General features: G+C 68.3%; 46 protein-coding genes and 1 pseudogene (2 of these 47 running past the window's edge). 22 read left to right on the top strand and 25 right to left on the bottom strand.

Going from position 1 to position 57671, the window contains the following annotated elements; translation table 11 throughout:
- A protein-coding gene (locus ACR4XJ_RS04430) for a Lon protease family protein (protein WP_434754061.1) crosses the window boundary here: on the bottom strand, positions 1-1945 show its 5' portion. 488 nt of this gene lie to the left of the window's left edge; only the first 1945 of its 2433 coding nucleotides appear in the window; it begins with the start codon at positions 1943-1945; its stop codon lies off the left edge, out of view.
- 219 nt (positions 1946-2164) lie between these two features.
- On the opposite strand from ACR4XJ_RS04430, the gene ACR4XJ_RS04425 reads away from it, so the two are divergent.
- From ACR4XJ_RS04425 to ACR4XJ_RS04410, 4 genes are all read left to right on the top strand, one after another.
- The gene (locus tag ACR4XJ_RS04425) at positions 2165-2920 is read left to right on the top strand and encodes a TIGR04282 family arsenosugar biosynthesis glycosyltransferase (protein WP_434754060.1); all 756 of its coding nucleotides are present in this window, start codon (positions 2165-2167) and stop codon (positions 2918-2920) included.
- A complete protein-coding gene (locus ACR4XJ_RS04420; RefSeq protein ID WP_434754059.1) occupies positions 2917-4056 on the top strand; it encodes a lipid A deacylase LpxR family protein in 1140 nt (379 codons plus the stop codon). Before ACR4XJ_RS04425 ends, ACR4XJ_RS04420 begins: the two co-directional genes overlap by 4 nt.
- A gap of 190 nt (positions 4057-4246) precedes the next feature.
- Positions 4247-5290 carry a helix-turn-helix domain-containing protein gene (locus ACR4XJ_RS04415; protein WP_434754058.1) on the top strand — a complete coding sequence of 348 codons (1044 nt, stop codon included), beginning with the start codon at positions 4247-4249 and terminating at the stop codon, positions 5288-5290.
- Between the two features lie 64 nt (positions 5291-5354).
- Positions 5355-7133, top strand: a complete 1779-nt coding sequence (locus tag ACR4XJ_RS04410; protein WP_434754057.1) for a methyl-accepting chemotaxis protein — start codon at positions 5355-5357, stop codon at positions 7131-7133.
- Between the two features lie 270 nt (positions 7134-7403).
- On the opposite strand, the gene hemC is transcribed toward ACR4XJ_RS04410, so the two are convergent.
- From hemC to ACR4XJ_RS04395, 3 genes are all read right to left on the bottom strand, one after another.
- A complete protein-coding gene (hemC, locus tag ACR4XJ_RS04405; RefSeq protein ID WP_434754056.1) occupies positions 7404-8366 on the bottom strand; it encodes a hydroxymethylbilane synthase in 963 nt (320 codons plus the stop codon).
- 43 nt (positions 8367-8409) lie between these two features.
- The gene (locus ACR4XJ_RS04400; protein WP_333505339.1) at positions 8410-8646 is read right to left on the bottom strand and encodes an FmdB family zinc ribbon protein; all 237 of its coding nucleotides are present in this window, start codon (positions 8644-8646) and stop codon (positions 8410-8412) included.
- 137 nt (positions 8647-8783) lie between these two features.
- On the bottom strand, positions 8784-9410 hold the full coding sequence (locus ACR4XJ_RS04395) for a D-sedoheptulose 7-phosphate isomerase (RefSeq protein ID WP_434754055.1): 627 nt from the start codon (positions 9408-9410) through the stop codon (positions 8784-8786).
- Positions 9411-9579: 169 nt separating this feature from the next.
- On the opposite strand from ACR4XJ_RS04395, the gene ACR4XJ_RS04390 reads away from it, so the two are divergent.
- The 4 genes from ACR4XJ_RS04390 to gatB all read left to right on the top strand — a co-directional run bounded on the left by ACR4XJ_RS04390 (position 9580) and on the right by gatB (position 14585).
- Positions 9580-10431, top strand: a complete 852-nt coding sequence (locus tag ACR4XJ_RS04390; RefSeq protein WP_434754054.1) for an NAD(+)/NADH kinase — start codon at positions 9580-9582, stop codon at positions 10429-10431.
- 179 nt (positions 10432-10610) lie between these two features.
- Positions 10611-12356, top strand: a complete 1746-nt coding sequence (locus ACR4XJ_RS04385; RefSeq protein ID WP_434754053.1) for an ARMT1-like domain-containing protein — start codon at positions 10611-10613, stop codon at positions 12354-12356.
- 20 nt (positions 12357-12376) lie between these two features.
- On the top strand, positions 12377-13054 hold the full coding sequence (locus tag ACR4XJ_RS04380; RefSeq protein WP_434754052.1) for a DUF4254 domain-containing protein: 678 nt from the start codon (positions 12377-12379) through the stop codon (positions 13052-13054).
- Between the two features lie 100 nt (positions 13055-13154).
- Positions 13155-14585, top strand: coding sequence for an Asp-tRNA(Asn)/Glu-tRNA(Gln) amidotransferase subunit GatB (gene gatB / locus ACR4XJ_RS04375; RefSeq protein ID WP_434754051.1), 1431 nt, complete (start codon positions 13155-13157; stop codon positions 14583-14585).
- Between the two features lie 139 nt (positions 14586-14724).
- Here gatB and ybeY read toward each other — a convergent pair whose 3' ends face one another.
- The 3 genes from ybeY to ACR4XJ_RS04360 are packed head-to-tail and all read right to left on the bottom strand — an operon-like array spanning position 14725 to position 18826.
- Entirely contained in the window at positions 14725-15267 is a 543-nt protein-coding gene (gene ybeY, locus ACR4XJ_RS04370) for an rRNA maturation RNase YbeY (protein WP_434754050.1), read from the bottom strand.
- Positions 15268-15273: 6 nt separating this feature from the next.
- A complete protein-coding gene (locus ACR4XJ_RS04365) occupies positions 15274-17862 on the bottom strand; it encodes an HD family phosphohydrolase (RefSeq protein WP_434754049.1) in 2589 nt (862 codons plus the stop codon).
- Positions 17831-18826, bottom strand: coding sequence for a PhoH family protein (locus ACR4XJ_RS04360; RefSeq protein ID WP_434754048.1), 996 nt, complete (start codon positions 18824-18826; stop codon positions 17831-17833). The genes ACR4XJ_RS04365 and ACR4XJ_RS04360 overlap by 32 nt, the downstream gene beginning before the upstream one ends.
- A 464-nt stretch (positions 18827-19290) precedes the next feature.
- On the opposite strand from ACR4XJ_RS04360, the gene ACR4XJ_RS04355 reads away from it, so the two are divergent.
- From ACR4XJ_RS04355 to ACR4XJ_RS04345, 3 genes are all read left to right on the top strand, one after another.
- Entirely contained in the window at positions 19291-19923 is a 633-nt protein-coding gene (locus ACR4XJ_RS04355; RefSeq protein ID WP_434754047.1) for a hypothetical protein, read from the top strand.
- A 131-nt stretch (positions 19924-20054) separates the two neighbouring features.
- Positions 20055-21209 (top strand): glycosyltransferase family 4 protein, encoded by a 1155-nt coding sequence (locus ACR4XJ_RS04350; RefSeq protein ID WP_434754315.1) that lies wholly within the window; start codon positions 20055-20057, stop codon positions 21207-21209.
- Positions 21210-21334: 125 nt separating this feature from the next.
- A complete protein-coding gene (locus ACR4XJ_RS04345; protein WP_434754046.1) occupies positions 21335-22360 on the top strand; it encodes a threonine aldolase family protein in 1026 nt (341 codons plus the stop codon).
- Positions 22361-22641: 281 nt separating this feature from the next.
- On the opposite strand, the gene ACR4XJ_RS04340 is transcribed toward ACR4XJ_RS04345, so the two are convergent.
- Positions 22642-23775 carry a polysaccharide deacetylase family protein gene (locus ACR4XJ_RS04340; protein WP_434754045.1) on the bottom strand — a complete coding sequence of 378 codons (1134 nt, stop codon included), beginning with the start codon at positions 23773-23775 and terminating at the stop codon, positions 22642-22644.
- Between the two features lie 247 nt (positions 23776-24022).
- On the opposite strand from ACR4XJ_RS04340, the gene ACR4XJ_RS04335 reads away from it, so the two are divergent.
- From ACR4XJ_RS04335 to ACR4XJ_RS04310, 6 genes are all read left to right on the top strand, one after another.
- Positions 24023-24967 (top strand): DnaJ C-terminal domain-containing protein, encoded by a 945-nt coding sequence (locus ACR4XJ_RS04335; protein ID WP_434754044.1) that lies wholly within the window; start codon positions 24023-24025, stop codon positions 24965-24967.
- A gap of 118 nt (positions 24968-25085) precedes the next feature.
- The gene (locus ACR4XJ_RS04330; protein ID WP_434754043.1) at positions 25086-25424 is read left to right on the top strand and encodes a chaperone modulator CbpM; all 339 of its coding nucleotides are present in this window, start codon (positions 25086-25088) and stop codon (positions 25422-25424) included.
- A gap of 162 nt (positions 25425-25586) precedes the next feature.
- Entirely contained in the window at positions 25587-28175 is a 2589-nt protein-coding gene (clpB, locus tag ACR4XJ_RS04325) for an ATP-dependent chaperone ClpB (RefSeq protein ID WP_434754042.1), read from the top strand.
- Positions 28176-28554: 379 nt separating this feature from the next.
- A complete protein-coding gene (locus ACR4XJ_RS04320; protein WP_333507427.1) occupies positions 28555-29091 on the top strand; it encodes a peptidylprolyl isomerase in 537 nt (178 codons plus the stop codon).
- A gap of 187 nt (positions 29092-29278) precedes the next feature.
- Complete coding sequence (locus ACR4XJ_RS04315; protein WP_434754041.1) at positions 29279-30796, top strand: aspartate ammonia-lyase; 1518 nt, start codon at positions 29279-29281, stop codon at positions 30794-30796.
- Positions 30781-31515, top strand: coding sequence for a cyclase family protein (locus ACR4XJ_RS04310; protein ID WP_434754040.1), 735 nt, complete (start codon positions 30781-30783; stop codon positions 31513-31515). Before ACR4XJ_RS04315 ends, ACR4XJ_RS04310 begins: the two co-directional genes overlap by 16 nt.
- A gap of 333 nt (positions 31516-31848) precedes the next feature.
- Here the strand turns inward: ACR4XJ_RS04310 and ACR4XJ_RS04305 are convergent, their stop codons facing one another.
- From ACR4XJ_RS04305 to ACR4XJ_RS04225, 17 genes and pseudogenes are all read right to left on the bottom strand, one after another.
- Complete coding sequence (locus ACR4XJ_RS04305; RefSeq protein ID WP_434754039.1) at positions 31849-34158, bottom strand: methyl-accepting chemotaxis protein; 2310 nt, start codon at positions 34156-34158, stop codon at positions 31849-31851.
- A gap of 330 nt (positions 34159-34488) precedes the next feature.
- Positions 34489-35367, bottom strand: coding sequence for a 4-hydroxy-tetrahydrodipicolinate synthase (gene dapA / locus ACR4XJ_RS04300; protein ID WP_434754038.1), 879 nt, complete (start codon positions 35365-35367; stop codon positions 34489-34491).
- A 140-nt stretch (positions 35368-35507) separates the two neighbouring features.
- Positions 35508-36356 carry a diaminopimelate epimerase gene (gene dapF, locus ACR4XJ_RS04295; protein ID WP_434754037.1) on the bottom strand — a complete coding sequence of 283 codons (849 nt, stop codon included), beginning with the start codon at positions 36354-36356 and terminating at the stop codon, positions 35508-35510.
- A gap of 52 nt (positions 36357-36408) precedes the next feature.
- Positions 36409-37155, bottom strand: a pseudogene (locus ACR4XJ_RS04290) (UshA-like (seleno)protein family 2); the annotation flags it as partial.
- Between the two features lie 12 nt (positions 37156-37167).
- On the bottom strand, positions 37168-37452 hold the full coding sequence (locus tag ACR4XJ_RS04285; RefSeq protein ID WP_434754036.1) for a hypothetical protein: 285 nt from the start codon (positions 37450-37452) through the stop codon (positions 37168-37170).
- A gap of 132 nt (positions 37453-37584) precedes the next feature.
- Positions 37585-37860 (bottom strand): HU family DNA-binding protein, encoded by a 276-nt coding sequence (locus ACR4XJ_RS04280; RefSeq protein ID WP_333507408.1) that lies wholly within the window; start codon positions 37858-37860, stop codon positions 37585-37587.
- Between the two features lie 210 nt (positions 37861-38070).
- Positions 38071-38889 (bottom strand): MinD/ParA family protein, encoded by an 819-nt coding sequence (locus ACR4XJ_RS04275; protein WP_434754035.1) that lies wholly within the window; start codon positions 38887-38889, stop codon positions 38071-38073.
- A 57-nt stretch (positions 38890-38946) separates the two neighbouring features.
- Complete coding sequence (locus tag ACR4XJ_RS04270) at positions 38947-39933, bottom strand: GGDEF domain-containing protein (RefSeq protein ID WP_434754034.1); 987 nt, start codon at positions 39931-39933, stop codon at positions 38947-38949.
- Positions 39914-41045 (bottom strand): peptide chain release factor 2 gene (gene prfB, locus ACR4XJ_RS04265; RefSeq protein WP_434754033.1). Its coding sequence is split into 2 segments (ribosomal slippage): positions 39914-40969 and positions 40971-41045, totalling 1131 coding nucleotides; the frame shifts between segments, so codons are not numbered across the junction. The genes ACR4XJ_RS04270 and prfB overlap by 20 nt, the downstream gene beginning before the upstream one ends.
- A gap of 45 nt (positions 41046-41090) precedes the next feature.
- The gene (lnt, locus tag ACR4XJ_RS04260) at positions 41091-42659 is read right to left on the bottom strand and encodes an apolipoprotein N-acyltransferase (RefSeq protein ID WP_434754032.1); all 1569 of its coding nucleotides are present in this window, start codon (positions 42657-42659) and stop codon (positions 41091-41093) included.
- Between the two features lie 116 nt (positions 42660-42775).
- Positions 42776-43597 (bottom strand): hemolysin family protein, encoded by an 822-nt coding sequence (locus ACR4XJ_RS04255; RefSeq protein ID WP_434754031.1) that lies wholly within the window; start codon positions 43595-43597, stop codon positions 42776-42778.
- A 199-nt stretch (positions 43598-43796) separates the two neighbouring features.
- Positions 43797-45155, bottom strand: a complete 1359-nt coding sequence (locus tag ACR4XJ_RS04250; protein WP_434754030.1) for a hypothetical protein — start codon at positions 45153-45155, stop codon at positions 43797-43799.
- Positions 45156-45286: 131 nt separating this feature from the next.
- A complete protein-coding gene (gene mnmG / locus ACR4XJ_RS04245) occupies positions 45287-47176 on the bottom strand; it encodes a tRNA uridine-5-carboxymethylaminomethyl(34) synthesis enzyme MnmG (RefSeq protein ID WP_434754314.1) in 1890 nt (629 codons plus the stop codon).
- A gap of 76 nt (positions 47177-47252) precedes the next feature.
- Complete coding sequence (locus tag ACR4XJ_RS04240; RefSeq protein ID WP_434754029.1) at positions 47253-48482, bottom strand: M20 family metallo-hydrolase; 1230 nt, start codon at positions 48480-48482, stop codon at positions 47253-47255.
- Positions 48483-48648: 166 nt separating this feature from the next.
- Positions 48649-48924 (bottom strand): PxxKW family cysteine-rich protein, encoded by a 276-nt coding sequence (locus ACR4XJ_RS04235; protein ID WP_434754028.1) that lies wholly within the window; start codon positions 48922-48924, stop codon positions 48649-48651.
- A 102-nt stretch (positions 48925-49026) separates the two neighbouring features.
- Positions 49027-49737, bottom strand: coding sequence for a hypothetical protein (locus ACR4XJ_RS04230; RefSeq protein WP_434754027.1), 711 nt, complete (start codon positions 49735-49737; stop codon positions 49027-49029).
- A gap of 50 nt (positions 49738-49787) precedes the next feature.
- Positions 49788-51110, bottom strand: a complete 1323-nt coding sequence (locus ACR4XJ_RS04225; protein WP_434754026.1) for an amidohydrolase family protein — start codon at positions 51108-51110, stop codon at positions 49788-49790.
- Between the two features lie 149 nt (positions 51111-51259).
- Between ACR4XJ_RS04225 and ACR4XJ_RS04220 the strand changes: the two genes are divergently transcribed.
- From ACR4XJ_RS04220 to ACR4XJ_RS04200, 5 genes are all read left to right on the top strand, one after another.
- Positions 51260-52006 (top strand): alpha/beta hydrolase, encoded by a 747-nt coding sequence (locus ACR4XJ_RS04220; RefSeq protein ID WP_434754025.1) that lies wholly within the window; start codon positions 51260-51262, stop codon positions 52004-52006.
- Positions 52007-52370: 364 nt separating this feature from the next.
- Positions 52371-53894 (top strand): glutamate synthase-related protein, encoded by a 1524-nt coding sequence (locus ACR4XJ_RS04215; RefSeq protein WP_434754024.1) that lies wholly within the window; start codon positions 52371-52373, stop codon positions 53892-53894.
- 210 nt (positions 53895-54104) lie between these two features.
- The gene (locus tag ACR4XJ_RS04210; RefSeq protein ID WP_434754023.1) at positions 54105-55214 is read left to right on the top strand and encodes a class II glutamine amidotransferase; all 1110 of its coding nucleotides are present in this window, start codon (positions 54105-54107) and stop codon (positions 55212-55214) included.
- The gene (locus ACR4XJ_RS04205; protein ID WP_434754022.1) at positions 55211-56074 is read left to right on the top strand and encodes a hypothetical protein; all 864 of its coding nucleotides are present in this window, start codon (positions 55211-55213) and stop codon (positions 56072-56074) included. The genes ACR4XJ_RS04210 and ACR4XJ_RS04205 overlap by 4 nt, the downstream gene beginning before the upstream one ends.
- Before the next feature lie 279 nt (positions 56075-56353).
- Positions 56354-57671: the 5' portion of a cation:proton antiporter gene (locus ACR4XJ_RS04200; RefSeq protein ID WP_434754021.1), read on the top strand. The gene runs 521 nt beyond the window's last position; the window shows 1318 of its 1839 coding nt (coding positions 1-1318); it begins with the start codon at positions 56354-56356; the stop codon falls past the right edge of the window.

Genomic DNA, 57671 nt, shown 5'->3' with positions numbered 1-57671 from the left:
CGGTCATCACCAGCGGCTTGGTCCGCGCGAACTGGCTGACCAGGTAGCTTTTCAGGATCATCATGGCCTTGGTGTGGATGGGCCCGCCAAGCTCGGCCTCGCGCTCAAGGTCGATGATGCCCCCGTGCCCCACGCCCACGGTGCAGGATATCTGGTGCGGCAGGCCGAACTCGAAGTCGCCGTACCAGGTCACCGACAGGCCGTTCACGCGGCCCACCTCGCTGCCGCTGGTGCGCACCTTGATCAGTTCGCGGTCGTACTCGTCCATGAAGTTCTGTTCGACCAGGTTGGCGCGGTAGGTGCGGGCCACCATGGCGTCGTGCAGGGTGGTGCGGTCCACCAGCGGGCTGCCCTTCATGGAGGCCAGGGCCGATGCCTCGATCATCAGTTCGCGCAGCACCGGGAATTTCAGGGACAGCTTGCGCTGGTCCTCGATGATGCGCGAGCCGTAGTCCACCAGGCCCGCCATGGCGTCGCGGTCGAAGGGCAGCAGCTTCGCCTCGTCGATGATCCGGGCGATGCGCGAAAGGTACACCTTGACCCCGTCGGCGTTGCGCTCGGTGGCCTCGGTGAGGTGCGCCTTGATCTTGAACAGCTTGGGAAAGCGGTCGTCGTTGACCAGGAGCGTCTCGTACATCTCCTCGGTGCCCACCAGCACCACCTTCAGGTTCAGGCGCAGCGGTTCCGGCTCGATGCCCTTGGTCTTGGTGGATTCCTGCCCGTCCCCCGCGTCCTCTATGCGGGCCTGGCCGGAGCGCAGGGCGCGCAGCAGCCCTTCCCAGGCGCTGGGGTAGGACAGGATGTCCTCCATGTGCAGCACCAGGAAGCCGCCGTTGGCCTTTTGCAGCGAGCCCGCCTTGACCAGGGTGAAGTCCGTGACCAGCGCGCCCATTTCCGATTCGCGCTCGATGCACCCCAGCAGGTTCGACAGCGTGGGGTGGTCGTCCACCACGATGGGCGCGCCGTGGGTTTCGCTGTTGTCCACGAATACGTTGATGTCGTAGCGGAACGAGGTGTCCTCCGGCGGCGGGCCAAGGTCCGGCTGCTGCTGCGGATGGGTGGGCAGGTCGCGCTGCACGAAGCCTTCGATGTTGTCCAGGATGTCCTCGCGCATGTCGGCGAAGAAGCGCTTCAGTTCGTCGCACGGGCAGGACTTGGCGAACTTGTCCGCCAGCGGCGTCAGGAACTGGTCCAGCACCTCGCGCACCACTTCCTTTTCCAGGGTGCGTTCGTCCTCCACGAAGTCCTGTTCGGCGCGGGTCAGCTTGCGCATCAGGCCGGTCATGGCCTGCAACAGCCGGTCGCCCTTCAACTTCAGGCTCTTGCGCAGGGTGGCGTCGAGCTTTTCGTACTCGTCCTCGCTGAGGCGCTTGCCCTCCACGATGGGGTACAGGGTCAGGCTGCCGGAGTCGTCCATGTCCAGGTTGAAGCCTTCGCCCCCGGCCACTGTGTCCATTTCCTTGAACAGCTTGGCGCGCTGGGTCTGGAACTTGTCCAGCAACACGGTGCGCTTGCGCACGAAGGCGTCGTGCTCGAAGCGGCTGGGCGCCTCCTTGCGGGCCTTGGACAGGGCCTGGGTGAGGGCGGTGCGCAGCTTGCGCCCCTGCCCGGCGGGCAGCGCGATGAGGCGCGGCTTGTCCGGGTCCTCGAAATTGTAGACGTGGACGAGGTCCGGCGGGGTGTCCATCTTGCGGGCGCGCGGCGCAAGGTACTCGCGCAGCATGTAGGTGCGGCCAAGGTTGGCCTCTCCCGAAAGGTAGACGTTGTAGCCGCCGTCACGGATGTGCAGGGCCAGTTCCAGCGCCTGCAACACGCGGGGCTGGGGGGTGCGGCGCATGCCGTTGCGCGGCGGGCGCGGAATGGCGTCGCTGGTCTCCCACGCGATGCGGGCGGGGTCGAGCGTGGCGCGAAGGCGGGCGGCGGGCAGCGGGGAAACCTTGGTCATGATGCTCCTGCACGGCGAAGGGCTTGATGGAACGCCAGCCCCGGCGCGAGGGGCCGGGTTTCCCAGCCTAGCCTGTTGCCCCGCGCTTGTCACGTCCCGCAGGGTTTGTCAGCCGGGGCAGGAACGGCTATCATCCGCGCCATGACCGCAGCCCAGTTCCCGCGGCAGCGCCGCGGGGCGGCGGTGCGCGGCGCGGAACCCCGCCCGCAAAGGAGCATCATGAGCGACACCTGCGTACTCTTCTTCGTCAAGTATCCCGAGCCGGGCGCGGTGAAGACGCGCCTTGCGTCCGTCATGGGCGCGGAGCCCGCCGCCGCCATGTACCGCCATTTCGTGCAGGACATGCTGGCCGAACTGGCCCACGTGAAGGCCGACCTGCGCATCTGTTGCGACACGGGCACGGTCCCCGGCGGGGCGGGCGGTGCGGACGATCCGCTGGCCGCCTGCAAGGCGTGGCTGGGGCCCCGGCACGCCTGCCAGCCCCAGCGGGGCGACGACCTGGGCGCGCGCATGCGCACGGCCCTTGCCGATGCGTACGGCGCGGGATACGAGCGCGTGGTGGTGCTGGGCAGCGACATCCCCGACTTTCCGCACGAACTGGTGCAGAAGGCCCTGGACGATCTGGACCTGCACGACGCGGTCATCGGCCCCGCCTTCGACGGCGGGTACTACCTGATAGGCTTCCGGCGCGACAGGTTCCTGCCCGGCGTGTTCGAGGGCATGGAGTGGGGCGGCGCGACGGTGTACGCCGCCACCATGGAACGGCTGGAGGCCGCCCGGCTGGACGTGGTGCGCCTGCCGGAATGGAACGACGTGGACACCATGTGGGACCTCAACGTGCTGTACCGCACCAACCGCAACAGCTCGTTCCGCAAGTCGTCGTCCTACGCGGCCATGCGCGAGCACGACGCGCTGATCCGCCAGTACGACATGGAACTGCCCGTGTGGGCACGGGAAACGGAATCCGGCAAATGAACCCTGCTTCGCTTCTGATGCGCGCGGCATTGTGCGGCGGCCTGCTGGCCCTGCTGCTGTGCGTTCCCCGTCATGCTCCGGCCGCCGACGCCGCGTCTGCGGCTTCTCCGTTCCCCGCGCCCACACCCGGCGCCGACGGCGGCACCGCGGACGCCGGAGAGCCGGAAAAGCCCAGGAAGGCCAAGGCGTTCAGCACGCTGGTCATCTACTTCGAGAACGACCTGTTCGGCGGCACCGACCAGTACTACACCAATGCGGTGCAGGCCCGGTTCGTCTCGCCCGACCTCAAGACCCTGTCCGACGACGAAATGCTGCCCGACCTGCTGGACGGCCTCATCGAGCGCCTGCCCTTCGCGGGCGACCCGGACGCCCAGTACAACGTCAGCGTGGCCTTCGGGCAGGCCATCTACACCCCCTCCGACACCCAGGTCCGGGAATACATTCCCGGCGACCGGCCCTATGCGGGGTTCCTGTACGGGGCCATCGGCCTGCACGCCAAGAAGGGCGACCGCATGGACACCCTGCAATTCACCGGAGGCATCGTGGGGCCTTCGGCGCGGGGAGAGACGGCCCAGAACGAAGTGCACGAGTTGCGCCACATCCCCACGGCAAAGGGGTGGGACAACCAGTTGCACGACGAGCCGGGGCTGATGCTGAGCTGGCAGCGCAACTGGCGGCTGAACCCCGCATCCACCGGGCGCGGCTTCGGCTGGGACGTGTTGCCCCGCGCGGGGGCCACGGTGGGCAACGTGCTGACCCAGGCCAACGTGGGGGCCGAGATGCGCTTCGGCTGGAACCTGCCCGGCGACTTCGAGACCTCGCTGATCCGGCCCGGCGGCGGCATCGAGGCCCCCACCGATGACGCGGACCCCCGCGTGCGCGAAAGCTGGGGCTGGTACCTGTTCGCCGGGGCCGACGGCCGGGCGGTGGGTCACGACATCTTTCTGGACGGCAACACCTTTCGCGACAGCCACGACGTGGACAAGAAGCACTTCGTGGCCGACCTTTCCGGCGGTCTTGCGGTAATCATCGAAGGGGTGCGCATAACCTACACCCACGTCTACCGCACCGAGGAATTCGTGGGGCAGGACCGGGGCCAGCACTTCGGCTCGCTGACCGTGGGGGTGTCGTTCTAGTCACACGGCCGGCGCGCGCCCATCCGGGCGGGCAAAGCCAGCGCACGCACGGGGCGTTCCGCAGGGAACGCCCTTCTTTTTTTGCCGGGGGGCCGTTTCGCCTCCCTTCGTCCTTCCCTTTCTGTCGCCAATCCTCCTTTTTGTCCGCTCCACATGGCCGAGCCCGCACCGGCAGCCGGTTTGCCATGCCATGATTTATAACAGTGATTGCCCGTACCGGGCTGGCTACAATATTATAGACAAAAAAGTAGGCGAGATGGGCAGGTTACTCGGAAGACTCGTCAGAGAGGCACGCCGTGAACGGATGGTTGGCGGCAAGATCCTGTCCATCCGCCAACTGGCGGACCGTTTGGGGGTGCACCATTCCTACCTCAGCCGCATCGAGCGGGGGGACGACGTCTGCCTGAAGCCGGAGCGGTTGATGCATCTGGCCGATCTGCTGGGGGTGGACAGATATTTCATGCTGGCGGTGGCGGGCATCGTGCCCGAGAAATTGCGCGAAGCCATCTACGAGCATCGCGATGGGTTCGGCATGTTCATCCGTTGCGTCCTGCGTGACGAGGATCTTCCGGCCGAGCCGGATGGCGTGGCGGCCCCGTCCAGACAGCCGTACTGGCGCATTCCGTACGCCGATGACGCGGAACTGCTGCACGGCCTGGTGGCCGCCATGACGCGGGAAGGGTGGATCGTCTCGCGGATGGCCCAGGACCGCATGGCTACACAGTTGTCCACATGCGATCTGCCGTTCTGCGACATGGATCTGCGGCGCGGCGTCGTCGCCACGGCCGGGGTGCGCAGCCTGCGGGTGTTCCCGGCGCGGCGTGGCGCGGGAGGCGGCGTGGCCCTGGTCCACCGCTCCCGATGCACGGTGACCGGCAAGCTGGGCGTCATGGTGTCCATGCTGCACAGGATGCGCCATGCCATGGGGGCGCGGGTCCGGGTGGTGGACGGCTTCGGCATGGTCGTCTTCGACAGCAACGAGGATGCCCCGTTGCCCGAAGACGCCCCGGATGAGGCACCGGATGATGCCCCGGCGGCCGCGCCCGAAGGCGGCCCCGAAGGCAGGCCCGCGCCGCGCATCATCTTCGAGAGGATGGCGCGGCGTCTCAACGGCACGCACGAAAGCCGCCAACGTCACGAAAGGACGCTGCGCAAGCTGGCCATGTCCGCCCATGCGTTCTTTCCGTGGGATGAGATGGAAGCGTTTTCCTACATCATACTGCTGCGGCATTGATACGCCGCCGGGCCCGGTCCTGCGGCGTCACGGGTTCCACCACAATCAGCAAGTCGGGGGATTCATGAACAACGTCAGCGTCGGTCTAAGATTGATAGCGGGATTCATTTTTGTGTCGCTGCTCACGCTGGTCACCGCCGGTTCCGGGTATCTGGCCATCGAGAACGCCAGCGAAAGCCTGCGGCGGTCCAACGAGGAAATGCTGCCCGCCGTGGCCCACACGGGCAGCATCGAACTGGCCATGCGCGGCATAGTGGTGGCCCAGCGCACCCTGATGATGGAGCGCCTGTCCAGGGCCGACCGCGAGCGCCAGCGCGAGGACATCCGCCTCGCGCGCGAGGTCATCGCCAAATCCAGGGGGGAGATGGAGCGGCTGCACCTTTCGGCGGCCGTGCAGGAAAAGTGGACGGCCTTCACCGTCACGCTGGACTCCGTGCGCGTCACCAACGACGAAATCATGGCCGCCATCCAGGAATGGGAGCGGGACATCGCCGACGAGGGCCGCATGGACAGGGCGGCGGAAATGGTCACCGGCAAGGGCGTGCAGGCCAATGTCCGGCTGGCCGAGGCCGCCGCGGCGGTGCAGGAGGCCGTGCGGTCGGAGGCCCGCGCCGCCCGTGTGGAAAACGCGGCAGAAGCGCGCAGGGCGCACAACACCGCCGTCATGGTGGCCATCGGCGCGCCGTTGCTCTCGCTGCTGCTCGGCGTGGTCATCCTGCGGTCCATCACCCGCCCGCTGGGGGGTGCGGTGTCGTTCGCGCAGTTGGTGGCCGGGGGCAACCTGAACGCGGACCTTGCGGTGCGCGGGCGTGACGAGATCGGCCAACTGGCCGACGCCCTGCGGGTGATGGTGGACACCTTGAAGGCCAAGATCGCCGAGGCCGAGGACAAGAGCGAGCAGGCTGCCCGCAAGGAGCAGGAAGCGCTGGCCGCCATGCGCGAGGCGGAAGAGGCCCGCAGGCAGGCGGAAAACGCCAAGCGCGAGGGCATGTTGCAGGCCGCCACGCGGGTGGAGGGCGCGGTGGAGGTGGTGTCGTCCGCGTCAGAGGAGCTTTCGGCCCAGATAGAGCAGGCCGACCGGGGGGCGGAGGAACAGGCCAAGCGCGTTTCCGAGACGGCCACGGCCATGGAGGAAATGAACGCCAGCGTGCTGGAGGTGGCCCGCAACGCCGGGAACACCGCCGAGGTCTCCGACACGGCGCGCACCAAGGCCGCCCACGGCGCGGCCCTGGTGGAGCGGGTGGTGGGCAACATCGACTCGGTGCGGCGGCAGTCGCTGGACCTCAAGACGGACATGGAGGATTTGGGACGCCAGGCGGAGTCCATCGGGCAGATCATGAACGTGATCAGCGACATCGCGGACCAGACCAACCTGCTGGCCCTGAACGCGGCCATCGAGGCGGCAAGGGCCGGTGACGCCGGGCGCGGCTTCGCCGTGGTGGCCGACGAGGTGCGCAAGCTGGCCGAAAAGACCATGCAGGCCACCGTGCAGGTGGGCGAGGCCATCCGGGGCGTGCAGCAGGGCACCCGCAAGAACATGGAGAACGTGGACCGCTCGGTGCAGGGCATCGAGGAGGCGACGCAACTGGTGCGCGAATCGGGCGAGGCGCTGGACGAGATCGTGCGGCTGGTGGAGACGGCCAGCGATCAGGTGCGCTCCATCGCCACGGCCTCGGAGCAGCAGTCCTCGGCCAGCGAGGAGATCAACCACGCCGTGGAGCAGGTCAGCACCATCTCCGCCGAGACGGCGCAGGCCATGCGCGAATCGGCGCGGGCCGTGTCCGCGCTGGCGGAGCAGGCCCAGGTGCTGAAGCGCCTGGTGGACGAGATGAAGGCGGCGTAGCCGCACGGGGCGTCAATGGAAGGCGTCATCTGACGGCATCAAAAACAACGCGGGCCGCCCTTCCTTGCCGGAGGGGCGGCCCGTCGTGCTTGCAAGCATTGTCCGCTTGGTGAAGCAGGCCATCAAGGTTCAGAGCGTATTCCCAAAGCAGGATTTTCGTTCGTTGGCAAGGAAAACGAGCCTGCCATGAGGGAGTATACTCTTATCGTATTCGACCGATATGGCAGGCGAAGTTTGACGAAGCCAACGGACGAAAAGACGCTTTGGGGCCTAGCCCACGGCCTCGCCGCTGCCGTACACCTCGGCCAGGATTTCCCCCGCGCCGTCGGCCACCAGTTGCGCCGCCAGGTCCAGGCCGGTCTTGCGGGCGGCTGCGCCGTCGGGGGCGCTGGAGCCGTTCACCGTGCGGCGGATCACCCGCGCGCCGGTCAGGTCGGCCACCAGCCCTTCCAGGGCGAAGGTGGCGTCACCGGTCATCACCGCGTGCCCGGCGATGGGCACTTGGCAGCCGCCCTGCAACCCGGCCAGGAAGCCGCGCTCGGCCTCCACGCGGATGCGGGTGGGGGTGTGCTCCATGAAGGCCAGCAGTTCGCGCAGGTCGGCCCCGTCGGTTCGGTCATCCCGGAACTCGATGCCCAGCGCCCCCTGGCCCACGGCGGGCAGGAAGGCGGGCGGGCCCAGCACTTCGCTTTTGGGTGCCGAAAGGCCGAGACGCTTCATGCCTGCCGTGGCCATGATGATGGCGTCGAACTGGCCTTCGGAAAGTTTGCGCAGGCGGGTGTCCACGTTGCCGCGCAGGGACACCACGTTCAGGTCCGGGCGCAGGGCCAGCAGTTGCGACTGGCGGCGCAGGCTGCTGGTGCCCACGGTGGCCCCGTGGGGCAGGGCGGCCAGCGAGCCGTGATGGACGGACAGGAAGGTGTCGGACGGCTCCTCGCGCTCGGGGATGATGCCCAGCACCAGCCCTTCCGGCAGTTCCATGGGCACGTCCTTCATGCTGTGCACGGCAAGGTCGGCCCGGCCGTCCAGCAGCGCCTCCTCTATTTCCTTCACGAACAGGCCCTTGCCGCCCACCTTGGCCAGCGGCACGTCGAGGATGATGTCCCCACGGGTCTTCAGCACCAGCAGTTCCACCGAAACGCCGGGGTGACGGCCCTCGATGCGGGATTTGACGTGTTCGGCCTGCCACAGGGCCAGCTTGCTGCCACGGGTGGCGATGACGAGTTTCTTCATGTGATTGCGCGCGGTGAGAGGATGATGGCGTGGGCGTGGCCCGTTAGCCGCAGGTGGAGCAGTTCCCGCCCGAACACCCGGAGCAGCCGCCACGGCTGGACTTGGGGAAGGTCACGGTCTGCCCCACGCGCGAGGGCGCGGGCATCTTGAAGCAGGCGCAGGACAGCTGCTTTTCGGTGCGTGCGGAACCGCAGGCGGGGCAGGGGGGCACGTCGTCCCCGAAGACGAGTTCCTCGAACTTCTTGCCGCAGGCGGTGCATTCGTATTCGTAGATGGGCATGATGCGTGTCTCCTCCAAAGGCGGTGCGAAAGACTGCCCCGCTGTACCGCCAGCCCCGTGCCATGCGGGGCCGCGCGGCGCGGGGCGGAAATGTGCCGGGCGTGCGCCGTGCCGGAAGGGGCGGGCCGTTCCGGCGTCTATTCTGGTGTGCTGCCTTCCAGATATGGTTGCAGGGCCAGCACGTTCTCGAACAGGAAATGGTCGGTCAGCTGGCACAGCAGGTGGCCCACGGTGATGTGGATTTCCTGCACCAGCGGGGTACGCCGGTCGGAAACGTCCAGCAGGTAGTCGCACAGCGGGGCCATTTCGCCGCCGCCACGCCCGGTCATGCCCACGGTGGTCACGCCCTTTTCGCGCGCGGCCTTCAGCGCCAGCACTACGTTGGGGCTGTTGCCCGAGGTGGAAATGCCCACCAGCATGTCGCCTGCCTGGCCCAGCGCCTGCACCTGCTTCTGGAACACCTGCTCGAAGCCGTAGTCGTTGCCGATTGCGGTAAGTATCGAGGTGTCGGTGGTCAAGGCCAGCGCGGGCAGGGGCGGGCGCTCCATCATGAAGCGGTTGACGAATTCGGCGGCCAGGTGCTGGGCGTCGGCGGCGCTGCCGCCGTTGCCGCAGAACATGATCTTGCGGCCGCGCGCAAGGGTGAGGGCCATTTGGCGGGCCAGTTCCACCACGTGGTCGGCGTGTTGCTGGAAATAGCGTTCGCGAAGCCTGGCGCCTTCGGCGGCGTGCTCGAGCACGATCTGGCGGGCGGTGTCGGTCATGGAGCGGTGGATACCTCTGCGGCGGCCGTGCGGCCAACCCGTGGATGTTGCGGAACCACTCGGCAGTATACCAAATGGCCGGACGTGACAACCGTGGGACGCGCCGGGGCCGCGACCGTGCGTGTGGTTATTCCTTGAAGGCGCGGGCGGTTTCCTCTAGGAACACTCCATGCACACCGCGCTTCGCTTCATTCTCATCGTCACCAAGTCGGGCCACCGCGAGGCGGAGGCCCTTGGCGAACGCATGCGCGCCTGGCTGGCCGCGCGCGGCCTTGCGGCGCAGGTGGTGGAGAACACCGGCGACGCCGTGTCCCGGGCCGTAGCCGCGCGGGAATGCAGCCTGGCCCTGGTGCTGGGCGGCGACGGCACCATCCTTGGCGTGGCCCGGCGGCTGCTGGGCACCGGGGTGCCGCTGCTGGGGGTGAACCTGGGCAAGGTGGGCTTTCTGGCCGAGGTTTCCGCCACCCGCTGGGAAGCCAGCCTGGAACGGCTGCTGTCCGGCGGCGTCACCGCGCACGAACGGCTGGCCCTGTCCTTCCGCGTGGAGCGCGACGGCGTGACGGTGCATTCCGGCGGCGCGGTGAACGACGTGGTCATCAATCGCGGCATCCTGGCGCGGGTCATCAACCTGGACCTGCGGGTGGGCTCCGAACGGCTGGGCGAACTGCGCGCCGACGGGCTGATCGTCTCCACCCCCACCGGGGCCACGGGGTATTCCGTGTCCGCGCGGGGGCCGCTGGTGCACCCGCAACTGCACGTGTACACGGTGACGCCCATCTGCCCGTTCCTGAACAACCTGCTGCCGCTGGTGCTGCCCGGCGAGGCCCGTCTTACGGTGACGGTGCGCGACCGCACCACAGAGGTCTACCTGACCCAGGACGGGCAGGAGGGCTACGCCCTTCAGGCGGGCGACGTGGTGCACGTGGAGCGCGCGCCCGGCGGCATGCTGTTCGCCGCCATCGAGGAACTTTCGTACTACCGCAAGCTGAAGGCCAAGGGGTTCATCAAGGATCAGGCTTAGGGGCCGGGCGCCAGCCCGGTGCCTGCCGCCCGCGCCTCCCGCTGTCCACGGCCGTCCCCCGGACATCGCGTCCCCCGGACATAGTGTCCGGCACGCGCTCGTCCGCTCCGTCTCCGCGACGGCCCTTTGCCGGGGGGCCGCCCCGCCATGCCACCCGGCCCCGCCGACACGAGGTCGCCATGCGAAAGCTGCCCGAGTTCGACGCCGTCAGGGACATCCGCCTGCGCAAGGACCCCTATTTCGACGCGTGGATCTACAACTTCATGACCGAGAACAATCTCGAACACCTCATGAACCCCACGCTCATCGCCACCCCGGAGCAGTTGCGCTTCATGGTGGCCCTGGCCGACGATCAGGTTTACGTGCCCTGTTCGGACGAAACCTTCCGCCTGCTCACCGCGCCGGAAACGCCCCGCGCCCTGCAGGAACAGTACAACCGCGCCTGGCGCATCATCATGCGCCTGGTGCGCAGCGCCACGCACATCGAAAAGCAGGTCAAGCGGCGCATCATGCAGTACTGCCGCCACCGCTTCCGCCTGCACATCAGCCAGCACACCGCCATTCCCTCGCGGGTGGTCAAGCGCCTGACCAGCATCGTGCTCACCCAGTCCGGCCAGGAAGACCCGTGGGAAGGCCGCAAGCAGGCCGCCAACCGCAAGGCCCGCGCCCTGTTGCAGGACCCGGCGTTGCAGCGCCTGCTGCGCCGCCCCCCGGCCACCCTGGACCCGCGCAAGGACATCGTGGACATGCGCTGGGAACTGGACCTCACGGAACTGGTCCGCCTGCTGCACGTGGCCATGCGCGGCCGCCGCTGGCTGGAATGTCCGCCCTCGCCGCTGGAGGTGGAACAGTCCCTGGAGCAGGTGGGCGAACCTTCCGCCCAGCTGCGCCTGCTGTTCGGCCCGGAAACCGAGCCGCGCAAGAAGATCCTGTACCTGTGCGACGGCGACGGCGGGGTCATGTTCGACCTCGCCATCATCCGCGTGCTGCTGCGCATGGGGCACCAGGTGGTGCTGGCCCTGAAGGAGGGCTTCTTCTTCTACGCGCCCATGATCTGGGACGTGGAGTCCGACCCGGTGCTGAAGGAGGAGATGGAGTCCGCCTTCATCCTGCACGACGACCGGGTGACCAAGAACGACCTGTTGCGCCACCTGCGCGAGCACCGCTTCGTGGTGGTTTCCGACGGCACGCGCGAGCGGCTGAACCTGTACCGCGCCAGCGTCACCTTTGCCCGCGCCTGGAAGGAATGCGACCTGATCATGGCCAAGGGCTGGCGCGCCGACCACACCTTTTTGCGCACCAGCCACCAGTTCACCCGCGACGTCGTGTGCTTCTGGGGCGACGACGACGGCGGCTGCCACATCACCTGCAAGCCCCGCGCGACCGGGGTGCGCAAGTTCACCGAAAAGGACCTGGCAGGCAAGGCCGACGAGATCATCGAGGCCATGCGCGAGGCGCGCCAGCAGGGCAAGGCGGTGATGTTCTACAGCTGCATCATCGGCTCCATTCCCGGCCAGACCAAGACCGCCATCACCGTGGTCGATACCTTCGTGCGGCACCTGCGCGAAAAGCTGGACACCACCTTCATCATCAACCCCGCCGAGCACTTCGAGGAAGGCATGGACGGCGACGACCTGATGTTCATGTGGGAGCGGGTCCAGCGCAGCGGCCTCATCGACGTCTGGCGTTTCCAGACCGTTGAGGATATAGAGACGAGCTTCGCGTTGCAGGAACGCAAGGTGCCCTCGGTGTGGTCGGGCAAGGATTCCACCTACTCCACCGGCTGCACCAAGGAAATGCAGATCGCCCTCGACATGCAGAAGAAGCACCGCGAACTCCAGATCATCGGCCCGTCGCCGGACAACTTCTTCCGCCGCCGCGAATACGGCGTGGGCAAGTACTTCGACGTGGGCATCAGCGGATAACCCAGCCTCAAGGATATACGATGCAGACTCCCCATGCCGTGGCAGCGCTGCTCACGGAATGCTTCGACGCCCAGCACCGGGCCACCGCCGCCTGGCACGTGGCCGAACCCCCGGCGCACGAGCCCGCGCCCGAGACGCCGGAACCGATGGACGCCGGGGGCACGGCGGCCGACGCGGCCCTGCTGCACCGGCTGGTGCTGGCCCAGCACCTGATGAACTTCCGCCTGTGGCACGTGGAGGACACCGCCCGCCGCATCGACGTGGGGCCGGATGTCATCGCCCGCTGCAAGCGCACCATCGACGGCCTGAACCAGCGCCGCAACGACTACATGGAAAAGGTGGACGCCTGCGTGGTGGCGCTGCTGCGCCCGCTGCTGCCCGCGCCCGCCCCCGGCCAGCGCCCGCGCCACAACACCGAGTCGCTGGGCATGGCCGTGGACCGGCTGTCCATCCTCAGCCTGAAGGTCTTCCACATGGAGGAACAGGCCGAGCGGACCGACGCCGCGCCCGAACACCGCCAGCGCTGCGCCGACAAACTGGCCGTGCTGCGCGAGCAGCGCGCCGACCTGGCCCAGGCCGTGCTGGACCTGGCCGGGGAATTCCTGGAAGGCCGCAAGCAGCCCAAGGCGTACTACCAGTTCAAGATGTACAACGATCCCAGCCTCAACCCCGAGCTGTACAAGAACGTGAAGGGGTAGGAATCGTGTGAGCGGGGGGCGCTGCCCCCCCTGCCCGCCGGAGGCGTAAAAAACGCCGCCGCCTATTGCGCCGCAAGGCAAGTAGTTCAGGAGATTTGTCATGGCCATGTACGAAGCCGTCATCGGGCTGGAAGTGCACGCCCAGTTGCGCACCGAATCCAAGCTGTTCTGTTCCTGCTCCACCGCGTTCGGTGCGGCCCCCAACACCAACGTGTGCGAGGTGTGCTCCGGCATGCCCGGCGTGCTGCCGGTGCCCAACGCCCGCGCCGTGGAATACGCCGCGCGCATGGGCATGGCCGTGAACTGCACGGTGAACCCGGTCTCGGTGTTCGCGCGCAAGAACTATTTCTATCCGGACCTGCCCAAGGGCTACCAGATTTCGCAGTTCGAAACGCCCATCTGCGAGCACGGCCACCTGGACATCACGGTGAACGGCCAGACGCGCCGGGTGGGCATCACGCGCATCCACATGGAGGACGACGCGGGCAAGAACATCCACTCGGCGGGCGACAACGCCAGCTACGTGGACCTGAACCGCTCGGGCGTGCCGCTCATCGAGATCGTCAGCGAGCCGGACATGCGCAGCGCCGAGGAGGCCGTGGCCTACCTCAAGGCCCTGCACGCCATCGTGGTGTACCTGGGCATCTGCGACGGCAACATGGAGGAGGGCAGCTTCCGCTGCGACGCCAACGTGTCCATCCGGCCCAGGGGGCAGCAGGAGTTCGGCACCCGCGCGGAACTGAAGAACCTGAACTCGTTCCGCAACGTGCAGCGGGCCATCGAGTACGAAATCGCCCGCCAGCAGGACGTGCTGGAGGACGGCGACGCCGTGGTGCAGGAAACCCGCCTCTACGACGCGGTGAAGAACGTCACCGTGTCCATGCGCGGCAAGGAAGAAGCCCACGACTACCGCTACTTCCCCGACCCGGACCTGATGCCCGTGCGCATCGCGGAAGAAGACCTGGCCCGCTGGCGCGCCGACCTGCCGGAACTGCCGCAGGCCCGCCGCGCCCGGTTCGTGGAGCAGCACGGTTTGTCCGGGCAGGACGCCGACGTGCTTACGGCGGACCGGGGGCTGGCCGACTTCTTCGAGGCGGCCACGGCAGCCTGCGGCCAGCCCAGGAAGGTGGCCAACCTGATGCAGGGCGCGCTGCTGCGCGAACTGAACCAGCGCGCGGTGACGGTGGACGCCATCGCCATGCGGCCCGAGGCCCTTGGCGAACTGGTGCGCATCGTGGAGGCGGGGCTGATCAGCGCCAAGATCGCCAACGACATCTTCGGCGAACTGGTGGACACCGGCGCCATGCCCGAAGCCTTCGTGAAGGAGCGCGGGCTGGTGCAGATTTCCGACACCTCGGCCATCGAGACCGCCGTGGACGAGGCCATCGCCGAGAACCCGGCCGAAGTGGAAGCCTACAAGGGCGGCAAGACCAAGCTGATCAGCTTCTTCATGGGGCAGATCATGCGCAAGACCAAGGGCAAGGCCAACCCGGCGTTGGTGACCGAGTTGCTCCAGAAGAAACTCGGATAGCTCGCGGTCCGTGCCGGGCCACGGCGCGGCAAAAGACGGAACGCGGACCCCGAACGCACTGCGGGGGCGGAAGAACCGGCAAGGTTCCTCCGCCCCCGCTTCATTTGTGGAGGCAGGCGGGCAGGGCGGGAGGGGGCAACTAGCCCAGAACGGCCTGCCCGGCGGCTTGCGCGGCGTCGGTGAAGCCGTCCATGTCCGGGCCGTGGTCGTACCCGGCCAGGTGACCAAGGCCGTGCGCCAGCAGGCGCAGGGCGTGTTCCACCGGCTCCTGCCCGTACAGCAGGCATTCGCGCCCCCAGGTGTCCAGCGACAGCACCAGCCAGCCCAGATGGCAGGGGGAACCCTCCGGTTCTCCGTCGCCGTCAGGAGCATCGTCCGGGGCATTGTCGGGGGCATCGTGTGCGAAGTCTTCCGGTGACATGGGCGGCGGCACGGGCGGCGATAGGGGCGGCGGCACGGGCGCGCCGTCATCGGCGGGAAAGGACAGGATGTTGGTGGGACCGGTGCAGCCAAGGTGGGCGGCGTTCAGGCGGGCGATTTCCTCGTCGTCCACAAGGTCCAGCTCCACGGTGCATCCGGCAAGGCCGGTGGCGTCCAGCATGGCCGCGAACACGGCGCGCAGTTCGCCGGGGGCCAGGGGCAGCATCCAGCCCAGGCCGGGGGAGCGGCGCAGCACCAGCATGGCGGCCTAGCCGGGCTTGGAGGGCTTGGCGTTCACCTCGGGGCTGGCGGATTCCGGCGCGTCCACAGGAGCGTCCGCCCTGTCCGCCTTGCCCGTCTTGTCCGCCTTCATCGGGCCGTCGCCGTTGCCGCCGTCCAGGGTGCCGTAGCAGCAGGGCATGGGCGGCTGCGGCTCTTCGCAGGCGGGGCATGCCGGGCTGGCCGGGCAGGGAGGGGGGCAGGCGGGGCAGGGCTGGCCGGAACCATCGGCTTTTTTGCCGCTCTTCTCCGCCGCCTTGCCGCTCTTGTCCCCGGTTTTCTCCGGGCACTTTTCCGCGCCCTTCTCGCCGCATTTGGGCGCGTCGCGGTCCGGGCTACGGTCGGGCTGGCCGGGCCTGGCCGCGTCGGGATAGCCGATGCGCTGGTGGAACAGCCCGGTCAGGATGCGGTGGAAGTTTTCGCCCAGCTTGTGCAGGTCCTTGAAGGTCAGTTCCGATTCGTCAAGCTGCCCTTCGGCGAAGATGCCCTTGACGATGGTGTCGATGTGCCCCTTGATGCGCGCCGGGGTGGGGTCCACCAGCGTGCGGCTGGACGCCTCCACGGCGTCGGCCAGCATGACGATGGCCGCCTCGCGCGTCTGGGGGCGCGGGCCGGGGTACTGGTAGTCCTGCTCGCGCGGGTTTTCGCCCTGGTTCACGGCCTTCTGGTAGAAGTAGCGGATCACCCGCGTGCCGTGGTGCTGGCCGATGATGTCCACGATCTCCTGCCCCAGGCGGTGCTGCTGGGCCAGTTCCGCGCCCTTCTTGACGTGCGAGGTGAGAATCAGCGCGCTCATGGACGGGGCCAGCTTGTCGTGCTTGTTGCGCCCGCCGAACTGGTTCTCGATGAAGTATTCCGGGCGGCTCAGCTTGCCGATGTCGTGGTACAGCGCGGCCACCTTGCACAGCAGGCTGTTGGCGCCGATGGCCTTGGCCCCGGCCTCCACCATGTTCGAGACGATGAGCGAATGGTGGTAGGTGCCGGGCACCGCCACCATCAGGTCCTGCAACAGCGGCTGTTCCAGGTTCATCAATTCCATGAGCCGGAAGCGCGTGGTGTAGCCCAGGCACAGCTCGATGATGGGGGAAAGCGCGAACAGCAGCAGCAGCGAGAGCATGGCGTTGACCACCACGGCCAGCAGCCCCCATGCCAGCGCCGCCGGGTCCACGTGGCCCCCCAGCGCCGTGGCGCCCAGCCAGACGAAGGCCAGGCCCGCGCACAGCGGCAGCATGCTCCACACCACGTCCTGGCGGGTCTGGGCGCGGGTGACCAGCCAGGTGTTCCACATGGCGCCCAGGAAATAGAACATGAACAGGGCCAGCCCGCCGCCCGCCAGTACGGTGCAGAAGAAGGCCAGCAGCAGGCCGGTGACGCAGTAGCGCCGGGCCGAGAAGATCAGCGCGGCCAGGCCCGCCGCCCCGGCCACGGGAAAGGCGAAGGCCAGCACTTCCGGCGTCAGCGCCGCCCCCTGCTCCAGCACCCGCTGGCCCAGCAGCGTCAGCCCCTTGGACATCAGCGCGAACACCAGCAGCAGCAGCGCCACGAAGAACAGGTCCTTCTGGCGCACGGCAGAACCCATGCGGCCGCTGGGCGAGAACAGCATGCCCGTGCCCAGCAGCAGAGAGGTGACCAGTACCCCGGCCACGGTGGCCAGGTGCACCTTTTCGCCCTTGCGGGCCCACAGGGCCTGCAATTTCATCTGCTGCTCTCGGCTTACCCGCTCGCCCTGGCGCACCACCACCTCGCCCTTCTGGATGCGGTAGAACACCGGCTCCACGGCGGCGGTCATTTCCGCCACGCGGGCGTCGGTGGCCTCGCGGTTCAGGGTCAGGGTGGGCGAGAGCAGGGGGGAGATCAGCAGCACGGCGGTGCGCCGCACGGCCAGCGAAGCCCTGGTCTCGTTCTTCAGGTTCTGGCTCAGTTCGGAGACCACCGAGCGCAGGTCGTGCAGGTTCTGCAGGTCGGTGCGCAGGGTTTCGCCGCCGCTGCCCAGGTCGCGCAGCAGCACCCCGCCCTTGAACTGGAGCGCGATGCGCGTATCGGCGGAAACGCCTTCGGCCAGGCGCGATTCCACCCACGGCAGGGCGCGGGTGGTCACCAGGGTCTGCAATTCCTCGCTGGACAGCACGCTCAGGGTGCGTTCGGTGATTTCCGTGCTCAGGGCCTCGGCCAGTTGCCAGCGCAGTTGTTCCTGCTCCGCCGGGTCGGCGTGGTTCACGGCCAGGAAGATTTCGTGCACCCGCTGGCGCAGGGCGGTGATGGGCTCGCGGCTCAGGTCGAACACGGCGGGCTGCAACTGGGCCACCTGGTCGCGCCGGGCGCGGGTGCCCTGCACGTCCTCCACCAGCAGGTCGCGGTCGGCGGTCACCTCTTGCGAGGCGACCTCTCCGGCTACGTACAGCCGCACCGAGGGCGACAGGTTGGCCCCGGCCAGCACGGCCAGCACGGCAAGGGTCAGGCAGAAGAAGAACAGCCCCGGCCCGGCCTGGTGGCGCGCCAGCCAGCGGAACGGCGCGGCCACGAATTCGGCGGTCAGGGCCTTGGGTCTAGCGCGGGTCTGCGGTTTCGTGGCGTTCATAGGCCTGCACGATCCTGCCCACCAGGGGGTGGCGGATCACGTCGTCTTCATGGAAGCGGATGGAGCGGATTCCCTTGACGCCTTCAAGCACGCGCAGGGCGTGCACCAGGCCCGAGCGCGAGAGCGCGTCGGCCTTGCCCGATGCGGGCAGGTCTATCTGGGTGATGTCGCCGGTGATCACCGCGCGCGAGCCGAAGCCCAGGCGGGTGAGGAACATCTTCATCTGTTCCTGGGTGGTGTTCTGGGCCTCGTCCAGGATGATGAAGGCGTCGTTCAGGGTGCGGCCGCGCATGAAGGCCAGCGGCGCGATTTCGATGATGCCCGTCTCCAGCATGTCGGCCACCTTCTGGAAGTCCTGCATGTCGTGCAGAGCGTCGTACAGCGGGCGCAGGTAGGGGTTCACCTTCTCCACCAGGTCGCCGGGCAGGAAGCCCAGCTTTTCGCCCGCCTCCACGGCGGGCCGGGTGAGGATGATGCGCTTGACCTTCTTGGCCAGCAGCATGGACAGGGCAACGGCCACGGCAAGATAGGTCTTGCCGGTGCCCGCCGGGCCCACGGCGAAGACCATGTCGTTCTCGCGCAGGGCGGCCACGTAGTCGCGCTGGCTGAGGGTCTTGGGGGTGATGGTTTTGCGGGGGGAGACCACGAACACCGCGTCGCGGAAGATGCGCCGCAGGTCGGCCGAGGGGTCGCGGTCCAGCATGCCGTAGGCATAGGCCATGTCGCGCGGGTACACGGGGTGGCCCGACTTCAGCAGGCCGTACAGCTGCGCCAGCAGGTTCAGCACCGTTTCGCGCACGCGGGCGTCGTCCGCGTCCACGGTGACGGTGGCCCCGCGCGTGTCCAGGCGGACGCCCGACTTTTCCGCGATCAGGGCAAGATTGGCGTTGTGCGCGCCGAACAGCTGGTTGGCCAGCGCGGCGTCGTCGAATTCCAGCGTGGCGGCGGTGGTGGTTTGCGACATGTGTCTCGTGGGTTGCGGTGGGCGGAGCGGCGTTGCGGGCAATGGGCGGCAAACGCGGCGCGGCCGGTCCGGCTGCCGGGCGCGAGGGCGAACGGCATGGGGAACGGCCGTGGCTCCGGCCGGACGGGGTGGGCGAGCCCGGCTTGCGGAGGCGCGGCAGGAAGCCCGATTGGCAACCGGATACGACCAGTTGGCGACCGGATGGCGAGAGGATGGGGGCGCGCCGCGCGGATGTCCGTTACCGCCCCGATAGCCCGTTTCAACCCCGGCGTCCAATGGTTTCGCTGCCTACGGGCACGGCGGTATCTGTTGGTACATATGCGTGTGCGGTGACGTGCGGGAGCGGCGCGCCGGTGCGCGGCCCGGATGCCGGCGCAGTGCGGACTCACTCTCCGCGCTGGCATGGGCGATGCATCAAGCAATGTAAAGGCGGAGCCCGGCAAAATCGTCCGCCCGGAGGCAGCATGTCCATCTCGTCCATCAACGGCTACGGCAGCTACGGCACGTACGGCATCGACCTTTCGAACTACACCGACGGCAGTTCCACCACGTCGTCCTCGTCGTCCTCGGCATCGGGCGCGTCGTCGTCTTCCGCGTCCGGCAACACGGTGACCGGTCTTTCGCTGGATTACCTGTCCCAGCTTTCCGCCGTGCTCAAGGAAATTTCGCCCAACGCCACCGGCAAGCTGACCTTCAGCATGGTGGAGGACTACCGCAAGCAGCTGGAGGAGGAGTTTTCCGCCAAGGTGCGCGAAGACCTGACCAAGCTGGGGGTGGACAAGGATGTGGAATTCCGGGTGGTCACCAACGAGAAGACCGGCGGCGTCTCGGTGATTACCGACAGCGCGGACAAGGCCAAGATCGAAAAGTATTTCAAGGACAATCCGGACATGGTCAAGCAGCTCCAGAAGATCCAGACCCTGTCCAACCTCGAGAAGGCCCGCAAGGCGGAAGGATATTCCGCCCAGGACGTGAAGACCCGCCTGCAGATGGAAGCCATGAGCGCCTGGTGGAGCGAGGACGGCGCGGCGTCGCAGATCATGGACTATACCGCCGACCAGGCGACCTTTCTTACCGGGTTGCGCGCACGGGTGTAAGGGGCGGGCGCGGGGCGGCGGGGGTTGTCATTGCCGGGCGATTGCGGCATGACGTGCCCGTGAACGCGCCAGACCCCGCCACTCCCTCCGCGCCGTCGCCGATGCCTTCCATGACACCGGCCGACGCGCCGTTGCGCACCATCCAGGTGGTCAACGTGCGCTGGTTCAACGCCACGGCCTGGTACGGCATGATGCTGGCCCGCCTGCTGCGCGAGGCCGGGCACGACGCCCTGGTGCTGGGCCTTGCGGGCACCGAATCCTTCGAGCGCGCCCGCGCCTGGGGGCTGGACCCGGTCCCCCTGCCGCTGAATTCCGCCAATCCCTTCACCCTTGCCGGTCTGTGCGGTTCGCTGCACCGCATGGTGCGCGATTTCCGGCCCCACGTGGTCAACTGCCACCGGGGGGAATCGTTCGTGCTGTGGGGCCTCTTGAAGGCGCTGCATGCGCGCGGGCCGCACCGCTTCGGGCTGGTGCGCACGCGCGGCGACCAGCGCCTGCCCAAGGGCAACCGGCCCAACCTGTTCCTGCACACCCGCGTGGCCGATGCGGTCATCGCCACCAATTCGGTGATGGCCGGGCACTTCGTCAATGAAATGGGCGTGCCCGCCGACCGGGTGCACACCATCCTCGGCGGGGTGGACGAGGAAATGTTCCGGTTCGACGCGGCGGGCCGCGCCCGGGTGCGCGCCGAATACGGCTGGTCGGACGGCGACTTCGTGGTGGGGCTGCTGGGCCGGTTCGACGCCGTGAAGGGCCAGCGCGAACTCATCGAGACCGTGGCGGGCCTGCGCGCGGGCCGCTGGGACGGCACGCCGCGTCCGCGCCTGCGGCTGATGCTGGCCGGGTTCGATTCGGCCACGCCCGAGGCCACGGTGCGGGGCTGGCTGCGCGAGGCGGGCATCGGGGACATTTCGGTGATCACCGGCAAACGGCCGGACGTGGCCGCGTGCATCTCGGCCATGGACCTGGGCGTGGTGGCCTCGCTGTGGTCCGAGACCATCGCCCGCGCCGCGCTGGAAATCATGGCTTGCGGCAGGCCGCTGGTGTCCACCACCGTGGGGGTCATGCCCGATCTCTTGCCCCACGGCGCGCTGGTGCCCCCCGGCGACGCGGAGGCCATGGCCGGAGCCATCGCCCACGCCATGGACAGCCCTCCGTGGCTGGAAATCCTGCGCGAGGCCTGCGGACTGCGCATCGCAAGCCTGCACCGGGCAGACTTCCTGAACCGTACCCTCGATGTTTATCGCGGGGTATGCCGTTCCGGGCGGCCGGGCCTGATCAACTGAGCCTGACCGGCCGCGACACATCTTTTCCCCATTCCGGCGGCGCGCCCGCGCCGCCATACCAGGCGCCACGGACGGGGCCGCCCATGCCGCCCCGCCACGCAAGAGCCAGAGCAGGAGACACACCAGTGAGCCTCAAGAGTTTCGCCAGCGACAACGCCTCGGGCGTGCACCCGCGCATTCTCGCCGCCATGGAGCGCGCCAACGCCGGGTACGCCCGCCCCTACGGGCAGGACCCGTACACCGGGCAGGCGAAGGAAGTGTTCGCCCGACACTTCGGGCCGGACATCGACATGTACTTCGTGTTTTTGGGCACGGCGGCCAACGTGCTGGGGCTGCGCGCCGTGACCCGGCCGTGGCATTCGGTGGTCTGCGCGGACGTGGCCCACATCAACGTGGACGAGTGCGGCGCGCCGGAATCGGTGACCGGGTCCAAGCTCCAGGCCGTCCCCTCGTACGACGGGCGCATCCGGAGCACGGATATCGAACCGTTGCTGCACATGATCGGCGACTTCCACCACAGCCAGCCGCGGGTCGTTTCCATCACCCAGTCCACGGAGCTTGGCACCGTGTACTCCCCGGCGCAGGTGCGCGCCCTGGCCGACTTCGCCCACGCCAACGGCATGCTGCTGCACATGGACGGCGCGCGGCTGGCCAACGCGGCGGCGGCGCTGGACGTGAGCCTGGCCGAACTGACCCGCGACGCGGGCGTGGACGTGCTGTCCTTTGGCGGCACCAAGAACGGCATGATGTTCGGCGAGGCGGTGATCTTCTTCAATCCCGAACTGTCGCGGGAATTCAACTTCATCCGCAAGCAGGGCATGCAGCTTATCTCGAAGATGCGCTTCATCGCCGCGCAGTTCATTGAAATGCTGCACGACGGCCTGTGGCTGGAAAACGCCCGCAACGCCAACGCCATGGCCCGCCTGTTGGCCGACAGCCTGCGCGGCCTGCCCCACGTCGCCATCACCCGGCCGGTGGAGGCCAACGCGGTGTTCGCGCGCCTTTCGCCAGAGCACATCGCCCGGTTGCAGCAGGACTTCTACTTCTACGAATGGGACCCGGTGCTGCACGAGGTGCGCTGGATGACCAGCTTCGACACCACCGAGGCGGACGTGAGGGAGTTCATCGACGCCGTGAAGGCGCTGGGGTAGGGGGAAGCAGTTTTTTTGTATGCCTCCGGCGGCCAAGGGGGCATAGCCCCCTTGGAACCCCTTTTTTGCTCGCAAAACAGAACCGCCCCAAGGTACTGGGGCGGTTCTGTTTTTGCGAGCCCATATGGCAGCGTGCAGACAAATAGAAGTTTTGGGGAGAGGGGGTGCGGGGGAGGAGACCCTTTTCATGCTTTGCGGACGCCATCCGTACGGCTCGGGGACTCGCCTACGGCTGCCGCAAAAGGGTCCCTCCCCCGCATTTTCTTGATTTTCTTTCACAGTTACAGCCGCATCTTCGCGTACAGCTTGGCCAGCCAGGGGCGGGAGTACAGGAACAGGCGCAGCAGCAGCCACGAGCCGGGCTTGTCCTTGGCCTTGAAGCGGTGGACGTGGTCGGCGCAGCCGGGCGGGTTGGGGCCCATGGTGGTGGCGAAGAACACGGAAAAGCCTTGAGTGCGTGCGATGTCGCGGGCCTCGTCGCAGTAGGCGCCCCACGGCCAGCACAGCGAGCGCACGGGGTGGCCCAGTTCGCGGGCCAGGGTGGCGGCGCAGTCGGACAGTTCGCGGGTCATGCGGGCGGTGCGGTCGGCGTCGGATTCGTACGCGCCAAGGCCGTCCGGTTTGGCGGCGAAGAGTTCAACCAATGTTTCAAGTTCTCGCACCCTGCCGGAATCCTGGAAAAAGGCGTAGGCCCCGGCCTTGTCCTGCGGGACAAGGGCGTGGATGGCGGCCACCAGTTGCGGGTCGGGCACGAAGGCGCGGCGCAGCAGGGCGGGCCGCTGCGCGAAGGCGGGCAGCCCCCACGGCACGGGAAAGTCCACCCTGTCGAAAGTGCGCGTGCGGTGGCCGGGGGCGTGAAACCCCTTGAATTCCGGCCTGGCGAACACGGCGTGGTGCCAGTGGGAATGGGCGGCCACGGCCATGGCGCCGTCGGCCTCCATCAGCCGCGCCTCGTCCCAGTTGCAGAACAGGTCCTTGCGCTCGTCAAAGCCCAGTTCGTGCCGCACGTAGGGCGCGTCCACGCGGGGCAGCGCGTCCTCGCGGATGCGGCCCGTTCGCACGTCGTCCAGGGTGGGGCGGGGCGTGCCCTCCTCCACCCTGCCCGCCACGGCGAAAATGACGCCCTTGTGCCCGTACTTTTTCAGGATGGGCCAGGCGTAGACGTAGTTGTCCAGAAACCCGTCGTCGAAGGTGATCAGCGCGCTGTGCGGCGGCAGCGGGGCCTCGCCCAGCAGATGGGCCTCGGCCTCGGCCAGGCCGATGCCGGTCCACCCGGCGCGGCGCATGGCCCGGCAGTGGTCCTCGAAGGTGTCGGGATGGACGGCGATGGCGTTCTTCCTGCGGCTGACGTAGTGGTACATCAGCACGGGCAGGCTTTTCAGGCCGGAAGGCGCGGTGGGCCGGGATGCGGACATGCGGTGACGGTGGCGGGGCCGGTTTGCGGGTATGAAAGGGCGGGACCGTGGAAACATGGTCCCGTCCGGCGTCTGTAGCGCAGCGGGCGGCGGCCGTCGAGGGGCGCGGGGGCCATGGCTTGCGTGGCTTCGGCCGCATCTCGCGTCGGCCTTTTGACGCAAGCCGCTTGACACCGGGGCGCGTCGGATTATCCTACAATGGCAGCAGGTTTGCGGCCGCATCGACGATAAAGGAGAGCTATACGAGATGGCAGTCGAATACAAGGACTATTACAAATTGCTGGGCGTGGAGCGTTCCTCCTCGCGCGACGACATCTCGAAGGCCTACAAGAAGCTTGCCCGCAAGTATCACCCGGACCTGAACCCCGGCGACAAGAACGCGGAAGAGCGCTTCAAGGAAATCAACGAAGCCTACGAAGTGCTCAAGGACGACGAGAAGCGTCGGCTCTACGATCAGCTGGGGCCCAACTGGCAGCACGGACAGCAGTTCCAGGGCGCGCCCGGCTTCGAGAACGTGCGCTTCGACTTCGGCGGACGCGGTTTTGAAGGTGCCGGATTCAGCGACTTCTTCGAGACGCTGTTCGGTGGCGGCGGGGCGCGGGCGCGCGGGCAGGGCGGCTTCGGGCCGGACCCGTTCGGCAACTTTTCCGCCCGGCAGCGGCGCGGACGCGACGTGGAGGCCGAATTCGCGCTGACGCTGGAGGAAGCCTACCGGGGCGGCCGCAAGGCCGTGACCCTGCGCGAGGCGGGCGGCTCCACCAAGACGCTGGAGGTGAACATCCCCTCCGGCGTGCGCGAAGGGGGGCGCATCCGCCTGGCCGGACAGGGCGACCCCGGCATGGGCGGCGGCCCGGCGGGCGACCTGTACCTGAAGGTGCGCATGGCCCCGCATCCGCAGTTTACCCTGGATGGCGACAACGTGATCTACGACCTGCAACTGGCCCCGTGGGAGGCGGCCCTTGGCGCAACGGTGCGCGTGCCCACCCTGGACGGCGAGGTGGACGTGACCGTGGCCCCCGGCACCAGCAGCGGCCGCAAGCTACGGCTGCGCGGCAAGGGGCTGGGCTCGGGCGCGGCGCGCGGCGACCAATACGTGCGCATCGGCATCCGCACGCCGGGCGAGCCCACCCCGCGCGAACGGGAACTGTGGGAAGAACTGGCCCGGACCTCGTCGTTCCGGGCGCGCGACTGAGCGGGCAAGGTGACCGGGCCTGATTCCAACTGACGCGGGCCTGACCGGGCCTGACCGGGACTGACCGGATCTGGCGCGGAACCCCGCCGACACGATTTCCATCCGGAGGTGGCACCACATGTACCCCGATGACAGACATGACCTTGGACACGACCTCGCGCAGGGCGGCGAACTGCCCATCCGCTCCGAATTCATCGCCTGGGCGGAATTCCTCCAGATATCCGGCGTACACCCCAGCCGCCTGGGCGAACTGATCGAACTGGGCTGGCTGGAACCGCGCCGCACGGCGGGCGAAGGCTACCTGTTCCGCCGCATGGACGTGTACCGCACCCGCAAGCTGGAGCGCATCTGCGCCGACTTTGAACTATCCAGCCTGGGCGGCTCCATCATCGTGGACCTGCTGGAGCGCATCGACCGGCTGGAACGCAGGGTGCGGGAACTGGAAGCGCAGCGCTAGACGCGGAGTCAGGCCAACCCGGCCGCGCCGCACCCGCGCGCGGTACATGAATTTTCCGCCACGGGCGCGCCGCCCCCGGCATTCGGCCGGGGAAGACGGCCGCCGCCCCGGCACATCGAAGCTCGCGGCCCGGCCCCGCCGGGCAAAGGGGAAAGAGAGACCATGGATATCAGCAAGTTCACCGAAAAATCGCAGCAGGCCATTGCCGAGGCCCAGTCCACGGCCGTGCGCCTCGGGCACCAGCAGGTGGACGTGGAGCACGCCGCGTTGGCCCTTGTCCGTCAGGAGCAGGGTCTGGTGCCGCGCCTGCTGGAACGGGCGGGCTACAAGCCCGACGCCTTCGCCGCCGCCCTTGAGGCGGCCTTGCAGAAGCGCCCGGCCGTCAGCGGCCCCGGCGCGGCCCAGGGGCAGATCTACGTCACCCAGCGCCTGAACCAGGCCCTGGTGCGGGCGCAGGACTTCGCCAAGCGGCTCAAGGACGAGTACGTCAGCGTGGAACACCTGTTCTGCGCCTTCCTCGAAGAGCCCGCCTCCACGGACATGGGCCGGGTGGCCCGCGAGTTCGGCCTGACCCAGGACAAGCTGCTGGCCGTGCTGGAAGACGTGCGCGGCGCGCAGCGCGTCACCTCGCCCAACCCGGAGGACACCTACGAGGCGTTGCAGAAATACGGGCGCGACCTGGTGGAAGAGGCCCGCAAGGGCAAGCTGGACCCGGTCATCGGGCGCGACGCGGAAATCCGCCGCGTGGTGCGCATCCTGTCGCGGCGCACCAAGAACAACCCCGTGCTCATCGGCGAGGCGGGCGTGGGCAAGACGGCCATCGTCGAGGGCCTCGCCCACCGCATCCTGAAGGGCGACGTGCCCGAGGGCCTCAAGAACCGCAGCCTGTTCGCGCTGGACATGGGCGCGCTCATCGCCGGGGCCAAGTACCGGGGCGAGTTCGAGGAACGGTTGAAGGCCGTGCTGAAGGAAGTGGAAAAGGCCGAAGGCCGGATCATCATGTTCATCGACGAGTTGCACACCATCGTGGGCGCGGGCAAGACCGACGGGGCCATGGACGCCGGCAACCTGCTGAAACCCATGCTGGCGCGCGGCGAGTTGCACTGCATCGGCGCGACCACGCTGGACGAGTACCGCAAGTACATCGAGAAGGACCCGGCGCTGGAACGCCGCTTCCAGCCGGTGGTGGTGGACGAGCCCACGGTGGAGGACACCATCTCCATCCTGCGCGGCCTGCGTGAGCGGTTCGAGGTGCACCACGGCGTGCGCATCAGCGATTCGGCCATCGTCGAGGCGGTGACCCTGTCGCACCGCTATATCACCGACCGCCAGTTGCCGGACAAGGCCATCGACCTCATCGACGAGGCGGCGGCGCTGATCCGCACCGAAATCGACTCGCTGCCCGCCGAACTGGACGAGGCCAACCGCAAGGTCATGCAGCTTGAGATCGAGCGGGAAGCCCTGCGCCGCGAGACGGACACGGCCTCGCGCGAGCGGTTGGAAAAGCTGGAGAACGAACTGGCCGACCTGCGGGCCAGCCAGGCCACCCTGCTGGCCCAGTGGGAGCGCGAAAAGGGCTCCATCGACGCCGTGCGCACCATCAAGGAAGAGATCGAGCGCACTCGCCTGGCCATCGACGAGGCGGAACGCAACTACGACCTCAACCGCGCAGCCGAACTGAAGTATTCCAAGCTGCTGGAACTGGAGCGCAAGCTGGCCGACGCCGAGCGCGGCGACGACGAGAACCGCCTGCTCAAGGAAGAGGTGCGCCCCGACGACGTGGCCGAGATCGTGGCCCGCTGGACCGGCATCCCGGTCACCCGGCTGCTGGAATCGGAGCGCGAAAAGCTGCTGCGTCTGGGCGACGTGCTGCACGAGCGGGTGGTGGGCCAGGACGAGGCCGTGCAGGCCGTGGCCGAAGCCGTGCTGCGCGCCCGGGCCGGGCTGTCCGACCCCGGGCGGCCCATCGGGTCGTTCATTTTCCTCGGCCCCACGGGCGTGGGCAAGACCGAGTTGTGCAAGACGCTGGCGGAATCGCTGTTCGACAGCGAGGACAACATCGTGCGCATCGACATGAGCGAATACATGGAGAAGCACGCGGTGGCCCGGCTCATCGGCGCGCCCCCCGGCTACGTGGGCTACGACGAGGGCGGCCAGTTGACCGAGGCGGTGCGCCGCAAGCCGTACAGCGTGGTGCTGTTCGACGAGATAGAAAAGGCCCACGCCGACGTGTTCAACGTGCTGCTGCAAATCCTTGACGACGGGCGGCTCACCGACAGCCACGGCCGCACGGTGGACTTCAAGAACACCATCATCATCATGACGTCCAACATCGGCTCGACGCACCTGCTGGACGGCATCACCGAGGCGGGCGAGTTCCGCCCCGGCGTACGCGACAGGGTGATGGACGAGATGCGCCGCCACTTCCGACCGGAATTCCTGAACCGGGTGGACGAGATCGTCATGTTCCGCCCGCTGCTGCCCGAGCAGATCGGGCGCATCGTGGAACTGCTGCTGGGCAGGCTGCGGGCGCGCCTGGCCGACCGCAAGATCACCGTGGAACTCACCGACGCGGCGCGCGACTTCATCGCCGAATCGGCCTACGACCCGGTGTACGGCGCGCGGCCCCTGCGGCGCTATTTGCAGACCAACGTGGAAACACCGCTGGCCCGCCGCCTGATTTCGGGCGACTTGAAGGACGGGCAGCACGTGACCATCGGGGTCAGGCTGGACAAGCTGACGTTCGAATAGCACATGGCAATTTTGAAGATATGTTGAGGAAGAGGAATCGGGGAGGGGCACCCTTTGCGGCAGCCGTTAGGTGAGCTTGCGAACCTTACGGATGGCGACCGCAGCGCGCAAAAGGGTCTCCCTCCCCGAACCCCGCGTTGCTGTCGCCATCCGTAAGCACTCGCGCTGAGCGCTCGTGCAACGGCTGCCGCTCCCTCCCAAACTTTTTATTTGGGGGTGGTTCAGGGCCATGCCGATTGCCCTGCGGTGGCGCTTCTGGTAATGGCACCGGCACGGGCGGTTCGCCCATCCAACTTTCACATTCCCGGAGCAGAACATGCGTTGGTTGCTGCTGGCCGCGCTTACGGCCCTTTTCGCGTTCGCAGGTCACGGAACCGCCATGGCGGCTTCGGCACAGAGGGGACACACGGTGATCAAGCTGGAAACGAGCATGGGCGACATCGTCATCGAACTGGATGACGAAAAGGCCCCCAAGTCCGCCGCCAACTTCCGCGAATACGTCGCGGCGGGCCACTACGACGGCACCATCTTCCACCGCGTCATCGACGGCTTCATGATCCAGGGCGGCGGCTACGACGAGAAGATGCGCGAAAAACCCACCCGCGAGCCCATCGAGAACGAGGCCAACAACGGCCTGCGCAACGAGAAGTACACCGTGGCCATGGCCCGCACCATGGCCCCCAATTCCGCCACGGCCCAGTTCTTCATCAACGTGAAGGACAACGCCTTCCTCGACCACCGCGCCCCCACCATGCAGGGCTGGGGCTACGCCGTGTTCGGCAAGGTGATCGAAGGCGCCGACGTGGTGGACAAGATCAAGGCGGTGCGCACCGCCACCGTGGGCTCGTTCGAGAACGTGCCCACCACCCCGGTGGTCATCAAGAAGGCCACCGTGCAGCCCCCGGCGGCGAAGTAGCCCCGCGCACGCATCACGGCAATGTACCGGCAGCGCCCCGCACCCCCTACGGGTGGCGGGGCGCTTTCGCGTGACGGCGCAGCCCATAGGCGGGCGGCGGCAAGGGTGCTATGGTGCCATCGTGCGCGCCCGACACACGGGCCGCCACGGTACATTCCGACATCCCGGAAGCAAGGACGGCATCCTCATGGAATACCGCATCGAACGCGACAGCCTGGGCGAGCGCAAGGTGCCCGCCCACGCCTACTACGGCGTGCAGACCCTGCGGGCGCTGGAGAATTTCGACGTCACGGGGCAGACCATCGGCCGCCACCCGCGCTTCGTGCAGGCGCTGGCTTCGGTGAAGAAGGCCGCCGCCCTGGCCAACATGGAACTGGGCCTGCTGGACGGCGACGTGGGCCAGGCCATCGTGCAGGCCTGCTGCGAGGTGCGCGAGGGCCGCTTCGACGACCAGTTCGTGGTGGACGTGATTCAGGGCGGGGCGGGCACCTCTGTGAACATGAACGCCAACGAGGTCATCGCCAACCGCGCGCTGGAGATCATGGGCCGGGCGCGCGGCGAGTACGGGGTGATCAGCCCGCTGAACCACGTCAATCTCTCGCAGTCCACCAACGACGTGTACCCCACGGCGCTGCGCATCTCGCTGGTATGGTATGCGCGCGACCTGGGAGGCTCGCTGCGCGAACTGCGCGACGCCTTCCACGCCAAGGGCGAGTCCTTCGCCGACGTGATCAAGATGGCCCGCACCCAGTTGCAGGACGCCGTGCCCATTACCCTGGGCGCGGAATTCGCGGCCTACGGGGTGACCGTGGGCGAGGACATCGACCGCCTGGCCGAGGTGGCCCGCCTGCTGTGCGAGGTGAACATAGGCGCCACGGCCGTGGGCACCGGCATCAACACCGTGCCCGGCTATGCGCCCCTGGTCTGCGGCAGGCTGGCGGACATCACCGGGCTGCCGCTCTCGCTTTCGCCCAACCTGGTGGAGGCCACCAGCGACGCCGGGGCCTACGTCACCCTGTCGGGCCTGCTGAAACGCATCGCCGTGAAGCTCTCCAAGATATGCAACGACCTGCGGCTGCTCTCGTCCGGGCCGTTCACCGGCCTTGGCGAGATAGCCCTGCCCGCCGTGCAGCCGGGGTCCAGCATCATGCCCGGCAAGGTCAACCCGGTGATTCCTGAACTGGTCAACCAGGTCTGCCAGCAGGTCATCGGCAACGACCTTACCGTGACCCTGGCGGCAGAGGCGGGGCAACTGGAACTGAACGTGTTCGGCCCCATCATGGCCTGCAACCTGTTCCAGTCGCTGGAAATCCTCACGCGGGCGGCGCGTATCCTGCGGGTGCGCTGCGTGGAGGGCATCACCGCCAACCGCGAACGCTGCCTGGAACTGCTGCACGGCTCGCTGGGCATGGTCACGGCGCTGGCGCCGGTCATCGGCCATGAGGCGGCGGCCGCCGTGGTCAAGGATGCCCGCGCCACCGGGCGCGCGCCGCGCGACCTGCTGGCCGAACGCGGCCTGATGCGGCCCGAAGACTACGACGACCTGATGGACCCGGCCAAGATGCTGGGCCCGCGCGACGTGCGCGGTCACCGCAACGGCGTCATGGCGCGGGAAACGGCGGGGCAGGGTGGACGGCCCAATGATGGCCCGTCCTGTGACCCGGCCAGCGGGCCGAATGAGGGGGGCGCATGTCCCGTGGCCTGACATTCACCCGCCTGGCGGACCTTGCGCACCCCATCGGAACCGGCATGCCGCGCTGGCCGGGCGACCCGCCCGTGACCTTTCTGGAGGTGGCCTGCCGAGAAGAGGACGGCTACGACCTGCGGGCCTTCGCCATGGGCGAGCACGGCGGCACCCACGTCAACGCGCCGCTGTCTTTTCTGCCCGGCGGCGCCGACGTGCGCGCGGCGGCGCCGTGGCCGCTACTGCTGCCCCTGGCCGTGCTGGACCTGCGCGGCAGGGCGGCGGCGGACCCCGGCGCGCACTGCGCCCCGGACGACGTGCTGGCCTGGGAGGCGGCCCACGGCCGGGTTCCGCGCGGCTGCCTGTTCGTGTGCAACACCGGCTGGCATCACCTGTGGCGCGAGCCGGAACGGTTCATGGGGGTGCAGTGGGGCGCGTTGCGCGCCGGGCCGGGCGATGCGCCGCCCATGGTGTTTCCCTCGTTCACGCCGGATGCCGTGCACCTGCTGGTGCACGAGCGCGGGGCGGCGGGCATCGGCATCGACACCCACGGGGTGGACGCCCCCGACGACGCGGAATTCCTGTGCAACCGCATGGCCCTGGCCGCCGGGGCCGTGGTGGTGGAATGCCTGGCCGGGCTGGACGGCCTGCCCCCCACCGGGGCGCACGCGCTGCTGGCCCCTTTGCCGCTGTGCGGCGGCACCGGCGCGCCGGTGGCCGTTACGGCGTTCATTCCGTAAACAAGGGGGAGGAACCTCATGGTTCCTCCCCCTTGTTTACGGTGTCTGCGAAGCGGCGGGATGATGCAGTGCCCCTGCGTTTTTTAGGGGCTGTCTCCCCAATTAGGATTTTCGTTCGTTGGCAAGGAAAACTAGCCTGCCATGAGGGAGTGCGGCAGCCGTTATGCGAGTCTTCGAGCATTACGGATGGCGACCGCAGAGCGTACTCTTATCGTATTCGACCGAGCCTTAGCCGTTAGACGAGCTTGCGAGTCTTACGGATAAGGACAGCAACGCCATGGCAGGCGAAGTTTGACGCCGCCAACGGGCGAAAAGACAATTTGGAGACAGCCCCTAGCTGTGCATGTCTCCGATAATCCGCTTGAGGTCCGACGCCAGCCGCGAGACGTCCTCCACCGCCTGTGACGAGTGGCGCATGGCTTCGGCCGTTTCGGCGGCGATGCGGGTGATCTCGTCCGTGGAGCGGTTGATTTCCTCGCTGGCGGCGGACTGCTGCTCCGACGCCGTGGCGATGGAGCGCACCTGGTCGGCGGTGTTTTCCACAAGGCCCACGATCTCGCGCAGCACGTCGCCCGAGCGGCGGGCCATGCCCGTGCCTTCCTCGATGGCGGCGGTGGCCTTTTCGGTGTTGTCGATGTTCTTGCGCGCGCTTTCCTGGATGCCCCGGATGGCGCTGCCCACCTCGTTGGTGGCGGTCATGGTCTTTTCGGCCAGCTTGCGCACCTCGTCGGCCACCACGGCGAATCCGCGTCCGGCGTCGCCCGCCCTCGCCGCCTCGATGGCGGCGTTCAGCGCCAGCAGGTTGGTCTGGTCCGCGATGTCGGCGATGACGTTCATGATCTGGCCGATGCCCTGGGCCTGGGTGCCCAGTTCGGCCATGTCGGCCTTGAGGTGCGACGCCAGATCATGGGCATGCTGGATGGTGCGCACCGAGCCGTCCACCACCCCGGCCCCTTCCTGGGCGCGGGCCTTGGCCTTTTCGGCCAGTTCGGCCGCGCTTCCGGCGTTGCGGGCCACCTCCAGCACGCTGGCGTTCATCTCTTCCATGGCGGTGGCCGCCTCGGCCGTGCGTTCCCGCTGGATATCGGACCCGCGCGAGGACTGCTCGATCTGCGCCGAAAGCTGCTCCGACGCGGCGGCCAGTTGCGATGCCACGTCGTCGGCCTCGGCCGAGGCGCGGGCGATGCGTTCGTTCTGCTCGGCAATGATGGCGGCCTGGCGCTTCATCTCGGTGGTGTCGATGTACAGGCAGAAGCCCCCGATGACGTTGCCGTCATAGTCCTGCAGGTAGGTGACGTTGGCCAGCACGTCCACCTTGCCGCCCTTGTGGCCGGTGATGACCACCTCGAGATTCCTGATGCTGGTCTTTTCGTCCATGGCCCGGCCCACGGCGGTCTTGCGGCCGGGGTCGTTGTAGAACACTTCGGCCAGGGTGCGGCCGTACTGCGCCTTGGGGTCGGTGTCGATCTCCAGCATGTCCATGCACGCCTTGTTGGTGAACACCGTGCGCTCCTCGCGGTCCACGATCAGCACGGGCACCACCATGGCATCCAGCACGCTCTGCGAGAAGCCCAGCTTTTCCTTCAGTTCCCCGACCATGGACCGGATGGAGGTGGCCAGGTCGTCCAGTTCGCAGCGGTAGACCCCGTCCATGACGGCGCGCAGGTCGCCCTGGGCCACCTGCCCGGCGAACTGGCGGATGCGGTTCATGGGAGCCAGGATCACCCGGCGGGTCAGCAGCACGATGGAACCGGTCATGGCCACGATGGCCACCAGCCCCGTCGCCGCCAGCAGCACCCGCTGCTGGCGCGCCACCGCGGCCAGGTCGTCCTCGTAGGCAGAGGCACAGATCTTCCAGCCGGTGAGCGGCATGGTGCGGCTGACCAGAATCTTGGGCTTGCCCTCCCACGGATATTCCACCTGGACGGTCTGCTGCCCCATGACGGTGCGCACGAACTCGTACTTGTTCATGTCTGCGAAGAGCAGGTCCTTCACGGGGTGCGAGATGAGCCTGCCGCCGCCGTCCAGCACGAAGGGATAGCCGTGTTCGCCGAATCTCACGCTTTCCACGAAGCGGGCGCTGAAACTGGACCAGTCCAGGGTGATGGCGATGCCCCCGCCCGACTGCCCCATGACGTTGAGCACCGGGGCCGCGATGGTGAACAGCACGTTACCCTTGGGTCCCTTGAACGGCACGGTGGCGATGAATTCCTTGCCCGCTCCGGTGGCGGCGAGCACTTCGGGCATGTCCAGCGGCTTGCCGGAAATCTCCTGCCCGTCCCCGGTGTAGCCGTAGAGCACCTTGCCCGTGGCGTCGAACGCGTAAATGGCCGCGTAATGGGGGTTGCCCTTCAGGGTCTGTTGCAACTGGTCCTTCATGACCAGGCTGGCGCTGCCGTACAGCACGCCGCTGGCCAGCGCCTTCTGCTGGGTCAGCCCGCGCACGGCGGTGAGGTTGCCGGTCACGAAGTCTTCGGCCGCCTTTTCGATCTGCTGCCCCACCTGGGCCATGTTGGCCGTCTCGCTACGCAGCATGCCGTCGTAGGCGGTGTTGGACGCGATGAACACGAACGCGCACATGAAGAAGATGACCAGCCCGCCGGTAAGGACGGTGATCTGCGTGGAGATGCTCTTGAAACGCATGTGGTACCCCCGGAAACAGTGTGTCTCTTGCCGGGCTTATCGACGCATTCCGGCGGTTGTTTAGACGGACCGGCCGTGACGGGCGCGAATGGCCCGCGCCTTCCGTACGCGGGAGAAGAGCGGCGCGGCCGCTCCGGCCCTGATGCGGGTTATGGGTACAGGCTAGCCGGAAGCGCGCCCACTGCCAAGCGGTTTCGGACACGTCACGCGCCGCGCGCGGGTCGTGACGTGCGCGGCGCGGACGGGAAAACGGGCGGGGGACGCCGTGCGGCGTCCCCCGTGATGTTGCGTGGCGAAGGCAGACCGGACCGGTTTCGGCCCCTGCGGCGGCTAGACGATGCCCGCCGCCGACAGGATGTCGCGCAGGCGCGACTGGTTGGCGGGCTGCAACGGCACCATGGGCAAGCGCAGTTCCAGTTCGATTCTGCCCATCATGGACAGGGCCGTCTTGACCGGGATGGGGTTGGTCTCCAGGAACATGGCCCGGTTGATGGACGCAATCTCGTAGTGCACCCGGCGCGCGGTGGCCAGGTCGCCCTCGAAGAAGGCGCGGCACAACTCGGACATCTTGGCGGGCACCACGTTGGAACTCACCGAGATGACCCCGCAGCCGCCCACGGCCAGCAGGGGCAGCACGGTAAAGTCGTCGCCGGACAGTACCTGGAAGTCGGCGCCGCAGTATTCGATGATCTCCGAGACCTGGATCAGGTTGCCGGTGGCCTCCTTGACCCCGATGACCTCGGGAATGTCGCGCTTCATGCGGGCCAGGGTTTCCGGACACAGGTTGGTGCCGGTGCGGCTGGGCACGTTGTACACGATGAAGGGCATGGGCACTTCGGCGGCGATGGCCTTGAAATGCTGGTACAACCCTTCCTGGGTGGGCTTGTTGTAGTACGGGGTGATCAGCAGCGCGCCGTCGGCCCCGGCCTGCCTGGCGTAGCGGGTAAGCTCCACCGCCTCGCGGGTGTTGTTGGAACCGGCGCCCGCCAGCACGGGCACGCGGCCCTTGACCTGCTCGACGCAGATGCGGATGACGTCCTTGTGCTCCTGGTGGGTGAGCGTTGCCGATTCGCCGGTGGTGCCGCAGGGGACAAGGCCGTTGATGCCCTGTTCGATCTGCCATTCGATGAGCGCGCGGTAGCGTTCCTCGTCCACCGCGCCGTTGCGGAACGGCGTGACGAGAGCGGTGAAAGCGCCTTGAAACTGCATGTTGCCTCCTTTGGGCCGGGTACCTGCTGCCCCGGCCTTGGACACGCCGTGCCCGTGGGCCGCCGCTTCCGCCGCGCCGCGCGGCCTGAACATGCGGCAGCGGGCGGCAACGGCAAGGGGGCCCGGCCGGGCCGGGTGCGTTACGCCAGGGCCAGCCCCAGCCCTTCCAGGAACATCTCGCCCGAGAAGACGCGCACGGCCTTGCCGGAAAGGAACACCGAGCCGCCTTCGATGGATATGCCGAGGATCTCGCCGCCGGAACTCCTGACGTTCACCGTGGATTCGGTAAGCCCCAGGGCGTGGGCCACCACCGCGCCCGCCGCCGCCCCCGTGCCGCAGGCGTAGGTTTCGTCCTCCACGCCGCGTTCGAAGGTGCGCAGGTGGATGTTTTTGCGGTCGATGACCTGCGCGAAGTTGGCGTTGGTGCCCGCGGGCGCGAAGTGCGCGTGGCGGCGCAGCGCTGCGCCCAGGGTGCGCACGTCCACGGCCGTGGCGTCGCGCTTGAACACCACGGCGTGGGGCACGCCGGTGTTCACGAAGTGCACCATCTCGCGGCCCTGGCCGAGGTCCAGTTCGATGCCCAGTGCAAGGTCGCGCGGCGGGGTCAGTTCCACCTTGGCCATCCCGGCGGCCACGTCGGCCTCGGCGCGGATGAGCCCGGCATCGGTGCCGAAGACGTGTTTCGGCCCGGCAAAGCCCAGTTCCACGGCCAGCAGGGCGGCGCAGCGGGAGGCGTTGCCGCACATCTCGGCGCGCGAGCCGTCGGCGTTGTAGAAGTGCCAGATGTAGTCGCCTTCGCGGTCTTTCGGCGTCTCGTCCAGAAAGACCAGGCCGTCGGCGCCCACGCCGAAGGCGCGGCGGCACACGGCGCGGGCCCAGTCGGGCATGTCCGCCACGGGCAGGCGCAGCGCCCGGTTGTCGATGAATACGAAGTCGTTGCCGCACCCGTGCAGCTTGTGGATGGGTACGGTGCGTGCCTTGCCGCTCATGCTGCGTGCTCCTTGTGTTGGCCGGGACCGGGGCGGGCGCGCGTTGCGCTGCCTACCGCGCGGCGGGAACCGTGCCGACGACCGCCTCGACGACAGGGTCCGGCTCCACGGCGTCCTTCAGGGGAACCTGCCGGACGGAAATATCCATGCCCACGATCCAGTGCCGGGGCTGCGAGCGGCCCTGAACCCGTTGGGGCCAGGCCAGTACGTCCACTACGTTGACGCTTCTGCCTTGCATGTCTGGCCGGGACCATAGCAGCGAAGGGGCCGCGCCGTCCACGACCCCGTCGAAGCCGGTGCCGATGCCGCCGCCGAGCAGGATGTGGAACGCCTGCCCCAGTTCCGCAAGGTAGCGCCGTTCGCCCAGGCCGCCCCATCCGGCCACGGCGATGACAAGGTCGGCCCGTTCAAGGGCGGCCTGTCCGGCGCGCACGGCCTGCGCGGCCATGGCGGGGGTGGGGTCTTCCCACGGCTTGGGCGGCGCAGGCAGGAAGACCACGGCCACGGTGCGTCCGCCGACATGGTGAAGGCGGGTGGCGGGCTCGCCGCCTATCTCGCGGAAGCCTGCGGGCTCGCCGCCCGCATGGTCGCGGAACCACGCGGCGGCAGCGGCGGAAAGATAACCGTCGTCCACGCGCAGCAGGTCGTAGGCCCTGCGCGTCATGGGGGCCAGGCGGCCCGCCGCGTCCTCTCCGGCATCGGGCGAAAATTCGTCGGGTCCGGCCAGCACCAGGGTCAGTATGCCGTCCTGCCCGCGCCACTGCCCGAACATGCTCGCCCGCCGGGCAAGCCCACCAGAGGTGCCGCCCCCTCAGGAAGGGCAGGGGTGCAGCGTTCCCTTGGTGCTGGCGTTGTAGAGGATGCGCAGCACCGGTTTATCAGATGCGCTGGCGAATGCGTTGGCGGATGCGGTGGCGGATGCGTTGCCGGGGCCGTTCTGCCCGTCCTGCGTCATCAGGGCGAAGTCGGACAGGCTGCGCGGGGCGGGCGCGTCAGTCGCGTCCGCCGGGCCGGAGTTACTGGACGGGTCAGAGCCGGACGGGGCGCACGCGGCCAGCAGCACGCACAGCAGCGCCGTCGGCAGGCAACGGCACAACCATGTCGCTGCCCCTTGGGGGCGCGGCCGATGGAAACGGGAAATCGGGGTCGGATTCGGGCGAAGCGTCGGGTCGGCGGCACGGAGAGCCCGTGCCGCCGTGCCGTCAGGCGATGGATGTGGGGACATCGCCTAATCGTTGAGGAATTCTTTCAGTTCCTTCCCGGCGCGGAAGAAGGGCAGGCGTTTGGGCTGGACGACGACCATGTCGCCGGTCTTGGGGTTGCGGCCGGAGTAGCCGCCGTAGTCCTTGACCTTGAAGCTGCCGAAACCGCGGATTTCCACGCGGTCGCCATCGGTCAGCGCTTCCTTCATGCTGTCCACGAAGGTATTCACGACCATGGCGGCTTCCTCGATGGGGATGTTCGTCTCTTCGGACAGCGTCTTGATGAGTTCGCTCTTGTTCATGGAGTCCTCCGTGGTGCGGCGGTGCGGTGGGTACGGTTCGTTCCGCCCCGAAAAACGTGGCCGGTAACTTCGGTTCGTGGCGTGGTGCCTGCCGCCGGATGCGCTGAAGCCTTGCCAGGACTGCCCGCCCGCAGGGTAAGGGGGTGGCGGAGGGACAATCCAGAAGACGATGGACGCACTATGGCCGAAGAGGGTCAAGGTTTCAAGGGGTTAATATGCCTCTTCCGAAAGTGCGCGCAAGGGCCGCCTGTCCGCCAGTTCCGGCAGCAGGGCGGCGCGCATGCGTTGCAGCTTGACCGCGATGGAAAAAAGGTCTTGCGCGGCGGGCGATTGCGGTGCGACGCGCATCAGCGGCTTCTGCCTGCGCACCGCGTCCGGCAGGGCCTTGTCCAGGCGCACGCCGCCCAGGAACTGCGGCTCGATGTCCAGGAACTTGCGGCAGGCGGCGGCAAGCCGCTCGAAGGTCTGGGTCTCTTCCTTGCGCGATTCCGCCTGGTTGACGATGACGAAGAAGTCGCGCACGCCGTGCTGGGTGGAAAGCACCTTCATCAGCGCGTAGCTGTCGGTGAGCGAGGTGGGCTCCGGCGTCACGATGACGATGCGCAACTGGGTCATGGCGGCGAAGGCCAGCACCGTGGGGTTGATGCCCGCGCCAAGGTCCAGGAACAGGAAGTCGTAGCGCGAGAACAGCGGTTCCAGCTTGCGCACCAGCAGGGCGCGCATGTCGCCGTCCATCTCCACCAGTTCGGGCACGCCCGATGCGGCGGGCAGGAAGTCGAAGCCGTCCGGCTCGATGGGCACGGCCACGTCGCGCGGGGTGGCGTCGCTGTCCAGAAGGTCCTGCATGTTCCTGTCCGGCGCGATGCCTAGCAGCACGTCCAGGTTGGCCAGCCCGAGGTCGCAGTCCATGAGCAGCAGGGGGTGCCCGCCGCGGTACAGGCAGTAGCCGAGGTTGAGGGCGATGTTGGTCTTGCCCACGCCCCCCTTGCCGCTGAGTATGGAAACGCTGAGTGTGGTGTTCTGCGTCATGTCCCGTCCGTGCATCAGGCCCGGCGTGGAAGCGGATCGCTCCAGCGGCGCCGGGTACTATTCGTCGTTGCCTGAAAAAAGAAACTGCTTCTCGTCCGACTGCACCATGGTGGAGCGGTCGTAGTCGGGCACGCCCGGCAGCCGGTGCACCCGCACGCGGGCCTTGCCCGAGGTCTTGGCCTCGTACAGGGCCTTGTCCGCCCGGTCCAGCAGGTCTTCCGCCCGGCACGCCGTGGCGCCCCTGCACCCGGCGATGCCCGCGGAAAACGTGACCCGGAAGGTTTCGCCCCGGCAGGTGAAGTCTTCGCCGCGCATCTCTTGCAGCAGCCGTTCCAGCAGGGCCTGGGCGCGCATGGGCGAGGCCCCCGGCAACAGCAGCACGAATTCCTCGCCGCCGATGCGGGCGGCCACGTCGTAGGCGCGGGTGGCGTCGCGCAGCAGGTCGGCCGTGCGGCGCAGCACAAGGTCGCCGCAGGCGTGGCCCCAGGTGTCGTTGACCCGCTTGAAGTCGTCCAGGTCCACCATGGCCAGGCAGATTTCCGCCCCGCCCCGGTGCACCCGTTGCAGTTCCAGTTCCACCTGGCGCAGGAAGGCCCGGCGGTTCATCAGGCCGGTGAGCGGGTCGTGGTCGCGCTGGTGGGCCAGCTCTTCCACGGCCTTTTGCAGTTCGCGCAGGTTGAAGTTGGAGCTTTTGTCCAGATCGATGGCGAACCACTGGCGCAGGCCGTGTTCTTCGGCCAGGGCCAGCCAGCGTTGCCGGGTCATGCCCGGAAACAGCCGCGCCACGGCCAGCAGGGGGCCGTCGGCCCGTTCGGCGTCGGTCGGGTCTTCACCGGCGGGCGCGGCATGGCGCGCGGCCTCTTCGGCCAGCGCGCGGCGCAGGGCGTCCAGTTCGCCCAGCAATTGGGCGGAATCGTGGGCGGAATCGCCGGTGTCCACAGACTGGGTGGATTCGGCGGATTGGGCGGGGTTGGCGGACCCGGCGCGCCCGGTGGACTGGACGGACTGGGCAGCCTTGGGGGCGTCAGTTGGTTTTCTGGCCATGGAGGTACAGCAGATAGTCCCGCAGGAGCTGATCGATGCGGCCGTCCAGCACGGCCTCGACGTCGCCTATTTCCGTATTGGTGCGGTGGTCCTTGACGAGGCGGTACGGTTGCAGCGTGTAGGTGCGGATCTGGCTGCCGAAGCCGATGGCGTCCTTGCCCGCGTACTGGGCCTTTTTCTCTTCTTCCAGCTTGCGCAGTTCCAGTTCGTACAGGCGGGCGCGCAGGATCCGCATGGCCGTGTCGCGGTTGCTGTGCTGCGACTTTTCGTTCTGGCACTGCGCCGAAATGCCCGTGGGCAGGTGGGTGATGCGCACGGCGGAACTGGTGGTGTTCACGCTCTGGCCGCCGGGGCCGCTGGAGCGGAAGATGTCGATGCGCAGGTCCGTTTCCTTGATGTCCACGGTGATTTCCTGGCCCACGTCGGGGATCACGTCCACCGAGGCGAACGAGGTGTGGCGGCGGCCCGAGGAATCGAACGGCGAGATGCGGATGAGCCGGTGGATGCCCTTTTCGCCCTTGAGCAGGCCGTAGGCGTTGGACCCGGCCATGCGCAGGGTGACGCTCTTCACGCCCGCCTCGTCGCCCGCCAGGTAGTCCAGGTATTCGGCCTTCATGTCGTGGGTGTCTGCCCAGCGCAGGTACATGCGCACCAGCATTTCGGCCCAGTCCTGGGCCTCGGTGCCGCCCGCGCCGGGGTGGATTTCCACGATGGCGGGCAGGCGGTCCTCCTTGCCGGAGAGGAGCATGTTCATCTCCGTCTCCTGCAACAGATTTTGCAAAACCGTCACCTGTTCGGCCAGCGATTCCAGGGCCTCCTGCCCCGGTTCGCCCGCCGCTTCCTCCTCCTCGGCCAGGGTCAGCCATTCGGTGACGTCGCGGCGGCAGGTTTCCAGGCGTTCCAGGCGGGTTATCTCGCCTTCGAGCTGGCTTTTCTCCTGCAGGACGGGGGTGAGCCTTTCGGGGTTGTTCCAGGCGTCGGGGCTGGAAAGCTGGCGCTCGATCTCGTCGAGGCGGTTGCGGTTGCCCGCAAGGTCAAAGACGCCCCCAGAGCGAGGCGTACTGGTCGATGAGGGTGGCGCTGCGCGCGCGCAGTTCGGCAAGCTGAAGCATGTGGATGGTGTCTGTTTGCGGGGTTGTGCGTGGGAGGAACGGCGCTCAGGACCGGCGGCGGGCGGGCAGCAGCAACGCTAAGGCCGCCAGCCCCAGGGCCACGGGCCACACCAGGTGCTGCACCCGGTGGAACACGGTGGTTTCCGTGCGGGCCGTGGCCATGCCGCCAATCACCTCCGCCCGGAACAGGCCGCCGCGTTCGGCGATGCGCCCGTGCGGGTCGATGATGGCGGAAATGCCGGTATTGGTGCCGCGCAACACGTAGCGGCCCTGCTCCACGGCCCGCAGCGCCGACAGTTGCAGGTGCTGCTCCGGGGCCGAGGTGGTGCCGAACCACGCATCGTTGCTGATGTTCACCAGGACGCTGGCGCCGTCGGCAACGCGCTGCTGGGCCAGTTCCGGGAAAATAGTTTCATAGCAAATGAGTATGCCCAGCGCAAGGTTGCCGAGGCGCAGCGGCGCCACGGAGACGCCGGGGGTGAAGTCGCCCACGCCCTGCATCAGGGTTTCCAGGAAGGGCATGTCCAGGCCCGGGGGGGCGTATTCGCCGAAGGGGACAAGGTGCTCCTTGTCGTAGTGCCCGGCGTCGCCGCCCGTAGCGTCCACCAGCATGGCTCGGTTGTACAGCAGAAAGCCCCGCTTCACCGGCGCGTTGACGTAGCCGGGCGTGCCCACCAGCACCGGGGTGCGGTTGGCGGCGGCAAAGGCGCGGATGGCCGGGCCGAATTCCTTGTGCTCTTGGAAATAGAAGGGCATGGCCGTTTCCGGCCAGACGACCAGGTCCGGGTGCCCGGCGGCCACGGCGTCCTTGCTCAGGGAAAGGTAGCGTTCCACCGTGGCGCGCTGGAAGGCGGGCTCCCACTTCTGGTCCTGTTCGATGTTGCCCTGCACCAGGGCCACCCGGAACGCTTCGCCGTCCTTGGGCAGGCCGCGCGACAGGATGTAGGCCCCGTACCCCACCAGCCCGAAGGCCACCAGCGAGGCGCCCAGCGCGCAGGCCAGGGTCTGGGCCAGCGACGACGGCGAAACGGACCGCCGCACGCCGGGGCAGCGGGGGCCGCATTCCGGGGCGATGGCCCCCATGGTCCAGCACACCACGGCCACCAGCAGGCCGGACAGGCCGTACGCGCCCACCACGGCCACGCCCTGGATGGCCACCGGCCACGGGACGAAGGCGGCGGACAGGGTCAGCCACGGGAACCCGGTCAGGAACACGCCGCGCAGCATTTCCAGCAGCAGCCAGGCGCAGCCCAGGAACAGGCCGCGCCGGAACGGGGCCAGCCGGTCGCGCGTCAAGCGCGCCACGAGGCAGAACAGGCCGCCGTACAGCCCCACGTAGGCGCCGATGGCCACGCCGCAGGGCACGGCCAGCACCCACGGCAACTGGCCGTATTCGTGCACGGGCAGGGCCAGCCAGTACAGGCAGGCCGAGGAACCGGCGATGCCGGTGAGCCAGCCCAGGCGGAAGGCGGACCAGCGGCCCGTGGCGCTAAGGCCCAGCAGCAGGAGGGCGAGGGGATAGGCAAGGGCGAGCAGGGGCAGGTGGGCCACCGGGTTGGGAAAGCCCAGCCACAGGCCGGTCGCGCCAAGGAGGATGCAGAGTGCGTTGCGCATAACCGGAGGTCAAAACCTCTGGGGGGGGAAAAGTCAAGGCCGACACGGAAACGCCGGGGCCCGGCCCAGGCCCGGCCCAGGCGCGGTCCAGGCGGGGCATGCCCGGCGGAAACCGCCTACACGGCTTCCAGCGGCCCCACGCGCACGGTGCGGATCTGCTTGGCGTCGGCCTCCACCACCTCGAAGCGGCGTCCGGCCAGGTCGAAGGCCTCGCCCGCCTGGGGCACGTGGCCCGCCAGCATGCTGAGGTAGCCGCCGATGGTGTCCACCTCGTCCGAGTCGAGGCTGATGCCCAACTCCTCCAGGTCTTCCAGCAGGGCGCGGCCCGAAAGCTGGTAGTTCTCGCCGTCCAGGACCACGATGTCCTCGTCGCGCGGGGTGTCGTGCTCGTCCTCGATGTCGCCCACGATGAGTTCCAGCACGTCCTCGATGGTCACGAGGCCCGACGTGCCGCCGTACTCGTCCAGCACGATGGCCATGTGGTTCTTGCGGCTGCGGAATTCCTGGAGCAGTTCGTAGACGTTCTTGGTCTCCGGCACGAAGTACGGCTCGCGCATCAGGTCGGCCACCGGGGTTGCGCACCCGGTGGGGTCGACGAAGCAGCGCAGCAGGTCCTTGGCGTAGACCACGCCCACGATGTTGTCGCGGTTGTCGCGGTAGATGGGGATGCGCGAGTGCCCGGAAGCGACGATGCGCTCGATGACCTCCGCGAGGGGGTTGCCCGCCTCCACGCAGTCGATGTCGGTGCGGGGGGTCATGATGTCCTGGACCTGCGTGTCGTCGAGGCTCAGGATGTTCAGCAGCATCGAGCCTTCTTCGGCGTCCAGTTCGCCTTCTTCGCGGGCCTCGATGATGGCCTGTTCCACCGAGTCGTTGGTGCGGCCATGGAACAGCCGCGCGATGCGCGACCAGATGGGACTGCCCGATTCTCCGTCCAAGGGGGGCTCCTGTGTTGTGGTGACGTCGCCGTGGGGCGGGGCGGTATTCGCCACCGGCGGCTGGCGGATCTGCCGCCGCGCACGGGCGTGTCCGGCTGGCCGTGCCTGCATGGGCGTGCGGCGCGGGATGCGCCCCGCACGGGGCCATGTGCGAGTCAGGCCAAGGTTGCCAGCGGACACGGGCGCTTGCGGTCCGGCGTCACACTACATCGCTCCCGCTTTCCCTGTAAAGCTCAAGGTGACGGCGGATCACCCAGTTGCCGAGGGGCTCCACCTCGCCCTCGTCGGACAGGGGCTTCCAGTCGGCCATGTGGGGGGCGTTGTCGCGGGCCTGGCCCCAGGCCAGCACCTGGGCGCCCAGTTCCACGTCGCGCGTCTCGAAGGCCACAAAGCGGTTCTGGATGCGGCATTGCAGCCAGAAGCCCAGGCTGCGGTCGTGCTGGGGGTCGTACAGTTCCAGCAGGGCGGCGAAGCGCCCGCCGATGTCCAGGTTCATGCCCCGCGCCGCCGCGGCGCGGGCCGTGGCGCGCGGCAGCAGCAGGCGCAGCCCGCCGCCGGAAAGGTTCAGCAGGGCCACGGGCTGGGCCTGGCTGATGTCCGGAAAGAGCGGGGCGGCGACATCGTCGGGGACCGTGTCCGCGCAGGCCGCCGGGGCGGACGCCGCGTCCCCGTCGGGGTCGGGGTCGGGGACGGGGTCCGGGGCGGCATCGCCGACGGGGCAGGGCGTGGCGTGGGCGGTGAAGCTGTTCAGGCTGGTGGCGTCGGGCAGGGCCAGCAGCGGCGCGCCCAGGCGGCGGCCGTCGGCCGGGGCCGGGGTGTCCGCCTCCATGGGCCACGCGGCAAGGCCCAGCACCAGGTGGCGCGGCACGTCCAGCCGCAGGAAGCCGCGCTTCTGGCGCCGCTCCAGCTTTTCCGGCAGGGCCAGGTCCACCAGCCATACCGCGTCGGCCGTGGCGCCGGGGCCGCGCGGGGCGTTGCGGTCGGGCGGCGGGGCGCGGTGCGCGCCGGTGATCACCGAGGTGAACTGGTAGTACACCTGCATGCGCTTCTGCTGGGTGCGGAAGTAGCAGTCCACCTCGCGCCCCTTCCATGATTCCGGAACGGCGCGCAGCAGCGAGCATTCCAGGGTCAGGGCGGAGCGGGTGACGGCCACGGCCGTGCAGTAGGTGGAGCGGCGGCCCGTGGGGCCGTGGAACTGCATCTCGAAGCGGCCGCGTTGCAGGATGGCGGCGTCGAACAATTCGCGGATCACGTGCGGGTCGTTGACCCAGCCTTCTGGGGTGTAGCTGGCGCGGCGCTGGCGCAGCCCGCCCACCAGCAGCACGGCGGCCAGCAGGGCGGCCACGGCGGCCACGATGAGCACGAATTCGCGCACCAGCGAAAAGTCGGCCTGGTAGTTGCCGAAGTTGCGCGAAATCTCGGCCAGGAAGCTGGCCGCGCCCGGAAGCGGAAAGGGAAGGGAAAGGCCGTCCGCCAGGGGCCGGACAAGGTCGGTGACAAGATCGGTGACGAGGCCGGAGAGGCGGAAGTCCAACGGGAACGGTGCGGCGCTGCTCATGATGGTGCCCCGGACTGTTGAGGTACGCCGAAGGACGCGCGGCAGACTGGGTGCGAAGCCGGACGGTCGCGCCCTGCACGGTAGCCTCAAACGGCGTCCGTCGCAACAGGCGGGGCGTCCCGGGCGGCGTGCTACCCCTGGCTCCGTTCCAGCTTGCGCAGGTGGATTTCGATGCAGGTCAACGCGGCCGGGGTGACCCCGGAAATGCGCGATGCCTGCCCCATGGTGCGCGGGCGGACGCGGGTCAGCTTTTCCACGATTTCGCGGCTCAGCCCGGCCACCACGCCGTAGTCCAGGTCTTCGGGCAGGGGCAGGGATTCCTGCCGGGCGGCGCGCTCCACCAGTTCTTCCTGACGGGCCAGGTACCCGGAATAGCGGATGATGGTTTCCGCCTCTTCGCATACCTCCGGCGCGTAGCCGGTGGCTTCGGGCCAGAAGGCGCGCAGCCGTTCCAGCGACATGGAGGGGCGGCGCAGCAGGTCCGCCAGCGACACGGCGCGGGTGGGCACGGCCTCGCCAAGGTCGGCGAAGGCGGCGCGGGTGGCGGCGTCGGGCGTCACCCGTCGCTGTTCAAGCTGCGTCATGAGGTTGGCCAGGGCGTCGTGGCGGGTGCGGAACACGGCCCAGTGGCCGTCGTCCACGAGGCCCAGGTCGCGGCCCATGGGGGTCAGCCGGGCGTCGGCGTTGTTCTCGCGCAGCAGCAGGCGGTGCTCCGCGCGCGAGGTGAACATGCGGTACGGCTCGCGCGTGCCCTTGGTGACCAGGTCGTCCACCAGCACGGCCATGTAGGCCACGTCGCGCCCCGGCAGGAACGGCGGCAGCCCGCGCAACGCGCACGAGGCGTTCAGCGCGGCCCACAGGCCCTGCGCCGCCGCCTCCTCGTATCCGGACGTCCCGTTGATCTGCCCGGCCAGGTACAGGCCCGGCAGGGCCTTGGTCTCCAGCGTGGGGTGCAGTTGGATGGGGTCGGCGTAGTCGTATTCGATGGCGTAGCCGGGGCGCACGATCTGGGCGTTTTCCAGGCCCGGAATGGTGGCGATCATGGCCTTCTGCACGTCCAGCGGCAGGCTGGTGGGAATGCCGTTGGGGTAGCATTCCGGGCTGGTCAGCCCTTCCGGCTCCACGAATATCTGATGGCGATCCCGGTCGGGGAAGCGGGCCACCTTGTCCTCGATGGACGGGCAGTAGCGCGCCCCGGTGCCGGTGATGACGCCCGTGAACATGGGCGAACGGTCGAAGCCGGAACGGATGGCCGCGTGGGTGCGCTCGTTGGTCCAGGTCATGTGGCAGGGCACCTGGGGCAGGCGCACGCCGGGGCCGCGAAAGCTGAACGGGCGCGGCGGGTTGTCGCCGGGCTGTTCCTCCATCACCGAAAAGTCGATGCTGGCCCGCAGCAGGCGCGGGGTGGTGCCGGTCTTGAGACGGCCAAGCTCAAGGCCATGGGCGCGCAGCGAGGCGGAAAGCCCCACGGCCGGGGCGTCGCCCAGCCTGCCGCCGGGAAAGTTGGTGAGCCCCACGTGGATCAGCCCGCACAGGAAGGTGCCGGTGGTCAGCAGCACCGTGCGGGCGCGGAATTCCTGCCCCAGGCCGGTGCGCACCCCGGCGGCGCGGCCGCGTTCGGACAGGATGGCTTCCGCCGTGTCCTGCCAGATCCACAGGTTGTCCTGCGCGAAGACGTCGCGCTGCACCGCGTGCAGGTAGGCGTCGCGGTCGATCTGGGCGCGCGAGGCCCGCACCGCCGGGCCCTTGCTGACGTTCAGGGTGCGGAACTGGATGCCCGCCTCGTCGGCCCACAGGCCCATCATGCCGCCCAGCGCGTCGATTTCCTTGACCATGTGCCCCTTGGCCAGCCCGCCGATGGCCGGGTTGCACGACAGGTGGCCGATGCGGTCCACGTTGCTGGTCAGCAGCAGGGTGGGATGGCCCAGGCGCGCGCTGGCCATGGCCGCCTCGCACCCGGCATGCCCGGCGCCGACCACGATGCAGTCGAACAGTTGGGGAAACGGAGCCTTGCGGGGCATGAGGGGTGCGGACATTGCGGTACCGTGGATGTTGGGCGCCAAGGGCGGGGGGAGCGGGGGGGCGTTGCGCGCCCGGCTACTTCCCGCCCTCGAACAGCATGGTGGCGATGACCTTGGCGTCGCCGATGTTGCACGAGATGCGCGTGGCCTCGTTGGGCACGTGGGCGTTGGGCACCAGCTTGGACCACACGGCGGCGGAAAGCCCCATGCGCCGCACGATGGCGGCCACGGTGCCCCCGCCGATGCCTGCGGGCCGCGCGGTGACGCCGTACACGTCCTTGATGGCGGCGCGCAGCCGGGCGACCACCTCCGCGTCGGGGCTGGTGGGCGGGGCGGCCTGCTCGCGCAGGACTTCGGCAATGGCGATGGACACGCCGTGCTCGCGCTCCACCTCGTCGGCCAGCCCGCGCACCGCCGCCACCACCTCGTCCAGGTCGTAGCGGGGCAGCACGCGGCAGTCCACGTAGAACACGTCCGAACCGGGCACGGTGTTCACGTTGGGCACGTTGGCCTCTTTCTTGGTGGGCACGAAGGTGGAGGTGGCCGGGTTGAACAGCGGGTCCGCGTCGGGGAAGCGCCCGTTCAGATGGCGGATGCGCAGGATGAGCGCGGCGGCGGCCGCAAGGGAGTTCACCCCTTCGTCGGGGGTGGATGCGTGGCACTGCTTGCCGGTGACGGCGATGCGCAGCCAGAGCATGCTCTTTTCCGCCACCTCGATCATGGAGCCTTCGCTGTCGCCGAAGTCGGGCACCACGATGAGGTCGTCGGGCCGGAACAGGCCGGGCCGCACGGCGGCCACGTGGGCCATGCCGCGCGCGTTGCCGGTTTCCTCGTCGGCCACGAAGGCCAGGCCCAGCGAAAGGTCGGGGGTGATGCCTTGTTCCAGCAGTTCGCGCGCCACCAGCAGGCCGGAGACGATGGCCTGCTGGTTGTCCTCCACGCCGCGGCCGAACAGCACGTCGCCGTCCACGCGCAGGGTCCACGGGTCGCCGTCCCACAGGGCCAGGTCGCCGGGGGGCACCACGTCCATGTGGGCCAGCACCCACACGGTGCGCAGCGATGCGCCGGGCACGCGGGCGATGATGTTGGGGCGGTGTCCGCAGGGTACGCGGGGGTCGGGGGCGTCGATCTGCTCAATGTCCGTCACGCCGATGGCGCGCAGGTGGGCGAGCAGCCAGTCCGCCTTTTCGCGCTCGCCTTCGCCGCCGCTTTCCGGCCCCAGGGCCGGGCGGCGGGTCAGTTCGCGCTGCAATTCGATGACGGCGTCGCGGCGGGCGTCGAGGGCGGAAAGGATGCGGTGCGGCATGCGGCAAACCCCGTGCGCGTGGCGCATGGCGCCCGCAACCGCACGAAGCGGCCCGGCCGCCGAGTCAGGATGGCCCCGCCGGGCATGACCAACATCGGGCGCGCGGCGGAGAAAAAAAGAAAGGGCGAGGTTGCCCGCGCCCTTTCCCGTGCTGTCGAGGTAGGGACTAGCGGCCCTTGGCGGCGCGCTTGGACGCCTTGAGGGGGTTGACCTTGGCGGCGGCAGCGGACTGCGTCTTGATGTGCGTGGCGAAGTTGCACTTGCCGCCAACCCACTTGCGCTCGGGCATGGGGTAGCTGCTGCAGAACTTTTCTTCCTCGAACATGCGAACGCGATCACAGCCTTCGCACTGTTCGACGATGGGCTTGAGGGCGATGCCGTTCATCACCACGCCGTCGGCCGTCTTGGTGGCACCAGCAAGGACGTTGCTCGTTGCGCTCATCTCGAAATCCTCCGTCGCGCGCGAAGCGCGTTTGTTCTTTCAGAAAGCAGGTTCCAATTATACAGTTCGCCCCGGTTGTCAACAGGAAAATAGCCGGGGGCGTCAGTTGGCGGCGGGTTGGGCGGCGGGCGTCGCCGCCGCCTTGGCCTCCATCTGCTCCATGGCTTCGTTGAAGCCGCGCAGGTACGCCTCGCGGGTTTCCTGGCCGATGCGCGGCCAGTCGGCTTCGGGCAGGCTCAGGGGCTTCGGCGCCTTGTCGGCGTCGAACGAACGCATCATGGCGCCCATGCCGTGCAGGTTTATCCAGCGGTGGTCGTAGTCGTGCGGGGTCTTTTCTTCCCATTCCACCACCATGGGAATGAGCTTTTTCAACTTGGGAATGTCCTGGAAGGCATATTGGTTGATGGGCGGGCCGTAGTTCTGGTTCAGCACGGCCACGGCCTGGCGGGCGCTGACGTCGGCGCAACGGTTGGCGTCGTAACGGGCGCGCAACTGCCCGGCATAGAACCAGAAGGCGGCCTCGTCCTTTTCTCCCTTGGCGAACAGGGCGTAGGAAAGGGCGTACAGCACCGTCGGCATCACCGACTGGGGGTTTGCCAGCACCTCCCGGATGGCCGCGTCGCGCGTGTCCGCCGACGTGGAGTGCAGGCGTTTCATCAACGCCATGGCCGGACCCGTATCGATGGTGGCGTATTCACCCGTGGGCGCGACGGTGATGTTGCGTCCGCGTTGTCCGCCCTGCTGGCCGACGCAGGCGGCAAGTGACAACAGCAGCATCAGGGCGAGAATGGCCGAAAGCGAGCGAGTGGGCATGTGTGTCTCCTGTGGGTGTGCGCCCGCCCTCCCCGGGGGGCGACAAGCGGTTACCTCCCCAGCTTGTCCAGCACCCAGCGGCGCACGTCGCGCATCTGGGCCAGCAGGGCGGGGTAGTCGAAGCGGGTGAACCGCCCGTCCTGATAAAGCACCTCGCCCGCCACCATGGTCAGGCGCACCTCGTGCCCGGTGGCCGCGTACACCAGGTGCGAGACGGGGTTGTACATGGGTTGCAGGTTGGGTGCGGAAAGGTCCAGCGCGGTGAGGTCGGCCGGGCAGCCGGGGGCCAGTTGGCCAAGGCCCGGCCAGTGCAGGGCCGCCGCGCCGCCCAGGGTGGCCATGTCCAGCACGGCCTGGGCCGGGGCGCAGGTGGGGTCCATGCAGCGCAGCTTGTGCAGCATGGCGCAACTGGTCATTTCGGTGAACATGTTCAGGCTGTTGTTGCTGGCCGCGCCGTCGGTGCCGATGCCCACGGCAATGCCCCGCGCCAGCATCTGCGGCACCGGGGCCGCGCCGGAGGCCAGCTTCATGTTGCTTTCCGGGTTGTGGGCCACCGCCGCCCCGGTGGAGGCCAGCAGGTCGATTTCATCGTCCGTCAGGTCCACGGCGTGGGCCACGGTGGCGCGCGGGGTCAGCAGGCCGAGGCCGTGGCAGTACGGCACGGGCCGTTGGCCGAACATTTCCACGCATTGGGCGGTTTCGGTGGTGGTTTCCGCCAGGTGAATGTGCAGGGGCAGGTCCAGTTCTTCGGCCAGCGCCTGGCACCGTTGCAGCAGTTCGGGCGAGGTGGTGTACACCGCGTGCGGGGTGACGCACTGGCGGATGCGCGGGTTGTGGCGCCAGCGTTCGTGCAGTTGGCGCACCAGGGCCAGGCCCGCGTCGGCGTCGGGGTAGGCGGGCGAGGGAAAGCCGAAGATGCCCTCTCCGCCCAGGCAGCGCAGGCCCGCCGTGTCCACGGCGCGGTAGGTGGCGTCCTGGATCAGGTACATGTCATTGAAGGCCGTGGTGCCGGTGCGCAGCATTTCGGCGCAGCCCAGCAGCGCACCCGCTTCCACGATGTCGGGCGTGAGGTGCTTTTCCACAGGAAAGATGTGCCGCGTCAGCCATTCCATCAGCGGCAGGTCGTCGGCCACCCCGCGCAGAAAGGTCATGGCCGCGTGGGTGTGCGCGTTGATCAGGCCGGGCATGACCAGCGCATCGCCCAGGTCCAGCACCCGCGCCGGGGAGTGGGCGGCGGTCACCGCCTCGCGCGGGCCAACGGCCAGCACGATGCCGTCGGCCACGGCCAGCGCCCCGTCCTCGACGACGGTGCGCATGGCGTCTTGTGTAACGATGCAGGCGGCCTGTATGAGGATGTCACAGGGGCGGGTCATGATGACTCCTTGGGGGGCTCCTTGGGTGTGCGCCGCGTGCGATGCGCGGCGGCCGGGCGGCGGAACGGGTGTCCAGTAATATAGGGCATGGCGTGCGGCAAGCGTGCGTCATGCGACAAGGAACGCCAGGGAGCGCCAAGGAGCAAAGAATGCGCGTGGGATGTCTGCTGGTGCACGGGTTCACCGGTGCGCCCTTCGAGATGGAGCCGCTGGCCGGTCCGCTGCGGGATATCGGCTGCGTGGTGCGCAACATCCGCCTGCCGGGGCACGACACCTCGTTCGAGGACTTCCGGCGCACCGTGTTCGCCGACTGGGTGGCCCACGCGGAAGACGAATACCGCGCGCTGGAGCGCGAGGTGGACGCGGTGGTGCCCATCGGGCTTTCCATGGGCGGCACCATCGCCCTGCACCTGGCCCAGCTGTTCCGCCCTTTGGGCGTGGTGGCCCTGGCCGCGCCCGTGTACGTGTACCGCATCATTCCGTGGCGCATGAAGGACTGGCGGCTGCCGCTGGTGGGTCTGCTGCGCCACGTGCGGCCGGTGTGGCCCTCCGCCCCGCGCAGCGAGGCGGCGCGCGCCGCGGCCCCGTGGCGCGGCTACGAGGAGGCCACGGCCCTGCCGCAGTTGCACAGCCTCATCGTGGGCGCGGCCGGAGTACGCCGGGGGCTGGCCCGTGTCACGGCCCCGGTGCTGGTCATGCAGGCGAGGGGCGACGCCACGGTGCACTACTCCAACGCCCTGCACATCGCGGCCCATGTGGCCTCGCCCGACGTGACCCTGAAGCTGTTCGACATCAAGGACATGCGCGCCGGGCACCACGTCATCACGACGCATGTGGAATGCCGCGACCGGGTGAGCGGGGCGGTGCGCGACTTCGTGGGCGGACTTTTTTCTTGATACAAAAATGTTATTTTTTGCGATTATGGACGGTTTTCCCAAAAAGCATAATTTCACAAGCTAATATTCCGCAACAATTACACAGTTTCAGCTGGTCAAGTAATCAGTATTGATCCCTGAAGATGCCGGGATTGACGATTTTGAACGGAATCGTTAATTATCGGTCATGCCGGACGCTCCGGGGGATCGCGCTGCCGCGTTCCCCGCCTCCCGCCGCCCCATGTTGTCAGGTCCTGTCTGTCCCGCCTTCCGCCTTGTTGCCGTGCGCACCGGACACGCACGCGGAAACGTGGTATGCAGAGGGGGAGCCGGACCACCGTTCCCGGCAGTTTTTCCACAGGTTCGCCAAGCCGAGGTTACCAGCGTGCATGTGAAGCCCATCAGCCAGCATTTCAACGACTTCGTCATCGAGCGCGAGCGCGCTCGGTGTATCAACTGTGAGGTCTGCGTGCGCCAGTGTTCGTACGAGGCCCACTTCTGGGACGAGGCCAGACAGTTCGTGGTGCACGACAGCGCCCGTTGCGTGGGCTGCCACCGCTGCGCGGCCATGTGCCCCACCAGTTGCCTGACCATCCGCAAGAAGCCGTCGGACTTCCGCGACAACGCCCTGTGGACGTCCACCTATATCAAGCACATCTTCAAGCAGGCCGACACCGGCGGGGTGCTGTTGTCCGGCATGGGCAACCCGCAGCCCAAGCCCATCTACTGGGACAACATGCTGCTGGACGCCAGCCAGGTGACCAACCCCTCCATCGACCCGCTGCGCGAGCCCATGGAACTGCGTACCTTCCTGGGGGCCAAGCCCGACGCCGTGGACTTCGTCCACACCCCCGAAGGCCCCCGCCTGAAGCAGCCCCTGCCGCCGCAACTGCAACTGGAATATCCCATCATGTTCGCGGCCATGTCGTTCGGGGCCATCAACTTCAACCTGCACGTGGCCATGGCCCGCGCCGCCACCGAACTGGGCATCTGCTACAACACCGGCGAAGGGGGCCTGCACCCCGACCTGTACCAGTACGGGGCCAACACCATCGTGCAGGTGGCCTCGGGCCGGTTCGGCGTGCACAAGGATTACCTGAACGCCGGGGCCGCCGTGGAAATCAAGGTGGGGCAGGGGGCCAAGCCGGGCATCGGCGGGCACCTGCCGGGAGAGAAGATCGACGAGGAAGTCTCGCGCACCCGCATGGTGCCGCAGGGCTCCGACGCCATCTCTCCCGCGCCGCACCACGACATCTACTCCATCGAAGACCTGCTCCAGCTCATCTACGCCATCAAGGAGTCCACCCGCTACCGCGTGCCCGTGGCCGTGAAGATCGCCGCCGTGCACAACGCCCCGGCCATCGCGTCCGGCATCGTGCGCGCCGGGGCGGACATGGTGGTCATCGACGGCTTCCGGGGCGGCACCGGCGCGGCCCCCACCATGATCCGCGACAACGTGGGCATTCCCATCGAACTGGCCCTGGCCTCGGTGGACAACCGCCTGCGCGACGAAGGCATCCGCAACCACGCCTCGCTGGTGGTGGCCGGGGGCGTGCGGTGCAGCGCCGATGTGGTCAAGGCCATCGCCCTGGGGGCCGACGCCGTGTACATCGGCACCGCCGCGCTGGTGGCCGTGGGCTGCACCCTGTGCGGCCGCTGCTACACCGGCAAATGCCCGTGGGGCATCGCAACCAACGCCGCGCAGTTGAAAAAGCGCCAGAACCCGGACGTGGCCGCGCAACGCATGGCCAACCTGGTCCGGGCCTGGGGCCACGAGATCCAGGAAATGCTGGGCGGCATGGGGCTGAACTCCATCGAAAGCCTGCGCGGCAACCGCGACAAGCTGCGCGGCGTGGGGCTGAATGAAGTGGAGCTCAGCGTCCTCGGCATCAAGCACGCCGGACTGTAGCCCGCCGGGGCGGAACGCGGGCGCTGGCGGCGTCAAACCGGCTTTTTGCGCCGGTCACGTGCCAAAAAGTACGCTCCCTCTGCAAACATGCCGTTTTTCCTTGCCATCACCCACGCTGCGCCCCGCCGGGGTTGTGTCGGGTGCGGCGAGACAAAGAGTTAAAGAAGAACTTGAAGTCGGTGAGGCCCACTGACACCACGGAGAGAGGCCATGCAGGCTCCACGCGATTTCTGGCATTTCGAGAAGGACATTTCCGGCTGCGGCGTGTTCGGCGTCATTGACCGGGGGCGGCGGCTCATTCCCGGGTCCGAGCCCATCGCGGCCATGTGCACCATGCACGACCGGGGCAACGGCCTGGGCGGCGGCTTCGCGGCCTACGGCATCTACCCCGACCGGGCGGACTGGTACGCCTTCCACCTGATGTGCGACGACCGCGACGCCCTGGAACGGGCGGAGTCCGTCATCAAGCAGTTCCACGACGTGCGCCATTCCGAGCCCATTCCCACCCGCAAGGTGGCCAGCGTGAAGAACCCGCCGGTGGTCTGGCGCTTCTTCGTGACGCCCAAGGCCAACCGGCCCGCCTGGGCCACCGGCGACGAGGCCGACTACATGGTGGGCACGGTGATGCACATCAACACCAGGGTGCCCGGCGTGTTCGTGTTCTCCAGCGGCAAGGACATGGGGGCCTTCAAGGGCGTGGGCTTTCCCGAGGACATCGCCGACTTCTTCCGGCTGGACGAGTACCACGCCTACATGTGGACCGGGCACAACCGCTTTCCCACCAACACGCCCGGCTGGTGGGGCGGGGCGCACCCGTTCACCCTGCTGGACTGGGCCATCGTGCACAACGGCGAAATCTCGTCCTACGGCATCAACAAGCGCTACCTGTGCCAGCACGGCTACGAGTGCACCCTGATGACCGACACCGAGGTGGTGGCCTATCTCATCGACCTGCTGATCCGGAAGCACGGCCTGACCAAGCGCGAGGCCAGTTGGGTGTTCGCGCCGCCGTTCTGGGACGAGGTGGACCGCATGCCCGAGGCGGAGCGCGAGGCGTTCAAGGCCCTGCGCATGGTTTATGGTCCGGCCCTGCTCAACGGCCCCTTCGCCATCCTGGTGACGGACTCCAAGGGCATGATGGGCCTCAACGACCGGGTCAAGCTGCGCCCGCTGGTGGTGGCCGAAAAGGGCGACCGGGTGTTCATGTCCAGCGAGGAAAGCTCCATCCGCGAGGTCTGCCGCGACCTTGACCGGGTCTGGGCCCCCAAGGCGGGCCAGCCCGTGATCATCGACTATCTGCCGCAGGGGGGTGCCGAATGAGCGCCGACGTGATGTGCGACGACAAGGGCTTCTGCGTGCAGCGCGAGGGAGAGCGGTGCGTCATCGACGCCACCGGGGTGTACTACCGCCAGCTCAACGAGCGGATTCGGGCGGCGCTGGAGCACGGCGTCACCGACATCGAGATCGTGCAGGTGCGCGGGCAGCGCTACATCGCCACCGCCGTGGAGGGCGACGTGCGCTTCACCGTGCGCGGCGTGCCGGGGCAGGACCTGGGCGCGTTCATGCGCGGGCCCACCATCCACGTGCACGGCAACGCGCAGGACGGCGTGGGCAACACCATGGACGGCGGGCGCATCGTCATCCACGGCATGGCGGGCGACGTGCTGGGCTACGCCATGCGCGACGGGCGCATCCTGGTGCGCGGCGACGTGGGCTACCGTGTGGGCATCCACATGAAGGCCTACATGGACCGCGTGCCGGTCATCGTGGCGGGCGGCAAGGCGGGCGACTTTCTGGGCGAGTACATGGCGGGCGGGGCCATCATCCTGCTGGGCATGCATTCCGGCATGCCCGATGCGCCCATCACCGGGCGCAACCTGGGCACGGGGATGCACGGCGGGGTCATCTACCTGCGCGGCAGGGTGCCCGAGCACCAGCTTGGGCCGGGCCTTGCCATGGAGCCGGTGGACGACGCGGACAGGGAATTCCTGCGCGCTCATGTGGCGGATTTCGCCGCGGAGTTTGCGGGTGAATTCGGGGGCGTGTCCGGGGCCGACGGCGCGCCGGGCGGCCCCGCCGACGCCGATGCGCTGGCCGACGCCATCCTGTCCGGGCCGTTCGTGAAGATCCGCCCCTTTTCGCACCGGCCGTACGGCAACATGTACGTGGGGACGAATTAGTCACCGTGATCCGGCCATTCCGGCACACGACGGACATCTTGCTCCGCTAGGCCGGGCTCCGGCACGACCGCGCGCCGGAGCCCTTGCGTTCCCGTGCCCTGTCGTGTCCTGCCGTACCGGGCCGTGCCCGGCCGTTCCGCCAGCCCCCGGCAGGGCGCGCCATCCGCGTTCCAACCTTGCCACGCGCCGGTTGAATGTGCATACTAGCCCATTGGTCCGCAGTCATTTCCCTTCGGTGCCGCCCCGTGCGCCGCGCCTTCACCCCGACGAGAGTTCTTCATGCCGCACAACATCGACCTCATCCTGACTCTGGCGGGCGGCCTCACCGCCGCGCTGGCCCTCGGTTTCATCACCCAGAAGCTGCGCCTGTCGCCCATCGTGGGCTACCTGCTGGCGGGCATGGTGGTGGGGCCGCACTCGCCCGGTTTCGTGGCCGACGCGGATACGGCCACCCAATTCGCCGAACTGGGCGTCATTCTGCTGATGTTCGGGGTGGGGCTGCATTTCCATCTCAAGGATCTCATGGCCGTGCGTTCCGTGGCCGTGCCGGGGGCCATCGTGCAGATCGCCGCCGCCACGGTGCTGGGCATGCTGGCCACCCATTTCTTCGGCTGGTCGTGGACGGCCGGGGCCGTGTTCGGCATGGCCATTTCCGTGGCCAGCACCGTGGTGCTCACCCGCGTGCTGTCGGACAACCGGGCCATGCACACCCCCGTGGGGCACGTGGCCATAGGCTGGCTGGTGGTGGAGGACCTGTTCACCATCCTGGTGCTGGTGCTGCTGCCCGCGCTGTTCCCGCCCGCCACCGCCTCCGGCGCGCCCGCCTCGGTGTGGGCCACCCTGGGCACCACCACCCTGAAGCTGGGCGCGCTGGTGGTGTTCACCCTGGTGGCCGGGCAGCGGCTGATACCGCTCCTGCTTTCCTACGTGGCCCGCACCGGCACGCGCGACCTGTTCACCCTGGCCGTGCTGGTGCTGGCGCTGGGCATCGCCGTAGGCGCGGCGGAATTCTTCGGCGCGTCCATGGCCCTGGGGGCCTTCCTTGCGGGGATGGTGGTGGGGCAGTCGGACTTCAGCGCCCGCGCGGCGGCAGAGGCGCTGCCCATGCGCGACGCCTTCGCGGTGCTGTTTTTCGTGTCCGTGGGCATGCTGTTCGACCCCGCCTCGCTGACCACCGGCTGGGAACTGATGCTGATCACTCTGGCCATCGTGCTGCTGGGCAAGCCGCTGGCCGCGCTGCTGGTGGTGCTGGTGCTGGGCCATCCCCTGCGCAAGGCCATATCCGTGGCCGTGGCCCTGGCCCAGATCGGCGAATTCTCGTTCATCCTGGCATCCCTGGGCACGGCGCTGGGCGTGCTGCCGCCGGAGGCGGGCAACGCCCTGGTGGTGGCGGCGGTGATTTCCATCACCATCAACCCCATGCTGTACAAGGGTATCGACCCCCTGATGAAGGCGCTGGCCCGCCGGGGCATCGGCGTGACGCGCACGGCTGGGGGCAACGCCCCCGTGCCCTCGCCCGGCGACGGCGCGCACCGGGTGGTGCTGATCGGCTACGGCCCGGTGGGCCGGGCCATCGCCCGCATCCTGCGTGACAACG

The sequence above is a fragment of the Nitratidesulfovibrio sp. D1 genome (genome assembly GCF_051133415.1).
Classification (GTDB): Bacteria; Desulfobacterota; Desulfovibrionia; order Desulfovibrionales; family Desulfovibrionaceae; genus Cupidesulfovibrio.
Note: the sequence above shows the minus strand (reverse complement) of the source record. Positions and strands in the feature narration are given on the sequence as shown.

What these genes read in the sequence shown, in the direction of transcription:
- ACR4XJ_RS04425 (WP_434754060.1), top strand. Translation starts at nt 2,165, where the DNA reads ATGAGCGACACCTGCGTACTCTTCTTCGTCAAGTATCCCGAGCCGGGC.
- ACR4XJ_RS04420 (WP_434754059.1), top strand. Translation starts at nt 2,917, where the DNA reads ATGAACCCTGCTTCGCTTCTGATGCGCGCGGCATTGTGCGGCGGCCTG.
- ACR4XJ_RS04415 (WP_434754058.1), top strand. Translation starts at nt 4,247, where the DNA reads ATGATTTATAACAGTGATTGCCCGTACCGGGCTGGCTACAATATTATA.
- ACR4XJ_RS04410 (WP_434754057.1), top strand. Translation starts at nt 5,355, where the DNA reads ATGAACAACGTCAGCGTCGGTCTAAGATTGATAGCGGGATTCATTTTT.
- hemC (WP_434754056.1), bottom strand. Translation starts at nt 8,366, where the DNA reads ATGAAGAAACTCGTCATCGCCACCCGTGGCAGCAAGCTGGCCCTGTGG.
- ACR4XJ_RS04400 (WP_333505339.1), bottom strand. Translation starts at nt 8,646, where the DNA reads ATGCCCATCTACGAATACGAATGCACCGCCTGCGGCAAGAAGTTCGAG.
- ACR4XJ_RS04395 (WP_434754055.1), bottom strand. Translation starts at nt 9,410, where the DNA reads ATGACCGACACCGCCCGCCAGATCGTGCTCGAGCACGCCGCCGAAGGC.
- ACR4XJ_RS04390 (WP_434754054.1), top strand. Translation starts at nt 9,580, where the DNA reads ATGCACACCGCGCTTCGCTTCATTCTCATCGTCACCAAGTCGGGCCAC.
- ACR4XJ_RS04385 (WP_434754053.1), top strand. Translation starts at nt 10,611, where the DNA reads ATGCGAAAGCTGCCCGAGTTCGACGCCGTCAGGGACATCCGCCTGCGC.
- ACR4XJ_RS04380 (WP_434754052.1), top strand. Translation starts at nt 12,377, where the DNA reads ATGCAGACTCCCCATGCCGTGGCAGCGCTGCTCACGGAATGCTTCGAC.
- gatB (WP_434754051.1), top strand. Translation starts at nt 13,155, where the DNA reads ATGGCCATGTACGAAGCCGTCATCGGGCTGGAAGTGCACGCCCAGTTG.
- ybeY (WP_434754050.1), bottom strand. Translation starts at nt 15,267, where the DNA reads ATGCTGGTGCTGCGCCGCTCCCCCGGCCTGGGCTGGATGCTGCCCCTG.
- ACR4XJ_RS04365 (WP_434754049.1), bottom strand. Translation starts at nt 17,862, where the DNA reads ATGAACGCCACGAAACCGCAGACCCGCGCTAGACCCAAGGCCCTGACC.
- ACR4XJ_RS04360 (WP_434754048.1), bottom strand. Translation starts at nt 18,826, where the DNA reads ATGTCGCAAACCACCACCGCCGCCACGCTGGAATTCGACGACGCCGCG.
- ACR4XJ_RS04355 (WP_434754047.1), top strand. Translation starts at nt 19,291, where the DNA reads ATGTCCATCTCGTCCATCAACGGCTACGGCAGCTACGGCACGTACGGC.
- ACR4XJ_RS04340 (WP_434754045.1), bottom strand. Translation starts at nt 23,775, where the DNA reads ATGTCCGCATCCCGGCCCACCGCGCCTTCCGGCCTGAAAAGCCTGCCC.
- ACR4XJ_RS04335 (WP_434754044.1), top strand. Translation starts at nt 24,023, where the DNA reads ATGGCAGTCGAATACAAGGACTATTACAAATTGCTGGGCGTGGAGCGT.
- ACR4XJ_RS04330 (WP_434754043.1), top strand. Translation starts at nt 25,086, where the DNA reads ATGTACCCCGATGACAGACATGACCTTGGACACGACCTCGCGCAGGGC.
- clpB (WP_434754042.1), top strand. Translation starts at nt 25,587, where the DNA reads ATGGATATCAGCAAGTTCACCGAAAAATCGCAGCAGGCCATTGCCGAG.
- ACR4XJ_RS04320 (WP_333507427.1), top strand. Translation starts at nt 28,555, where the DNA reads ATGGCGGCTTCGGCACAGAGGGGACACACGGTGATCAAGCTGGAAACG.
- ACR4XJ_RS04315 (WP_434754041.1), top strand. Translation starts at nt 29,279, where the DNA reads ATGGAATACCGCATCGAACGCGACAGCCTGGGCGAGCGCAAGGTGCCC.
- ACR4XJ_RS04310 (WP_434754040.1), top strand. Translation starts at nt 30,781, where the DNA reads ATGTCCCGTGGCCTGACATTCACCCGCCTGGCGGACCTTGCGCACCCC.
- ACR4XJ_RS04305 (WP_434754039.1), bottom strand. Translation starts at nt 34,158, where the DNA reads ATGCGTTTCAAGAGCATCTCCACGCAGATCACCGTCCTTACCGGCGGG.
- dapA (WP_434754038.1), bottom strand. Translation starts at nt 35,367, where the DNA reads ATGCAGTTTCAAGGCGCTTTCACCGCTCTCGTCACGCCGTTCCGCAAC.
- dapF (WP_434754037.1), bottom strand. Translation starts at nt 36,356, where the DNA reads ATGAGCGGCAAGGCACGCACCGTACCCATCCACAAGCTGCACGGGTGC.
- ACR4XJ_RS04280 (WP_333507408.1), bottom strand. Translation starts at nt 37,860, where the DNA reads ATGAACAAGAGCGAACTCATCAAGACGCTGTCCGAAGAGACGAACATC.
- ACR4XJ_RS04275 (WP_434754035.1), bottom strand. Translation starts at nt 38,889, where the DNA reads ATGACGCAGAACACCACACTCAGCGTTTCCATACTCAGCGGCAAGGGG.
- ACR4XJ_RS04270 (WP_434754034.1), bottom strand. Translation starts at nt 39,933, where the DNA reads ATGGCCAGAAAACCAACTGACGCCCCCAAGGCTGCCCAGTCCGTCCAG.
- lnt (WP_434754032.1), bottom strand. Translation starts at nt 42,659, where the DNA reads ATGCGCAACGCACTCTGCATCCTCCTTGGCGCGACCGGCCTGTGGCTG.
- ACR4XJ_RS04250 (WP_434754030.1), bottom strand. Translation starts at nt 45,155, where the DNA reads ATGAGCAGCGCCGCACCGTTCCCGTTGGACTTCCGCCTCTCCGGCCTC.
- mnmG (WP_434754314.1), bottom strand. Translation starts at nt 47,176, where the DNA reads ATGCCCCGCAAGGCTCCGTTTCCCCAACTGTTCGACTGCATCGTGGTC.
- ACR4XJ_RS04240 (WP_434754029.1), bottom strand. Translation starts at nt 48,482, where the DNA reads ATGCCGCACCGCATCCTTTCCGCCCTCGACGCCCGCCGCGACGCCGTC.
- ACR4XJ_RS04235 (WP_434754028.1), bottom strand. Translation starts at nt 48,924, where the DNA reads ATGAGCGCAACGAGCAACGTCCTTGCTGGTGCCACCAAGACGGCCGAC.
- ACR4XJ_RS04230 (WP_434754027.1), bottom strand. Translation starts at nt 49,737, where the DNA reads ATGCCCACTCGCTCGCTTTCGGCCATTCTCGCCCTGATGCTGCTGTTG.
- ACR4XJ_RS04225 (WP_434754026.1), bottom strand. Translation starts at nt 51,110, where the DNA reads ATGACCCGCCCCTGTGACATCCTCATACAGGCCGCCTGCATCGTTACA.
- ACR4XJ_RS04220 (WP_434754025.1), top strand. Translation starts at nt 51,260, where the DNA reads ATGCGCGTGGGATGTCTGCTGGTGCACGGGTTCACCGGTGCGCCCTTC.
- ACR4XJ_RS04210 (WP_434754023.1), top strand. Translation starts at nt 54,105, where the DNA reads ATGCAGGCTCCACGCGATTTCTGGCATTTCGAGAAGGACATTTCCGGC.
- ACR4XJ_RS04205 (WP_434754022.1), top strand. Translation starts at nt 55,211, where the DNA reads ATGAGCGCCGACGTGATGTGCGACGACAAGGGCTTCTGCGTGCAGCGC.